41 protein-coding genes, 2 tRNA genes and 1 pseudogene (1 of these 44 only partly in view) are annotated in these 41397 nt (G+C 61.1%); 10 read left to right on the forward strand and 34 right to left on the reverse strand.

Translation table 11 applies throughout. The features are described from left to right. The 9 genes from ppdK to rpsP form a co-directional block, all read right to left on the reverse strand. Positions 1-161, reverse strand: the 5' end (the start) of a protein-coding gene (ppdK, locus tag AAAX75_RS04515) for a pyruvate, phosphate dikinase (RefSeq protein WP_349091239.1). It extends 2590 nt beyond the left edge of the window; the window shows 161 of its 2751 coding nt (coding positions 1-161); its start codon is at positions 159-161; its stop codon lies off the left edge, out of view. Between the two features lie 298 nt (positions 162-459). Then, the gene (locus AAAX75_RS04520; protein WP_349091240.1) at positions 460-1335 is read right to left on the reverse strand and encodes a pyruvate, water dikinase regulatory protein; all 876 of its coding nucleotides are present in this window, start codon (positions 1333-1335) and stop codon (positions 460-462) included. A gap of 34 nt (positions 1336-1369) precedes the next feature. Continuing rightward, positions 1370-3466, reverse strand: a complete 2097-nt coding sequence (gene glyS, locus AAAX75_RS04525) for a glycine--tRNA ligase subunit beta (protein ID WP_349091241.1) — start codon at positions 3464-3466, stop codon at positions 1370-1372. A gap of 3 nt (positions 3467-3469) precedes the next feature. Next, the gene (locus AAAX75_RS04530; RefSeq protein ID WP_006236091.1) at positions 3470-4381 is read right to left on the reverse strand and encodes a glycine--tRNA ligase subunit alpha; all 912 of its coding nucleotides are present in this window, start codon (positions 4379-4381) and stop codon (positions 3470-3472) included. A gap of 59 nt (positions 4382-4440) precedes the next feature. Then, positions 4441-5004 carry a signal peptidase I gene (gene lepB, locus AAAX75_RS04535; RefSeq protein WP_349091242.1) on the reverse strand — a complete coding sequence of 188 codons (564 nt, stop codon included), beginning with the start codon at positions 5002-5004 and terminating at the stop codon, positions 4441-4443. Between the two features lie 2 nt (positions 5005-5006). Continuing rightward, entirely contained in the window at positions 5007-5765 is a 759-nt protein-coding gene (trmD, locus tag AAAX75_RS04540; protein WP_349091243.1) for a tRNA (guanosine(37)-N1)-methyltransferase TrmD, read from the reverse strand. Between the two features lie 10 nt (positions 5766-5775). Continuing rightward, on the reverse strand, positions 5776-6267 hold the full coding sequence (gene rimM, locus AAAX75_RS04545) for a ribosome maturation factor RimM (protein ID WP_271736561.1): 492 nt from the start codon (positions 6265-6267) through the stop codon (positions 5776-5778). A gap of 34 nt (positions 6268-6301) precedes the next feature. Further along, positions 6302-6547, reverse strand: a complete 246-nt coding sequence (locus AAAX75_RS04550) for a KH domain-containing protein (RefSeq protein ID WP_171021534.1) — start codon at positions 6545-6547, stop codon at positions 6302-6304. A 42-nt stretch (positions 6548-6589) separates the two neighbouring features. After that, positions 6590-6931: a 30S ribosomal protein S16 gene (gene rpsP, locus AAAX75_RS04555; RefSeq protein ID WP_022094749.1), complete on the reverse strand. Its 342-nt coding sequence runs from the start codon at positions 6929-6931 to the stop codon at positions 6590-6592. Positions 6932-7171: 240 nt separating this feature from the next. Here rpsP and dinB point away from each other — a divergent pair, with 240 nt between their 5' ends. Further along, complete coding sequence (gene dinB, locus AAAX75_RS04560) at positions 7172-8386, forward strand: DNA polymerase IV (protein ID WP_349091244.1); 1215 nt, start codon at positions 7172-7174, stop codon at positions 8384-8386. 96 nt (positions 8387-8482) lie between these two features. On the opposite strand, the gene rsfS is transcribed toward dinB, so the two are convergent. The 19 genes from rsfS to AAAX75_RS04655 all read right to left on the reverse strand — a co-directional run bounded on the left by rsfS (position 8483) and on the right by AAAX75_RS04655 (position 28358). Further along, entirely contained in the window at positions 8483-8938 is a 456-nt protein-coding gene (rsfS, locus tag AAAX75_RS04565; protein ID WP_035138582.1) for a ribosome silencing factor, read from the reverse strand. 27 nt (positions 8939-8965) lie between these two features. After that, complete coding sequence (gene yqeK, locus AAAX75_RS04570; protein WP_349091262.1) at positions 8966-9499, reverse strand: bis(5'-nucleosyl)-tetraphosphatase (symmetrical) YqeK; 534 nt, start codon at positions 9497-9499, stop codon at positions 8966-8968. Between the two features lie 87 nt (positions 9500-9586). Further along, on the reverse strand, positions 9587-10264 hold the full coding sequence (gene nadD / locus AAAX75_RS04575) for a nicotinate-nucleotide adenylyltransferase (RefSeq protein ID WP_349091245.1): 678 nt from the start codon (positions 10262-10264) through the stop codon (positions 9587-9589). Positions 10265-10267: 3 nt separating this feature from the next. Beyond that, a complete protein-coding gene (gene obgE, locus AAAX75_RS04580) occupies positions 10268-11734 on the reverse strand; it encodes a GTPase ObgE (RefSeq protein ID WP_349091247.1) in 1467 nt (488 codons plus the stop codon). Positions 11735-11819: 85 nt separating this feature from the next. After that, a complete protein-coding gene (rpmA, locus tag AAAX75_RS04585) occupies positions 11820-12077 on the reverse strand; it encodes a 50S ribosomal protein L27 (RefSeq protein WP_006236075.1) in 258 nt (85 codons plus the stop codon). A gap of 33 nt (positions 12078-12110) precedes the next feature. Next, positions 12111-12485: a 50S ribosomal protein L21 gene (gene rplU, locus AAAX75_RS04590; protein ID WP_035138585.1), complete on the reverse strand. Its 375-nt coding sequence runs from the start codon at positions 12483-12485 to the stop codon at positions 12111-12113. 67 nt (positions 12486-12552) lie between these two features. Continuing rightward, entirely contained in the window at positions 12553-13365 is an 813-nt protein-coding gene (locus AAAX75_RS04595) for a TIGR03936 family radical SAM-associated protein (RefSeq protein ID WP_215673491.1), read from the reverse strand. Beyond that, entirely contained in the window at positions 13362-15239 is a 1878-nt protein-coding gene (locus AAAX75_RS04600; RefSeq protein ID WP_349091248.1) for a TIGR03960 family B12-binding radical SAM protein, read from the reverse strand. Before AAAX75_RS04600 ends, AAAX75_RS04595 begins: the two co-directional genes overlap by 4 nt. 10 nt (positions 15240-15249) lie before the next feature. Further along, entirely contained in the window at positions 15250-16179 is a 930-nt protein-coding gene (locus AAAX75_RS04605) for a hypothetical protein (RefSeq protein ID WP_006236071.1), read from the reverse strand. A gap of 18 nt (positions 16180-16197) precedes the next feature. Next, complete coding sequence (locus AAAX75_RS04610; protein WP_022094759.1) at positions 16198-17424, reverse strand: FtsW/RodA/SpoVE family cell cycle protein; 1227 nt, start codon at positions 17422-17424, stop codon at positions 16198-16200. Positions 17425-17433: 9 nt separating this feature from the next. Next, positions 17434-19503 (reverse strand): penicillin-binding protein 2, encoded by a 2070-nt coding sequence (gene mrdA, locus AAAX75_RS04615; protein ID WP_349091249.1) that lies wholly within the window; start codon positions 19501-19503, stop codon positions 17434-17436. Between the two features lie 13 nt (positions 19504-19516). Beyond that, positions 19517-20083, reverse strand: coding sequence for a rod shape-determining protein MreD (locus AAAX75_RS04620; protein WP_022094761.1), 567 nt, complete (start codon positions 20081-20083; stop codon positions 19517-19519). 11 nt (positions 20084-20094) lie between these two features. Then, a complete protein-coding gene (gene mreC / locus AAAX75_RS04625) occupies positions 20095-21036 on the reverse strand; it encodes a rod shape-determining protein MreC (RefSeq protein ID WP_082421788.1) in 942 nt (313 codons plus the stop codon). A gap of 78 nt (positions 21037-21114) precedes the next feature. Then, the gene (locus AAAX75_RS04630) at positions 21115-22146 is read right to left on the reverse strand and encodes a rod shape-determining protein (RefSeq protein ID WP_006236061.1); all 1032 of its coding nucleotides are present in this window, start codon (positions 22144-22146) and stop codon (positions 21115-21117) included. 127 nt (positions 22147-22273) lie between these two features. Further along, positions 22274-23578: a tetratricopeptide repeat protein gene (locus tag AAAX75_RS04635; protein ID WP_055309859.1), complete on the reverse strand. Its 1305-nt coding sequence runs from the start codon at positions 23576-23578 to the stop codon at positions 22274-22276. Between the two features lie 11 nt (positions 23579-23589). Beyond that, positions 23590-24132 carry a peptidylprolyl isomerase gene (locus tag AAAX75_RS04640; protein ID WP_006236059.1) on the reverse strand — a complete coding sequence of 181 codons (543 nt, stop codon included), beginning with the start codon at positions 24130-24132 and terminating at the stop codon, positions 23590-23592. A 107-nt stretch (positions 24133-24239) separates the two neighbouring features. Further along, entirely contained in the window at positions 24240-25382 is a 1143-nt protein-coding gene (locus AAAX75_RS04645; RefSeq protein WP_349091250.1) for a zinc ribbon domain-containing protein, read from the reverse strand. Between the two features lie 102 nt (positions 25383-25484). Continuing rightward, positions 25485-28205, reverse strand: a complete 2721-nt coding sequence (locus AAAX75_RS04650; RefSeq protein ID WP_349091251.1) for an HAD-IC family P-type ATPase — start codon at positions 28203-28205, stop codon at positions 25485-25487. Between the two features lie 76 nt (positions 28206-28281). Next, positions 28282-28358: transfer RNA gene (locus AAAX75_RS04655), tRNA-Arg, on the reverse strand. Between the two features lie 204 nt (positions 28359-28562). Between AAAX75_RS04655 and aroF the strand changes: the two genes are divergently transcribed. The 8 genes from aroF (at position 28563) to aroQ (ending at position 37093) form a co-directional block, all read left to right on the forward strand. Next, entirely contained in the window at positions 28563-29585 is a 1023-nt protein-coding gene (gene aroF, locus AAAX75_RS04660) for a 3-deoxy-7-phosphoheptulonate synthase (RefSeq protein WP_022094767.1), read from the forward strand. 3 nt (positions 29586-29588) lie between these two features. Further along, on the forward strand, positions 29589-30503 hold the full coding sequence (locus AAAX75_RS04665) for a prephenate dehydrogenase/arogenate dehydrogenase family protein (protein ID WP_349091252.1): 915 nt from the start codon (positions 29589-29591) through the stop codon (positions 30501-30503). A gap of 36 nt (positions 30504-30539) precedes the next feature. Then, positions 30540-31646: a 3-dehydroquinate synthase gene (aroB, locus tag AAAX75_RS04670; protein WP_349091253.1), complete on the forward strand. Its 1107-nt coding sequence runs from the start codon at positions 30540-30542 to the stop codon at positions 31644-31646. Then, the gene (gene aroA / locus AAAX75_RS04675) at positions 31640-32959 is read left to right on the forward strand and encodes a 3-phosphoshikimate 1-carboxyvinyltransferase (protein ID WP_349091254.1); all 1320 of its coding nucleotides are present in this window, start codon (positions 31640-31642) and stop codon (positions 32957-32959) included. Before aroB ends, aroA begins: the two co-directional genes overlap by 7 nt. A 1-nt stretch (position 32960) precedes the next feature. Next, positions 32961-34058 carry a chorismate synthase gene (aroC, locus tag AAAX75_RS04680; RefSeq protein WP_349091255.1) on the forward strand — a complete coding sequence of 366 codons (1098 nt, stop codon included), beginning with the start codon at positions 32961-32963 and terminating at the stop codon, positions 34056-34058. Between the two features lie 136 nt (positions 34059-34194). Next, entirely contained in the window at positions 34195-35340 is a 1146-nt protein-coding gene (gene pheA, locus AAAX75_RS04685; protein ID WP_349091256.1) for a prephenate dehydratase, read from the forward strand. Next, entirely contained in the window at positions 35341-36591 is a 1251-nt protein-coding gene (locus tag AAAX75_RS04690) for a shikimate kinase (protein WP_349091257.1), read from the forward strand. It abuts the gene before it with no gap. 64 nt (positions 36592-36655) lie between these two features. Next, a complete protein-coding gene (gene aroQ, locus AAAX75_RS04695) occupies positions 36656-37093 on the forward strand; it encodes a type II 3-dehydroquinate dehydratase (RefSeq protein WP_349091258.1) in 438 nt (145 codons plus the stop codon). A gap of 61 nt (positions 37094-37154) precedes the next feature. Here aroQ and AAAX75_RS04700 read toward each other — a convergent pair whose 3' ends face one another. The 5 genes from AAAX75_RS04700 to AAAX75_RS04720 form a co-directional block, all read right to left on the reverse strand. Continuing rightward, positions 37155-37646, reverse strand: a complete 492-nt coding sequence (locus tag AAAX75_RS04700) for a hypothetical protein (protein ID WP_349091259.1) — start codon at positions 37644-37646, stop codon at positions 37155-37157. Positions 37647-37648: 2 nt separating this feature from the next. Then, positions 37649-38140 carry an acyltransferase family protein gene (locus AAAX75_RS04705; RefSeq protein ID WP_349091260.1) on the reverse strand — a complete coding sequence of 164 codons (492 nt, stop codon included), beginning with the start codon at positions 38138-38140 and terminating at the stop codon, positions 37649-37651. A gap of 74 nt (positions 38141-38214) precedes the next feature. Next, a tRNA-Arg gene (locus AAAX75_RS04710) sits at positions 38215-38291 on the reverse strand. Positions 38292-38345: 54 nt separating this feature from the next. After that, positions 38346-39113 (reverse strand): ABC transporter ATP-binding protein, encoded by a 768-nt coding sequence (locus AAAX75_RS04715; protein WP_006236046.1) that lies wholly within the window; start codon positions 39111-39113, stop codon positions 38346-38348. 11 nt (positions 39114-39124) lie between these two features. Then, the gene (locus tag AAAX75_RS04720; protein WP_022094778.1) at positions 39125-39970 is read right to left on the reverse strand and encodes an ABC transporter permease; all 846 of its coding nucleotides are present in this window, start codon (positions 39968-39970) and stop codon (positions 39125-39127) included. Positions 39971-40130: 160 nt separating this feature from the next. Here AAAX75_RS04720 and AAAX75_RS04725 point away from each other — a divergent pair, with 160 nt between their 5' ends. Continuing rightward, the gene (locus AAAX75_RS04725) at positions 40131-41102 is read left to right on the forward strand and encodes a glycosyltransferase family 2 protein (RefSeq protein WP_052044190.1); all 972 of its coding nucleotides are present in this window, start codon (positions 40131-40133) and stop codon (positions 41100-41102) included. Between the two features lie 102 nt (positions 41103-41204). Here the strand turns inward: AAAX75_RS04725 and AAAX75_RS04730 are convergent. Then, positions 41205-41397: pseudogene (locus tag AAAX75_RS04730) on the reverse strand (dTDP-4-dehydrorhamnose reductase); the annotation flags it as partial.

Consider the following 41397-nt stretch of genomic DNA (forward strand, 5'->3'; position numbering starts at 1 on the left):
GTAATGGTAAAGCCACCGGGAACCGGCAGGCCGATGCGGCTCATCTCGGCAAGGTTTGCGCCCTTGCCGCCAAGCACGAAGTTCATGGACTTGTCGCCCTCGGTGACACAGGTGCCCTGGGCGTCGGTTCCAAAACGGTAAACCCTCTTGCAATCGCTCACGATACTTCCCCTTCCATGCGCTTACGCGCACGACCGTGGTAACGAATCGACCCACCGGATGCGAGCCGTGAGGGTACTATACGGCGGGCATTGAGCAGGCTTGCGTAGAGGGCGCGAGGTTTGGTAAACGTGGTAAATGTGGCGGTAAACGGTAGGTAAAGGTGGTTACCTTATGAAGATACCAATGCAAGGGAATTGCAGGTCAAATGCAAGTTATTTGCTAAATCGCTTTATCATTATCGTGCATTATTTATAGGTAGTCTTTTTAAGACGGTGCATTTTTAGCTACCCCAAAGAGTTAGCTTTGCTGGGCTCGGCGGGCGGCGCGACGGGCACGGGCTTCTTGGATTTCCTCCAAGTGACCGATGATCTCGGAGGCGCTCTCCTCGATCGCCTTGCCGTCGGTGCGCACCACAAAACAACCCAGGCGCTTCATGAGGGCGCGAGCTTCCTCGAGTTCGCTGCGAACGCTCTCGGGCTCGGCATAGGAGCCTGCGACGGCGCGGGCGTAGTCATCGCCCAAGCGGCTATCGCGAATCCCGGAGATCACATCGACAGTCGAAATCAGTCCGAACAACCGCATCGGGTCGACCTCGTAAATTGACTTCGGCGGCTCCATGCCATGGGCCAAAGGAACATTAGCAACCTTGTAACCCTGATAGGCCAAATACATCGACAGCGGCGTCTTGGACGTACGCGACACACCCAGCAGCACGATATCGGCACCCGACAGATCGTCGCAACCGCGCCCGTCGTCGTGCTCAACGAAATACTCCATGGCCTCGATACGATGGAAATAACGGTCATCGGTCTTGTGAATAACGCCCGCAACGCCCTTGGGCGGCACACCGATGAGCGACGACAGCACGGCGAGCGTCGGACCGATCAGGTCGACCGAGCGGATATGCAGCATACCCAGGTAATCGAGCACACGGGCGCGAAGCGCCGGATCGACAATGGTGTGGAACACGGCAATATCGCGATGGTCCGCATCGACGCGCGGGCCCACAAACGACTTGACCTGCTCCAACGAGCTCACCTTGGGCAGGCGCAAGAGACGAAAAGCCCCTTCATCAAATTGCCCGGACGCCGCAAGCACCACCTCACAAGCGGTATCACCGAGCGAGTCGGAGATAACGATAACGGTGGGACAAGCGGTGACCGGGCAATCCATGCGGGGCTCCTTTTGCGCTTATGCGAAGGCTGGCTTACTTTTTGCGAGCAAGCTCACCGATGTTTGCGATGCCGGAGAAAACGGCCTCGAAGCGGTTGAGCAGCTTAAGGCGATTATCGCGGAGCTGCTCGTCCTTGTCCATGACCATAACCTCGTCGAAGAAGCGGTCGATGGGGGCACGCAGGGCGGCAAGGGCCGCAAATGCGGCCGGGTAATCCTCGGCAGCAAGGGCGGCATCGACAGCGGTCTGAGCGGCCTCGGAGGCATCGGCGAGCGCGAGCTCGGCCTCGTCCATCAGGCTGCGGTCGTACTCCGCACCCAGCTTGGGCTTGGAGATGTGCGCGGCGCGGGCATAGGCGGTAGCCAGGTTGTCGAAGGTCTCAGCATCGTTCTTGCGAGCCTCGTCGAGCGCAGCGCAGCGGGCGAAGAAGACGGACGGAGCGATGATGTGCACCGCGGAGACGGCGGCGACGGTATCGGCAGGAATCTTCTCGTCGCGGGCCATGCTCACCAGGCGGCCGTGGAAGAAGTCACGGACCTGCTGGGCGACCTCGGCGGCGTCGAAGTCAATGCCCTGCTCGCTATAGAGCTCAAGGGCAAAGTCGATCAGCGACGTGGGGTCAATCGACAGACGATCGCGCAGGATGTTGATGATGCCGATGGCGGCGCGACGCAGCGCGTACGGATCGGAAGAGCCGGTCGGGGGCTCGCCGATGGCAAAGATGCCCGCAATGGTATCGAGCTTGTCGGCACAGGCCACGATGCAGCCAGCGGTGCCCTCGGGCAGCTCATCGCCGGCGAAGCGGGGACGATAATGATCGCGAATGGCGTGGGCGACCTCGTCGTTCTCCCCCATCGCAGAGGCATAATAACCGCCCATCACGCCCTGTTGGCTCGTGAACTCGACGACGGCGTTGGATACCAGGTCGGCCTTGCACAGGTGCGCGGCGCGAGCGGCGTCGGCAGCCAGGTGGGCGCCCAGATGGGCCTCGCGGGCGATAGCGAGCGCGAGTTGCTCAATGCGCTCGGACTTGGCGAGCACGCTACCGAGCTTCTCCTGGAAGGCGACCTTGGCGAGACGCTCGCGGAACTCGTCGAGGGAGATCTTCAAGTCCTCCTCGTAGAAGAACTTGGCGTCGTCCAGACGGGCGCGCACGACGCGCTCGTTGCCGTCGATCACGCGCTCGGCATTCTCGGGCTTGCTGTTGGAAACGACTACGAACTCACGCGTGAGCTTGCCCTCGCCGTCATAAATCGGGAAGTAGCGCTGGTTGGTGAGCATGGACTCGCAGATGATCTCGTGCGGGACCTTGAGGAACTCCTCGTCAAAGGTACCGACGAGCACCGTCGGCCACTCGCAGAGGTTAATGACCTCCTCAAAGACCTTCTTGGGCGTATCGACATGGCAGCCGGGACGGGCAGCCTCGACCTCGGCGATACCGGCAAGGATGGCCTCACGACGACGCTCGGCAGAAAGCACGCCGGCGTCCTCAAGCACCTGCTCGTAGACGGCGGGGCTGGCGACCACATGGTCACCAGGGCCAAGTACGCGATGACCACGCGTGGTGTTGCCACTCGTCACGTCGGCAAACGACACGGGCACAACATCCTCGCCCAAAAGGCAGCAGATCCAGCGGACCGGACGAACAAAGGTCGCATGCTCGTGACCCCAACGCTGGCTGCGGTAGTTGGGCCACTGCAGGCCGGCGATGGTCTTCTCGCACAGAGCGGTCAGAATCGGCGTAGCCGGTGCGGAGGGAATGTTCTTCTCGGCGAACACATACTCGCGACCGTCAGTGTCCTCGCGACGGACCAGGTCCTCGGCAGCCACACCGCACTTGCGAGCGAAGCCCTGGGCGGCCTTGGTGGCGTTGCCGTCGGCATCAAAGGCAATGTTTGCCGCGGGACCACGCTTGACCTCGTGAACCTCATCGGTCGCGGTGGCGACGTTGGCCACGAGCGCAGCCAGACGACGCGGGCTCGAGATCACGCGGACCTCGCCATGGGCCAGACCGGCCTCGTCGAGGCCCTTGGCGATCATGGTGCCAAGCTGCTTGACGGCATTGTTCAGCGGTGCAGAGGGCATTTCCTCCGTACCGATCTCAAACAGGAAATCCTTAGCGTCTGCCATGGCTTACGCCACCTCGCCTTCCTGGTCGGCATTCTCGTTGACTCCGGCGACCTCGGCCATGTAGGCCTCGCAGCACGCCTTGGCGACGGCGCGGACGCGCAGGATGTAGTTGGCACGCTCGACCGCGGACAGCGCGCCGCGGGCATCGAGCAGGTTGAAAGCGTGGCTGCACTTCATGACGCAGTCGTACGCCGGCAGCGGCAGCTTGCGCTCCAGACAGGAGTGGCACTCGGCCTCGTAGTCGTCAAACTTCTGACGCATCATCTCGACGTTGGCAACCTCAAAGTTGTAGGCGCTGAACTCGCGCTCGTTCTCCAGGAACACGTCGCCATAAGTCATGGGCGTGCCGTCGGGCAGGTAGCTCCACACCAGGTCGTAGACCGAGTTGACGCCCTGGGCGTACATGGCGATACGCTCCAGGCCATAGGTGATCTCGACGGGCACGGGGTCGACCTCGATGCCGCCCACCTGCTGGAAGTACGTAAACTGCGTGACCTCCATGCCGTTGAGCCAGACCTCCCAGCCAAGGCCCCAAGCGCCGAGCGTCGGGCTCTCCCAGTCGTCCTCGACAAAGCGGACGTCATGGTCGTTGGGGTCCAGGCCAATGGCGGCAAGAGACCCCAGGTAAAGCTCTTGGGCGTTGACCGGAGAGGGCTTGATGAGCACCTGGAACTGATAGTAGTGCTGCATGCGGTTGGGGTTCTCGCCGTAGCGCCCGTCGGCCGGACGGCGGCAGGGCTGCGCATAGCAGGTGCGCCACTCGGCGGGACCGAGCGAGCGCAGCGTGGTCGCGGTATGAAAGGTACCGGCACCGACCTCGGAGTCATAGGGCTGCATAATGACGCAGCCCTGCTCGCCCCAGTACTGCTGGAGGCGCAGGATGATGTCTTGGAAGGAAAGCGATGAAGCGTTCATGCCTCTAATATCCCCTCGTCGAAACGATTACACGGTTAGGTACTGTACTATAGCGGTTTTTAGTCGATAGCGCCCAGACGGTTGAGCGGCCAGTAACGCACGAGCGCCACGGCGATCAGGTCCGAACGGTCGACGGGACCAAAGTAGCGTGAGTCGGCAGAGTTTTCGCGGTTGTCGCCCATCACCCACACGCACCCGTCGGGAACGGTGTAGGGATAGCTTACCTGAGCGCCGGGCGCTTGGACCGAAAGTGGCCAGCTCATGCCCGTCGTATAGTCCTCGTCGAGCGCTTGGCCGTCAACGACCACCTTGCCATCCTGCAGGTCGACCGTCTGGCCGGCCGTGGCAATAACACGCTTGACAAGAACATCATGCTCGGAGGTGCCATCGGGGTTGTGAAACACCACGATATCGCCCTGCTTGACGGGCTGACCGAGCTCGAGGCTCACCTTTTGTGCCAGGATCTGGTCGCCAATCTCGATCGTGGACTCCATGGAGCCGGTGGGCACCACAAAGGGCTCGACCACAAACGAGCGAATCAAGAAGGTGGCCGCGAGCGCGATCGCGATGACCACGATCCACTCAAAAGCGCCCCTCAACGCGGAATGCTGCGATGGAACCATTCTCACTCCTCGCTCTGCGAATACGAAGCGTCCAAAATCTCCTGCGCGTACGCACGCTCCTCGGACGTGAGCCGCGCCGTCTCGATCAGGTCGGGACGCCAGCGACAGGTGCGCTCGATGGCATTCTTGCGGCGCCAGGCATCGACCTTGGCGTGATCGCCACTCACGAGCACAGGAGGCACGCCCTCGCCGTTGAACTCGGCGGGACGGGTGTACTGCGCGTACTCGAGCAGGCCACCGTCCTCGGCGGTCGAGAACGACTCGTCCACGTTGCTCATCTCGTCGCCCAGGGCGCCGGGGATGAGGCGTACGACGGCATCGGCAACGACCATGGCGGGTAGCTCGCCACCCGTAAGCACATAGTCGCCGATCGACAGACGCTCATCGGCATACGCATACGCGCGCTCGTCGACGCCCTCGTAGCGACTGCACACAAACAGCAGGCGTTCACTTTTGAGCAGGCGCTCGGCCACATGCTGCGTAAAAGGCTCGCCACAGGGGGTAAAGAACACCACAGTGGGCTTGGGACCCTCTGCGCTAATGGCCTCGATGGCCTCTGCGATAGGCCCGACCTTCATGAGCATGCCCTGCCCGCCGCCGTACGGCTCGTCATCGACGGTACGATGGCGGTCGTGCGTCCAGTCGCGCAGGTTATACGCCTTAAAATCAAAAAGGCCGGCCTTGCGGGCGCGGCCCAAAATCGACGTGGACATGACGGGCTCAAACATCTCGGGAAAGACCGAAAGGGTCTCGATCAGCATGTTGTCCTCCCTACTTGTCCATATCGATCAGGCCGTCCATCACGTGGACGGAAATTGTTCCTGTGTCGGGAAGATCGAGCACAACCTGCTCGATCACGGGAATCAGCACCTCGCCGTACCGATCGCCCTCGACAACCCAAACATCGTTAGCAGGCGTCGACATAATCTCGACGATCGTGCCGAGTAAACCGAAGCGCTCGTCGACCACCTCGCGACCCATCAGATCGGTATAGGCAGCGTCGAGCGAATCGAGCTCAAAGTCGTCACGATTTGCCAGCACGTAGCATCCCGTGATGCCCTCGGCGGCTGTCAAGTCGTCAATGCCCTCAAACGAGACCAGATCGCCATCGCCCGTATCGGTGACGGACACGACCGTGCAAAAGCGGTCGCGCTTGAGCGCCGGCGGCGTCAGAGCGACCCGCATACCCGGCTCTAATACAGAAGGAAGCCCCCGCAGCGGCTGCGCGAGGACCTCCCCCTTCCTTCCGTGCGGCTTGACCACACGGGCGATGTTTTTGTACTGGGACCTCAAGGTCCTAGCCCAGAACCTCTACCTCGACAGCAGTGTCGAGGCGAGCGGCCAGTGCACGGGCGAGCGTGCGAATGGCCTTGATGGTACGGCCACGACGGCCGATGACCTTTGCGACGTCATCCTCGGCGACCGAAACCTCAATTGTAGAGGCGTCGTCACCATCGATGACCTCAAGGCTCACGGAATCCGGGTCGTCGACGATCTGAACAACGAGATATTCGACGAGATCAGCGATGCGATCTGAGAGCATTGCCTCACCCTCGAGCTGTGCAGCGTCAACCTCAGGCACGATTTACTCCTCGGCGCCCTCAGCGGCCTCAGCGGCAGCCTTAGCGGCCTCGGCCTCTTTGGCGAGCTGCTTCTTGGACTTCTTGACGACGGTCTCGGTCTTCTCGCCCTCGTTGGCGGCCTTGACCAGAGCGGCGACGGCGTCGGTGAGCTGAGCGCCCTTGGACTGCCAGTCGGCGATCTTCTCGAGGTCGAGGTTGATGGTCTTGGGGGCGGTCATCGGGTTGTAGCGGCCAACCTCCTCGATGATACGACCGTCACGCGGGGCGCGGGAATCGGCGACGACGACACGGTAGTACGGACGCTTCTTAGCGCCGTGACGAGCAAGGCGAATCTTGACTGCCAAAGGAAACTCCTCCAACCAAGCAGCTTTAGGCTGCAACTACAAACAAACAGTTGAACATAATACGCCATCGACGCGGGCAGGTGAAGTCCGTGAGACCAACTTCTTCGGTGTAGTCGAGGGCAAATCCATATCTTAGACAAGAATTCGGGATTTGCAAGCACATACACGCACCCCACATGAGCTGCGCGGTATACTCATGACATGGAAAGACGCGAACATACATACGGTTATGAGGATGCCATGGGCGTCACGCCGCCTCCCTGGACGGGTCCGGCGGTTGGCCTCATGGACCTTGATGCGTTTTTTGCGAGCGTGGAAATGCTCGATCATCCCGAATGGCGAGGAAAGCCGCTCATCGTGGGCGGAGACGCCGATTCGCGTGGCGTCGTGTCCACGTGTTCGTATGAGGCGCGTCGCTTTGGCGTGCACTCTGCCATGGCCTCGGCCGAGGCACGGCGCTTGTGCCCGCAAGCCATTTGGACACACGGGCACTTTGACCGATACCGCGAGGTGAGCGCGCAGGTCATGGCGATTCTCGCCGACGAGACCCCGCGTGTTGAGCGCGTATCCATCGACGAAGCCTTTATCGATATCACACCGGGTCGCTTTGCGCCCGAAGACCCGCTGCTGGTTGCGCGGCGTATAAGCGACCGCGTGGCAGGGCTGGGAGTGACCTGTTCCATTGGCGTGGGCTGCAACAAGACGGTCGCAAAGATCGCAAGCGAGCGGGATAAGCCGTTTGGGCTGACCATCGTGCGCCCCGGAACCGAGCAGCGCTTTTTGGCCGCGCTGCCGGTATCTGCCATGAGCGGCATCGGGCGCTCGGCCGAGGAGCGACTGCGCCGCATGCGCATCTACACCCTCGGCGAGCTATCACGTGCACCGGAATCCACCTTGGCCTCTATTTTTGGCGTCAACGGCGAACGCATGCGCCAGCGTGCGCTGGGACTCGAAATCTCCGAAGTCACGAGTCTTGATGAAGAGCGCGAGGTCAAGTCGGTCAGCAATGAACGCACCTTTGCTAAAGATTTGACTGAGCGTGAGGATATTGAGGCGGCGATTGCGCTGTTGGGAGAGTCAGTGGGACGCCGTCTGCGCCGTCAGGGGCTGACGGGCGCCACGGTGACGCTCAAGCTCAAGTATTCGTATGGAAGCGGTCGCTCGGCACAGCGCCGGCTGCCTCATCCGACCGACGATGAGAACATCTTCGTGGCGGTTGCACTCGAACTGCTCGACAACATCTGGCAGGATGGCATGCATGTTCGCTTAGCGGGCATCGGCATGAGCGACTTCGACCACCAAGGCGGCATCCAGACTGACCTGTTCTGCGAGATCGATGACCGCGGAGCCCAATCCAGCGACCGCCGCGACCTCTCCGTCGCCATCGACGCCGTCCGAGACAAATTCGGCGACACCGCCCTTTCCTTCGGCCGCCAATCCCGCTTCAACGATTAACCGCCTTTGGGCAAAAAGAAAGCCGGGCAGGTGCGGAAAACCGCACCTGCCCGGCGATATGCGTGAGGGTAGCTAAACCCCGTCTCAAATGAGCTACTAGAGGAGGTTGAGGGGGAGCTGGGGGGCGTCTCCCCAGAGTTTCTCGAGGCGGTAGAAGTCGCGGGCTTCGGGAGTGAAGACGTGGACGACAACCGAACCATAGTCCATGAGCATCCAGGTCTTCTGCTCGCGGCCCTCGATGGAGAACGGATGCTCGCCGCAAGCCTCGGCGACCTTCTCCTCGATCTCGTCGACGATAGAATCGACCTGGCGGTTGTTGGTACCGGTGGCAAGCACAAAATAGTCGCACACATCGGAAAGCTCGGTCAGGTCGAGCACCTGAACGTCCTCGCCCTTCTTGTCGTAGGCGGCCTGCGCGGCGGCGCGGGCGACATCCTCGGCGGCGACACCGCTCGCAGACAGCGAGGCGGCAGTGCGGTCGGACGTGGCGACGAAGCTCTTGTGCTCCACACCTTCAAGAATCTGCTCGTCGGTCATGGTCTCGTCGGCCATGGAATACCTCTTTCTAGACAGCCCGAGCTAGCGCAGCTGGGCGTAATGGTTGTAAATCGAAATAGCCGTGGGATAAAGATAGCGCCCGGACTGAATCACATAGACCAAACCCTGCGCAAAACAGGAGAAGAACAACTCGTCGAGCGTCGACTCCCCCACCATCTTGCGCAGCGCACGTGCATAGTCGCCGTGGCGGTTGGGCTCGATGGCATCGGCCACAAAGACCACCATATCGAGCGGCGTCATATCGCAGGCACCCACGGTGTGACGGTCGACAGCCTGAAAGACCGCCGGCGACAGCTCGGGAAAAAGCTGCGGAAGCTCATAGGCGGCAACAGGGCCATGCAAAAGCGGCGTCGCGGCAGAAGGAGAGCCGGCAATCTTAATGCCGTAATGCAGAGCGCGCGTGACCAGCTCGTCATCGGAAAGCACCTTGTCCCAGTCGTGGATCAAGCCGGCGGCAGCGGCATCAAAGCGGTCGACGCCGTAGACCTCGGCCAGATGAAGTGCGGTCTCGGCAACACCCAGCGAATGCACATAGCGCCTGCGCTTATCCTTCATGCGAACATCGAGCAGCTCTTGAATGCGCTTGAGCAGCGCGCGCTCATCGCCCTCAAACTGATCCTCTACCGACAACGTAGACCCCCATCACTCAAAATCCTCTTGGCCCAAATCGGCATATAGCCTGCGCTTGCGAATGTAGCCGAGCACGGACTCGCTCGTAAGATAGCGCACGCTCATGCCGCGGGCAACCCGCTTGCGAATGTTGGTCGAGCTAATCGCCAGCGCCGGAATCTGAATATAGCGCACGTCGAATGGCAACCCCGATTCCTTAATCCGCGCCCGGGCCGTATCGATGTCAAAACCGGGACGTGTAGCAGCAATAAAGGTTGCCAGTTCGGCAATCTCATCAGCATTGTGCCAGGTCACAATATCGATAATCGCATCGGCACCCGTAATAAAGTAGAGCTTTACCTGCGACGGGTAAAAGTCGCGAAGGGCATGAAGCGTATCGGCCGTGTAGGTTACGCCCGGACGGTCGATCTCGAACCGACTCGCCAAAAAGGCCGGGTTCGCGGCGGTGGCGAGGACCGCCATAGCATAACGGTCCTCGGCAGGCGTCACCGGCTTGTCAAGCTTAAAGGCGGGAGAGCCCGCCGGCATAAAGAGCACAGCGTCCAAGTCGAGCGACTCACGCGCCTGCTCGGCGGTCACCAGGTGCCCGTAATGGATGGGATCAAAGGTGCCACCCATAATGCCGAGCCTAAACTCCTGCCCGTCCTCTAGAGGAAGCTCGGGCAGACCGATTCCACCGCGCAGCGACATGGCTTACTCGCCCTCCGAGGTCTCGGCATCGTCCGCGGCATCCACCGCATCGACAACCTCGACGCCCTCATCCGCAGCATCGGTCACGTCAATGGCCTCAACGGCAACGTCCTCGCCAGCATCCTCGAGCTCCTCGTACTCCGAGAAGTCCTCAGCGCCCTCAAAGTCAAAGGCACGCTGGCAAATGCGGACCTCGTCGCCCGCACGGCAACCGGCCTTCTCGAGCGCGTCGTCAACACCCATACGCGCAAACTTATGTTGCAGGTAAATGACGGCTTCCTCATTTTCCCAGTCGGTCTGAATGACCATGCGCTCGATGGCACGACCGACCACGCGGAAGGCACCGGGCTCTTCCTGGACAATGCGGAAACGCTTCTCACGCTGCAGGCGACGGCGCTCCCACTCATCGTCGCGCAGAACGACCGGCTCATCGGAGACCGACAGCTCGGCGCGCAGCTTAGCCACCTGCTCGCCCACGGCAAGCATCAGCGTGTTGAGGCCGGCGCCCGTAACAGCAGACACGGCAAAGAACATATGTCCATCGTCGAGCGCTGCGCGCTTGAGGTCGGCAATCTTGTCGGCCGTGCCCGGCGCGTCGCACTTGTTGGCAACGACGATCTGCGGACGCTCCGAAAGCTCGGCGCCATACTGCTCGAGCTCGCGGTTGATGATGCGATAGTCCTCAACCGGATCGCGATCCTCAAAACCGCCCGTCATGTCGACGACATGCATGATCAGGGCCGTACGCTCAATGTGGCGCAGGAACTGGTGACCCAGGCCCTTGCCCTCGCTCGCGCCCTCGATAAGACCGGGGACGTCGGCAACGACGTAAGAATATTCGCCGGCACGCACCATGCCGAGGTTCGGCACGAGCGTGGTAAACGGGTAGTCGGCAATCTTAGGACGGGCGGCACTCATGCGCGCGATGAGCGATGACTTACCCACCGAGGGGAAGCCCACGAGCGCGGCATCGGCCATGAGCTTCATCTCGAGCTCGATCCAGTGCTCCTCGGCCGGCTCGCCCAGCTGGGCGAACGCGGGCGCACGGCGCACCGATGTCACAAAGTGGGTATTGCCCAGGCCGCCGGCGCCACCGGGCGCCACGACAACGCGCTCGCCATCGTGCACCAGATCGGCAATCTCGAACATCGGGGTCTGCGTCTCGGGATCGAGCTCGCGCACCACGGTACCCATAGGGACCTTGAGAATCAGGTCCTCGCCGCTCTTACCGTTACGACGGGCACCCTGCCCGTGCGTGCCGCGCTCGGCGCGGAAGTGATGCTTAAAGCGGTAATCGATCAGGGAAGACAGCTGAGCATCGGCCTGGATGACGACATTGCCGCCACGACCGCCGTCGCCGCCATCGGGGCCGCCCTTGGGGACAAATGCCTCGCGTCTAAACGACATGCATCCGGCTCCGCCGTCGCCGCCGCACACGTTAATGCGGCTGATATCGGTGAACTGTGACAACAGAATCGCCTCCTACAAAAAAGAGGGAGACCCTTGAATCCTAAAACTCAAGTGCCTCCCACATATGTGCTCTATGAAGGGTGAATTACGCGTTCGCGAGCGGGCGTACGCTGACCCTGTGCTTGATACCCTTGTGGAACTCAACGGTACCGTCGACCAGCGCGAACAGCGTGTCGTCCTTACCACGGCCAACGTTCTCACCCGGGTGGATGTGCGTGCCGTGCTGACGGACGAGAATCGTGCCCGTGGTTACCGTCTGGCCGGCATAGCGCTTCGTGCCAAGGCGCTGACCGCGGGAGTCACGGCCATTACGGGAGGAACCGAGTCCTTTTTTGTGTGCCATTGTGTATACCTACTCTTTCGTTACGAGTGTAATCTACTCGGCGACGGGAGCCTCGGCAACAGCCTCAGCCTCTGCCTTGACAGCCTTCTTGGCGCGGGAGGTAGCCTGAACCTTCACGATCTTCAGCTTGGTGAGCTGCTGACGGTGACCCTTCAGACGACGATAGCGCTTGCGCTTGTGGAACTTGAAGACCAGCTGCTTCTCGCCCTTGAACTGCTCAACGATCTGAGCGGTAACCTTGGCCTTAGCCAGCTTGTCGGGATCGGTGACGATCTTCTTACCATCGTTGAGGAAGATAACCGGCAGGGTGACCTTGTCGCCCTCATTGCCCTCGATCTTCTCGACGGTGATGACATCGTCGGTGGCGACCTTGTACTGCTTGCCGCCCGTGTTAACGATTGCGTACATGTTTACTTGCCCTTCATGCATCAGTTAGTGCAACAGCCGAATATAGTAGCAGGCGAAAATACCCCCGTCAACGAGTATGTGGAGCAAATCCACAAGTTCGCACAGGTATGGGGCTGACGAGTCGGCCCTCGTCGTCCTCGCATGCTTGATTCTGACGCTCGACATCGTAGGAGCAGATGGTCACGAGGTCTTGCATACCGGTGGAAACAATAGGTGCATCCACGCCCGGGGTCAAGCCCTGCAACAAAACATCAGCAGCAGAAAGCAAAATTTCCGGACGCATGGAGCCCTCGTTGTCGGCATGGGTGTCGAGCATGAGCACCAAATGGTCCGGGCGCTCCCCCGCCGTGAGCTCATAGCCCACGAGTGTGTGATCCAAATCCAAGCGCTTGCTCTTTTTTCCGCGCGCGTAGTCGATGCCATGGCCCGCGCGCAGCGTGTCGATCGCACGATGCACCTCGTCGGCGCTTACGGGCGCCTCGGGGTCCAGATGCAGGTCGATGCGATACGACAGGCGCGTGAGCTGCGCCGTCAACGCCGGCGTGCGCACGTCGATGTACGCCGCCTCGATGGGCGCCAGATCGGCCGGAGACGCCGCAGCCAGGCGCCCAAACGCCTCGTCGAGCGCCACGAACTCGGTCATAAACAGGTCATACCACTCGCAGGTCGACGACGTGCCCACCGGTAGCGCCGAAGAGAAGCCAACGCGCATGTGCGGAGAGAAGCCCTGCGTGACGGCATAGGGAAGTCCCGCACGGCGCACGATGCGCTCAATGGTATGGATTACTTCGAGATGACCCAGGTACTTAAGACGATCGCGCTTGCCATAGCGAACACGAAGCCTAAAGAGCGAGGGGTTGTCGGTCAGGCGCTCACTCATGCGCGATCACCCATCAATACATTCTTGGCGTGGAGCGTGGGGCAGATCCCGCAGCCGGTGCACGACGTGCGGGTGCAGTCGGGAGTCGTGACGCCCTCGAGCGAGCGACGGTACTCGCGCTCGAGGAAGCCACGCGTGCAGCCGGGGCTCACGTGCTCCCACGGCAGGCGCCAGTCCAACTCGTAAGGCAGGTGTACGAGCTCGTTGAGGTCGATGCCGTTTTTGGCAGCAGCCTCCTTCCAGTTCTCGAGCGAGAAATGCTCTACCCAGGCGTCAAAGCGAGAGCCCGAACGCCAAGCATCGATGATGACGGGCGTCATGTCACGACCGGCGCGGGAAAGCGCGGCCTCGATGAGCGAGGTCTCGGCATCGTGGTAATGCACGCGGACGGCACGGTTGCGAACACTCGTGATAAGCAGCTTCTGGCGACGCTTGACGTCGTCGTAGTCGAGCTGCGGGCACCACTGGAACGGCGTGGCGGCCTTGGGGATAAAGACCGAAACCGAGATGGACACCGAAATCGAGCCGCGACGAGCCTTGGGCACCACGGAACGACCGAGCTCCAGCACGTGATCGGCCAGATTGGCGATGGCCACGATGTCCTCATCGCGCTCGCCGGGAAGGCCCATCATAAAGTAGAGCTTCATGCGGTTCCAGCCGGCCTCGAAGGCCGCCTTGGCCGCACGGTCCAGGTCCTCCTCGGTCACGTTCTTGTTAATGATGTCGCGCATGCGCTGGCTGCCGGCCTCGGGCGCGAACGTCAGGCCGCCCTTCTTTTCGCCGGCGACCGACTCGGCCATATCCACGCCAAACGAATCCAGGCGCTGCGACGGAATAGACACGCGAATACCCGTATCCTCCAGGCGACGGTTGAGCCTGCCGAGCACGTCGCGAATGCAGGAGTGGTCGGTCGTGGAGAGCGAGGTCAGCGACACCTCGTCATAGCCGGTCTTTTCCAGACCCTGAATCACCGACGAGACGATCTGGTCGGCCGAGCGCTCGCGCACCGGGCGATACGTCATGCCGGCCTGACAAAAACGACAGCCGCGGGCGCAGCCGCGCAGGATCTCGATAGACAGGCGGTCGTGAACCAGCTGTGCATAGGGCACGCACGACTGCGACAGCGGATTCGTGGCGCCGAAATCCTCGACGACGCGCTTGTAGACCACGGTCGGCGCATCCTTGCCCTCACGCGGCACGGTGTAGCCATGCGGCGAGCAGGGCTCGTCGTGACGAACCTCATAGAGCGACGGCACGTAGTTGCCGGCAATGGATGCAAGCTGCTCGACAATCTGCGCGCGCGGGACCCCTTCGTCACGCAGGCGGCGATGCAGCTGGCAGGTATCGAGCAGCGATTCCTCGCCCTCACCGATGAGGATGGCATCGAAGAAGGCCGCGTACGGCTCGGGGTTGTACACCGAGGGGCCGCCGGCGATGATAATGGGGTCGTCCTCGGTGCGGTCAGCCGCTAACAGCGGAATACCAGCGAGGTCGAGTGCCTCGAGGAAGTTCGTCACCGCCATCTCGTGCGGCACATGCAGGCCGACGATATCAAACGAAGCGACCGGCGCTGCACCCTCGAGCGAGAGCAGCGGAATGCCTGCCTCGCGCATGGCGTCACCCATATCGGGCCACGGCACATAGCCGCGCTCGCAGGAGATGCCCTCGGCCTGGTTAAGGATGTTGTAGAGGATGGCGATGCCCTGGTTGGGCAGACCGACCTCGTACACATCCGGGTAGATCAGGCAGCAACGGTAGTCGGCATCGGCCTTGGAAAGCGTGCCCCACTCGTGATCGATATAGCGGCTCGGTTTCTCGACCTTGGCGAGCAGCGGCTCAATTAAATGAAAACAGTCTTGGTATGCAACGCGCAACGGAAAACCCCTAAGCTGCGAGATCGGATGCGTCCTGGTAGGACGCCATAGGACGGGTAGCGCCCGCGACCGTGGTCACCAGATCGCGAACGCGGGAGAACGTGGCAGTGACCACCTCGTTGGCACGACTGTAGTCGACATCGCGCTCGTAGAGCGAAACGAGCGCACGGCCCATGCCATAGGTGCCCGCGGCGGCAGTGAGCGCCTTGACGGCAAACCCAATATGCGGCGTCTGCTTGACGAGCGCGCGGGTGACCGCGCGGATCACAAGACCGCCGGCAAGCACGCCCGCGACCTCGTAGCCACGCTCTGGCTTAATGCCGCGTCCAAAGACGGCAGCGAGCTCAAAGAGCATGCCCACCTGCGCCAGCGCCATAACGGGATAATCGGCGCCCGGCAAAAACACCAGCGCACCGGTCGCCATATTGGTGAGCGCGCACGAGGTGATGATACGATTGGCTGCCGCAATGCGCATGAAGGCAAAGTTCGCCGCAAAAGCCGTTTCCTTGTCGGTGCGATCGAGAATCCAGCGAGCAAGCGTCTCGAGCAGATACGTCTTATCGGTTGCCGCTACCACGCCGAGCATGGGCGTGGACTCCTCGATAAACGGCACCTCCACAGCAGACTCGGCAAGCACGCACACGGGCGCGCCGGCGATCACGAGCTCCTGCACGGCACTCTCCAAGCGGTCGGAACCACACGAGAGCACCAGCACCACATCGGTATCGGTCTTTGGAGCAATTCGCTCCTCCCCCAGACGCTCGACGCGCACAATACCCGAGGTCGTCTGCGGCACAAAGGCGTCACGCACCGTCTCGGCCAGAAAGCGCGAGGCGGACGAATCCAGATAGACCGAGACGCGCACCGGCGTATCGGAATCCTTCTTAACGGACGCGCCCATCTTAAAAGCGCGGGTCAGCTTATCTACGGGAATTTTCATAGCAAACCCCTCCAGCGGTTACGCGGCGCCCGAACGATGCCGCCATATGGATTGTACGATACCCACCGTCAGCAGCTGAATCATCATCGAAGACGAACCAAAGCTAATAAACGGTAGCGGAATACCGGTAATCGGCATCATGCCGATGCACATGCCGATGTTTTCGAAGGTCTGGAACGCCCACATGCCGACGATACCTACGCATGATAAGCGTAGGAACAGAGACTCGCACTTAAAGGCAACGCGGATCGTCGAGAAGATGAGCAGTACATACAAGCACAGCAGCAAAAAGGAGCCGCAGAAGCCAAAGGTCTCGGACAAAAAGGCGAAGACGAAGTCGGTATGGAACTCGGGTAGGAAGCCGCCGGCCGACTGCGTCGCATGCCCCAGGCCCTTACCAAAGAAACCGCCCGAGCCGACCGCGATCAACGACTGCTGCAGATTGTACGCATCGTCCGAATCGGCATTATCGGGGTCGATAAAGACCGTCAGACGGTTCATCTGATACTGCTTGATGAGCACATCGTGGCCGAGCAACGAATCAAAGACCGAATCGAGCGCCAGGACGAGGGCCACCAAGCCCACGAGCAGGGCCAGGGTCGACAGCACCCATTCGCGGCGTGCACCGCTCATACAAATGACGATGGCGCCCGAAACCAGCACGACCAGGCCCGAGCCCAGGTCGCCCATGGCAACGACGGCCAAAAACGGAATGGACAGCATGCCGCAGAGCTTGACGTAGTCGCGAACGGTATCGATGCGACCGTTATACTGCGAGCCAAGCGTAGCAATAAAGAAGATGGTGATGAGCTTGGCAAGCTCAACCGGCTGGAATGTCAAGCCGATACCGGGAATCTTGATCCAGCCCGTCATGCCCAGACCGCCCGTATAGGACAGACCCGGAATCTTGGGCGAGAAAATCACGATCAGGTCAATGACGAGCAACGCCGTCGAGAAATTGGAAATACCGCGCAGGTCGGTACGCCAGACCAGCACCGCCAGCACCGCTCCGATGCCAATTCCCAGCAGATGGCGTGAGAACGAGGCATCGGCCTTAAACTGCGAAGCCGACCAGATAATGATGGCACCGTAGGCGACAAGCGCCACAGTAGCCACGAGCACACCGATATGCACCTTTTGGCGAAACGTGCCGCGCGAGGCCGAAAGTTGCTTGTTGACACGGTCCAGGCTGCTGCGAGAGCCGGTCTTGGTTGAACGGAACAGATCCGCCGGAGAAAAATCCATCGCAACCTCCTATCGAACCGAAGAATCGCCCGAGGCCGAAGAGGTATCGGGCTCGCCATAAATCACGCCGAGCACGTCGCGCACGACATGCATCGCGGTATCTGAGCCGCCGCCGCCCTGCTCCAGGACAGTAGCGATGACATACTTGGGGTCATCGGCCGGTGCATAGGCGCAGAACCACGCGTATTCGTCCTCGCCGCTTTTCTCGCCCGTGCCCGACTTGCCGTATACCTGCGGCGTCAGGGTGCCAAAGTGAGCCGCTAGGGACGTCGATGCCGTGTAAATCACGTCGTGCATGCCGTTGCGAACAAGAGCCAAATCCGAATCGCTGTTGATCTTGGCCTCCAGGCGCTTCTTCTTGCCCTTTCCGTTGTACTTATAGGCATCGCCGTCACCATCGCGCGATACGGCAGACAAAAACACGTGAGGCACGTACTGTTTGCCGCCGTTGGCAAGACCCATATAGGCGCACGCCATCTGCAGGGGCGTCACCAGGATGTCGCCCTGGCCGATGGCAATGTTGGTCATATCGCCGGCATTCCACTTGCGGTCCTCGACAGAGGCGTCGGTGAAGTACGACTCTTTCCACTCGGCATCGGGAATACGGCCCGAGCCCTCACTCGGCAGATCGATACCGCAGGTCTTGCCTAGACCCCAGCGACGAAAGACCTCCTGCAGGCCCTCGGGATGTTGCTCGTCATAAAAGAACGCCTTGCCCATGTCGTAGAAGACAGGGTCGCACGAGTTGGCGATACCCGACTGCAGCGTCATGGTGCCGTGGCCAGACGTCAGCCAGCAGCGCTTGCCCCAAGCCTTGCCCAGGCCCGTCCAATAGCCCGTGCAGTTGGTTGTCTGCGTTGAAGTGTAGGTTCCAAACTCAAGACCGGCCAGCGCCGAGAGCGGCTTGATGGTCGAGGCCGACATGTACTGTCCGCTAATGGCGCGGTTGAGCAGCGGGTGCGAACCCTTGTCATCATTGAGCTCGGTCCACACGTCGTTTGAGACGCCACCGATAAAGACGGACGGATCGAACTTGGGCTCGCTCGCCATGCCCAAGATCTCGCCATTGTTGGGATCGAGACACACCACAGCGCCGTTGCCGGCATTGCTGTAGCCAGTGGTCTTGGCAAGCTCGATAGCGCTCGCCAGCGCCGTCTCACAGGCCTGCTGGATCTTAAGGTCGAGCGTGAGCTTAATGTCGGAGCCGGCCTTCGCGGGCACGGCGCCGGCCTGACCGGTCACATTGCCCGAAGCATCGACCTTGACGGTCTGCTCGCCACGAATACCCTGCAGCAGGTTTTCGTAGTAGCTCTCAACGCCCGCCTGGCCCACGATATCGCCCGACTGGTACGTAATCTTGCCAGCAGAAGCATCATCATCGCCAGAGGTTTTCTTATTCTGGGCCTCGAGCTGCTCGGAGGTAATGGTGCCGGTATAGCCCAAGATATGACATGCCGTCTCGCCATATGGATACTGGCGCTCGGTACGCTCGGCAATCTTGACGCCCGGGAACTCGCCGGCATGCTCCTGAATATAGGCAACCGTGGAGCGACGGACGTCCGTCGCGATGGTATGCAGGCTCTGGGCGCCCTCTGTATTGTCCTGAATATTGCGAAGGACCGCCACGTAAGGCATTCCAAGCACGTTGGCAAGATGGCGAACCAGAACCTCATCCTCGGCAAGGTCGCGGTAGGCCACGACAGCAAGTGAGGGACGGTTCTGGACAAGCGCCACGCCATTGCGGTCGAGGATGCGACCGCGCACAGCGGGTGTGGTAACGGTGCGAGTCTGATTACTATTGGCCTGCTTCTCGTAATAGTCCGACGAGACCATCTGCATGCCCCACAGCTTGACGGCAAGTGCCGCAAACATTGCGCCCACACCCGTGGTGAGGATGGAAAAGCGGCCCTTAAAGGCGGTCGCCGCGGTATTGCCTTCGCCCTCGGTGGCGCGCGGGGCCGTTCCATGCTGTGTATCGTAGGTAAAACGGGAATCGCCACGACGCATGATGACCAGCGCGACCACGATGGCCACAACCAGCACGATACCGGCGATAATAACCGTCATCTGGGAAGACATCTACGGGCCTCCCCTATTTGAGCTTGCGGGTCTTGGGCTTAAAGCGCATACCCGTCTGGCGTCCGCCACGTGCGGAGAATCCATAGCCGGACTGCGGCACGACGCCGGACATCAAAAACGGAATGGCAACCAGACCCGTCAGGATCGAGGACGGCAGCGCATGGCCGAAGATCGCCACGACAAAGCTCGTCTCCAAACCCATAAACAGCAAGATGATGCTGTAGATCACATTAATGACGAGCGCAAAGGCGCCCACGGTGACGCCGCGCGCACTCGGGGTACCGCCCGTCTGACCGACGGCGCTGTGCACCAGGGCAAAAGAACCCACGGTCAGCAGGAGCGACATAACGCCCACCGGCACGGCAGCGGACAGGTCATAGAACAACCCGCTGCAAAAACCGCACACGACGGCACGGGTCGGGTCGCCCGAGAACACGCTTAGGCACACCAAGATAATCATGAAGTTGACGCGACCGCCCGCAATGGAGATCTGCGGTGCCAGGCCTGCCTGCAGCAGCACGCACACAATGGCGGCGATCACAAACGTGCGGGAGCTCATCCCCTGCTCGTGTAGATCCATGGACATGCCCCCTATTCGCTCGAGCCGGAATCGGTCGTCTCGGACGTGTCGGAACTGTCATCCGAGCTCTCGTCCTTCGTCTTGGTCGCAGCATCGCGCGACGTTCCCTGCGGCGTGCTGTTGGCCGTGCTCACGTCCTCATCCGAGGCCGACTGTTCGTCGGTCAGCGAGGTGATGACCAGCACTTCCTCGTTGTTCTCGGCCGTGGTCTGAGCGCGCACCACAATGGTGTAGTACACGTCGTTTGCCGATTTCTCAACCGACGAGACGGTGCCGAGCGGTAGACCCTTGGGGAACACACCGCCAATGCCCGAGGTCACGATGATGTCGCCAACCTTAACATCGGAGTCGACGCTCACGTACTCAAGACGCAGCGTGCCGTCAGCCTGACCCTGCAGCATACCCTGGGCGCGCGTGTCCTGCACCATGGCGGACACGCCCGAGTTCTCGTCGCCAATCAGGCGCACGGTCGACGTTTTGGCCGATACCTCGATAATCTGGCCGATAACACCGGCCGAACTCGTTACGGGCATGTTGATGGTAAGCCCGTCGGCAGAACCCTTATCGATCGTGACGGTCGAGGTCCAGGCATCGCCCGAGGCACCGACGATACGAGCTGCGGTCGATTTAAGGTTGTAGGTCGACTGCAGGCCGACCAGCCCCTCCAGACGCTCAGCGGTCTTTTGAGCCTCGGAGAGCTCAGCAACCTTAGAGGTCAGTTCCTCGTTTTGCTTCTTAAGCTCATCAAGCGTGTCCTGCGACGCCGTAAGGTTAGAGAACACGTTGCCGATCGCATTGAAGGGAGCCGCCACAGCCGAACCCACAAAGCGCACCGGCGAGGTAATCGTCGTTACGCCCGAACGCACGGCATGAATCGGTCCTGCCTCGCCCTCGCGGATGTAAAACGTGAGCAGCAACACCGAAATCAGGCTGAAAACAATCAACGGGCGCATACCCGTTGATTGTCGCTTGGTATTCAGATTTGTGGAGAAACCCGAAGATCGTGCCAAATGGAATCCACCTTTTGGAAATTAAGCATTGGTCTGGACGAAGCCGCCATCAAACGCATTGGCCTCGAGCACGCGGGCACAGCCGTTAACGACGTTATCGAGCGCCGTGGGGCTGACGTTGACCGAAACGCCGGTCTCATCGCGCAGGCGCACGTCGAGACCGCGCAGCAGCGCGCCGCCACCGGTCAGCAATATGCCATAGTACATAAGGTCCGAGGCAAGATCGGGCGGCGTGGCATCGAGTGCGTCCTTGACGGCCTTAGCCATCTCGTCGAGCGGCTTGTTGAGCGCGCGACGAATCTCCTCGCTCTCGATGCGCACGGTCTTGGGCAGACCGGTAATCACGTCGCGGCCGTTGACCTCGACGTCGAGCTCGTCCTTGAGCGGCACGGCGGAGCCGACCTTGATCTTGATGTCCTCTGCCGTACGCTCGCCGATGGCCAGGTTGTAGGCATCACGAACGTGCGTGAGGATAGCCTGATCGAACTCGTCACCGGCAATACGGATGGACTGCGAGACGACGATACCGCCCATGGCGATAACAGCGACCTCGGTGGTACCGCCGCCGATGTCGATGACCATGGAGCCGGTGGGTTCCTCGACGGGCAGATCGGCGCCGATAGCGGCAGCCATGGGCTCCTCGATCAGGTAGGCCTGGCGAGCGCCGGCCTGGATCGTGGCCTCAAAGACAGCACGCTTCTCGACCGACGTGACGCCGGAGGGAACGCAGACGACAACGCGCGGACGCGGGGTCCACGGATAGCGCTTCTCGGACGCCTTGTCGATAAAGTAGCGAAGCATAGCCTCGGTAACATCGAAGTCGGCGATGACGCCGTCCTTCAGGGGACGAACGGCCACGATGTTGCCGGGCGTACGGCCGAGCATGCGCTTTGCCTCGATACCGACCGCCAGGATGCGCTCGTCGTTCTTGTCGATGGCGACGACAGAGGGCTCGCGAATGACGATGCCCTTGCCGCGCACGGAGACAAGCGTATTTGCGGTGCCGAGGTCGATGGCAAGATCGCCCGCATAGCTACCGAAGAACATATCCATCAAAGAAAACAACGCAACTCCTGATGTGTTGGATGATTGCTGGAAAACTACTAGCTCATGATACTAGCGCAAGCCCGGCACCTCACTTGCGGTGAAGCGCCGGGCAAAGCTAAATCCCATAAGGTCACTACTGGTTGTCAGCAGCCGAGAAATCCATATCGAGCGAGGAAACGGCCCAGCCGATATGGTTGTCGGAGCGCACGAATTTGACGGTGTACTCCTGCTCGCCGCCCTTGGACAGCGATGCCTTCACCTTAGCGGTCGTCTCGGTCATGGACTGATCCATGCCCTCGACGGACACGGTGGCACCCTGCGGAATCGAGGAGATGATCATCGACTTAGCGTCCTCGGACAGGCTCGAGGCCAGGCAAGACTCGGCCTTTGCGGTGTCACCGTCGCCGGCAGCCTGGAACAGATCGGTAACCACAGATTCCTGAGACGGGAAGCCAAAGCCGCGCGTGTAAGCAAAGCCCAGACCGCCCGCGGCGATCAAAATGAGCAGAAGCAGCACAATGAAGACTTTGAGACCCGTGTGGCGATGGCGACGACGGACCTTGGCCTGCTTACGATCCTGACGGTCCTGCTGGACCATCTCGGACTCGGACAGCGTAAAGAAACCGGTGTCCGAGGGATCGGGCATAAACTGACCGGTCGCGCCCGTAGGATCGAGCGGATCGACGGCAGGAGCGTCCATCGCGGGCGCCGGAGCCGTGGCCATAGCCGTCTGGGCGGATAGCGCGGCAAGCGAATCGTGAACGCGGGCAAGCTCATCGGCCTGCTCGGAGGTGAGCTGGTAGATGCCATCGGCAGTAGCGGCGTTAAAGGCGTCGAGTGCGTCGGAGGGGCGGCCGGCGGCAGAAAGTGCCTGACCCATGCCGGCGTTGAGCGCACGCGTGTCGTCGCGGGGACCGGCAAAGTCGATAGCCGTGCGGTAGGTCTCCACGGCATCCGCCGGACGGCCGAGCTTAATGAAGCAACGACCGAGCTCGCCGAGTGCGGCGGCAGGAGCCGGATTGGCGCCGTCGATGGCAGCCTGACGGAAGGCAGTACCCGCGTTGGCATAGTCGCCCGACTGAAACAGCGCGTTACCCAAGCCCAGATAGGCCTTGAACGGCGTGGCATAAGAAGCGTCCTGCGTAGCAGCAGAGAACGCCTGAGCGGCCGTCGTGTAGTCGCCCACGGCGGCGAGTGCCTTGCCGCGGTTGGTGAGCAGCGCGCCGCGCTTGCCATAGGTGCCGTCGTTGAGGGCGGCGGCATAGGCCTCAGCGGCCTCGGCATACATGCCCAGGTGCATCAAGGCGTTGCCACGAAGGTGATCGGCCTCGCCCATAATCTCATCGGGAGTCTTTGCCGCCCCAAGCATCTGGGCTGCAGCGGAAAAATCACCCGCGCGGTAAGCGGCGCGGCCCTGTTGGATCAGCTGGCTATTCAAGGAAGTCCCCTTTACTCGTGAACGATCTCGACATGGACGATCTCGTCGCCGGCACGCAGCTGCGAAATCACATCGAGACCCTCGACCGTGGTACCAAAGACGGTGTAACCGGAATCGAGGTTATGCTGGGCACCCAGGCAGAAGTAGAACTGCGAACCCGCGGAATCGGGATCCATGGAGCGTGCCATGGCAAGGGCACCATCGACATGGCTGTTGCGCGGATTGGTGGCAAACTCGCCCTTGATGCAGTAGCCGGGGCCACCGGTACCGGGCATGCCGTCGGGGCCCTCAAGACCGGCAGCGACGTCGGCGCCGGACATATCGCGGGTATTGGGGTCGCCACCCTGAATGACAAAGCCGGGCACATAGCGATGGAACTTAAGGCCATCATAGAAACCCATCGTGGAAAGCTCGCAGAAGTTCGCGACATGAATGGGAGCGCCCTCGCCGTCAAACTTGACCTTGATGGTACCCTTCGACGTCTCGATAACGGCGCACTCGTCGCCGGCAAGCTGATACTCGGGCGTGTAGAGCTCTTTCTTAAAACCAAACATGTGGTTCCTTCCTCGTGCGTTTAAAGCATATTTGTACGAATTGTAGCAATAAGCATGCGCTTACATCAATTGCGCACGTAGGTTATGCCGACTATGGCGAACTAATTTTAGGAACGCTGCTGCGGCTTCCAGGAGCCCACGTTGGCGTCGTACTGGTTCAGCGCGCTGTTGCCGCCCTGCGCGATGGGCGCCAGGATCTCGCTTTGGTGGGAACTCATCGACTCGCCATCGGGAATGGCCAGCGAGATGTCCCAGCTCTGACAGATCACGTCGACACGCTCGAACATCCACTCGGCAAGCTGCTTTAAGTGGGCGATGTCATCCGCATAGACCGTATCGTCCTGATACTTAAGGTTGTTGAGCTCATCTTGCGTCTTTTTGATCTGGTCGCGCAGGGCGTAGGCACTCTGCGACAGCTCCTGACGGGTGGACAGCGGCGATCGGAGATAGCCGTTGTTAAAGGAATCGATGACCTCGCCGATCTGGTCCTCGTCACCGTAGGACACGATGGTCTGATACAGACCGTCGAGCCTGGTATAGAGCTGATCATCGGTCAGCACGGTTTCTTCCTGGACCACCTCGGCAGAATCGTCCTGCTTGGTATCGTCCTCAGTCGCCTCGCCCTTTTGACGCGTGGGGAAGGTCGTCTGCGCGGCCTGACCAAACTGGTCATAGAAGCCAGGCATGACACCCATGGGATCGGCCGTCACGAACCAATAGGCACCGCCACAAACGACGGCAAGGACCGCGATGATAATGAGCGGCTTGGGGATATGACGCTTGTGCTTGTGATAGGCGTCCTCGTCGGGATGTACCTTGCGCTTGGGTTTTTGAGCATCGTCATGCAGGGAAACCGGCGTGGGAATATCGACCTTGGGAATACCGAAATCCTTATCGAAAGCCGGCAGCACGCAGGTCTCATTGGGGTCAGCGGCGTCCGAAAGCACCGCAGCGGCAGAGGCCGGCGCATGCGGCACCTCGGTATCGATCTGCTCTTGTGTTAGGCGCGGAAAGCCCGCCGTGCGGCCCGCTGCCAGGTCGGATGCGGCCGCGTCCTCGGAGAGGATACCCGGAGCGGGGCGTCCACATTTGGGGCACGTACGATCATGCGGAGAAAGACGGGCACCGCAGCCCTCACAGAACACGAACTCGGTGTGCTCGGGGCCATCGCCCGGACCCACATAGGCGTTGCAGTAGGGGCAGAACGAGGCGCCGTCCTCGATAGTCTTAAGGCAATGCGGGCAGATCACGGCATCCTCTTTTCGAAGCAATTCAAACAATCGAGGTTAGAGCATAACATCGCCACGGCCCCACAGGAACAAGGCACCAATTCAACATCGGCAGGGCGCTAGCTACTTCTTCTTTTTGCTTGGCATCGAGACTTTGATGCCTTGGGCGGACTTGGTCACGCGAGAGCGCCTGGCTCCGGTATTCTTCTTTTTCTTGGGCTGGGCCTGGGCCACGCCCTCGAGTGCACGGGCCTCGGCCTCGCGAGCGGTGCGATCTTCGCGGCGCTGCGCCATGTCGGCGGCGACGCGCTTGGCAAAACGCTCGGCCGTCGAACCCGTCGAGCTCACCTTGCCGCCACCGCGACCCAGGTGGACGCGCACACCACGGCCAAAACCAGTTGCGGCATGACGACGACGCGGCTTGAGCGAATCCATCATCGTGGCGAGCTTAAAGAACACCGAGCAGGTAAAGACCACGATGACAGCCAAGATAACCATCTGGCCCATCGACAGGTTGGCAATAGACAGCAGCTCCGGGAATCCGATAACGCCCACCAAGATGTCGGCGACGACAAACACAAAGAGCACCACACGTAAGGGCGTGAGAGGCTGCGAGATGCGCCAGATCAGGCTGACGCTCGCCGCGCACGACGTAAGCAAGCACATCGTAGACAGCGTGAGCTGGCTAAAGCCAAACACGCGCGCCACAAAGATATCGAGCGCCGCAGCCAAAATGACCGCAATCGACGCCGGCAGTGCACGCTTGAGTACGTTGGTCAAAAACGCACCCTTCACGCGAGCATTGTTGGGCTCCAGGCCCAACACAAAGCCCGGCGCGCCGATGCAGAAGAAGTTAATGAGCGTCATCTGGATGGGCTCGAAGGGGTACGGCGGCAGCGCGATGCACAGCGCCGCCAGGCCCATCGAGAACAGAGTCTTGGTCAGGAACAGCGAGGCCGAACGCTGCAGGTTGTTGATGGAGCGACGGCCCTCGGCCACCACGGCGGGCATCGAGGCAAAGTCGTTGTCGACGAGTACGATTTCGGCTACGTTACGCGCGGCATCGGAGCCGGCCGCCATGGCTACGGAGCAGTCGGCCTCCTTGAGCGCCAGCACGTCGTTGACGCCGTCACCCGTCATGGCCACGGTGTGCTCGCGGCGCTTGAGCGCCTGCACGAGCTCGCGCTTCTGCTGCGGGGTCACACGACCAAAGACATGGTAGCGGTCCACTGCGGCATCGAGCTTGGCCGGCGTATCGAGCGTCGTGGCGTCCACATAAGCGTCCGCCCCCGGCACGCCCACCACGCGCGCGATCGACGACACCGTACGCGGGTCGTCGCCACTGATCACGTTGAGGGTCACACCCTGCTCGTTAAAGTAGCCAATAGTCTCGGCCGCCGAGGTACGAATCTCGTCGCGGATGGTCACAAAGCCCACGGGCTCGGCCTCGCCCACCATATCGCCATCGGGTGTAAAGCCGTCCACGCGCGCCACCACGAGCACGCGGCAGGTATCGGCAAGCTCGGCAACACGGTTCTCGACCTGGGCAAAAACACGATCAGAGAGCACAAACTGCGCCGCACCCATCACATAGGAGCCCTGCGCAAACGAAGCGCCACTCCATTTTTTAGACGACGAGAATGGAATGACCGACAGCGGCTCAGACACCTCGACCGGGCGATCGGCGTAATAGTTGAGCAGCGCCTGGCAGGTCTCGTTGGCATCGGCCGAAGTCGCACGCGCGACGTTAGCCAGCGCAAAATCGAGTACCGTGGTATCGACGGGAACGGCCGCCTCGTCCGAGCCGGCGCCTAGGCTCACGCCCTCAACCGGCAGCGGATACGTGCCCTCGACCTCCATGCGGCCCGACGTGATGGTGCCCGTCTTGTCCAGGCACAGCACGTCAACGCGAGCGAGCGTCTCGATGCAGTAGAGCTGCTGTGCCAGCACCTTGCGGCGAGCCAGACGCACCGTGGCGATGGCGAGCACCGACGAGGTCAGCAGCACCAGGCCTTGCGGGATCATGCCCAGCAGGGCGCCCACCGTGGACAGCAGCGCCGACGAAGGCACATGACCAGCCAACAGCTCGGAGAAGCACCACGAAAGCGCGCTATCGCCCGGGGTTCCCGCGGCATCCCACAGTTCGCTCACACTCGAGGCAAACAACGCCAAACCGAGCGGGATCATGATGATGCTCGCAAAACGCACGATGGCGTTAAGCGCGTTCATGATCTCGGAATTGACCTTTTTGACGTACTTGGCCTCGTTATTAATTTTGGCCACGTAGTTGTCGGCGCCGACATGGATCACGCGGGCGCGCAGCAGGCCCGAGTCGATAAAACTGCCGCTCATGAGCTCGGAGCCGGGCTGCTTCTTAATAAGGTCGCTCTCGCCCGTCAGCAGGCTCTCGTTCACGAGCGCCTCGCCGGAAACCACCACGGCGTCAGCGGGAATCTGGTCGCCGCGCCCCAGGCGGATGATGTCGTCGAGCACGATCTGGTCCAAGTCGAGCTCCACCTCGGCACCGTCGCGCACCGCGATGGCCTTCTTAGAGGTCAGCAGCGTGAGCTTATCGACCATCTTCTTGGACCGCATGGACTGGATGACGCCAATAGCGGTATTGAGGAACACCACAAACAGGAACGTCAGGTTCTTAAACGAACCGGTCAAAATGACCAGGAACGCCAAGATCACGTTGATCAAATTGAACAGCGTGCAGAGGTTCTCGATGATGAGCTCTTTGACCGACTTGGTCTTGAGCTCCATGCGGTTGATCTTACCGGCGGCGATGCGCTCCTCGACCTCGGCGGTCGAGAGTCCGCGCTCGATATCCGTTGCTGCCATACCACGTCCCATCACGTCGCGTCGGTATAAGAAAAACCGCCCGGACCATGCGAGGTTCGGACGGTCTTACGTTCGATGGTGCCCCATGTTGGATTCGAACCAACGGCCTTCTGCTCCGGAGGCAGACGCTCTAATCCCCTGAGCTAATAGGGCCAACGTTTGGCATTATACCCAAGTGCACCACGGGCTATCAAAATAAAAGAAAAAGCTTTGCAATTCCGAGGAAGACGCGGCGCAACGGCCCACTTTAGAAGGCAAAAGCGAGTCAGATAGTATAAACTCTCATGCACCATATATACACGGCTCGCGATGCGGGCCGTTTTTGCAAAAGTTATCCATCGAGGTGAGAGGCACACCATGATTGCAATTTTAAAGCAGAGCGCCAGCGACGAGGCCGTAAGCCATATCGTCAGCTGGATTGAGAAAAAGGGTCTGAAGACCGATGTCTCGCGCGGCGAGAACGAGACGATCATCGGCCTGGTGGGCGATACGACCAAGATCGACCCGTTCCTGCTCGAGTCCATGGATGTCGTCGAGCGCGTGCAGCGCGTCTCCGAGCCGTTCAAGCGCGCCAACCGCAAGTTCCACCCCGAGGACTCCGTCATCGACTGCGGCCACGGCGTCAAGATCGGCGGCGACCAGTTCCAAGTCATCGCCGGCCCCTGCTCCGTCGAGGGCGAGAACCTCATCCGCATCGCACGCCGCGTGAAGGCCGCCGGCGCCACGATGCTGCGCGGTGGCGCCTACAAGCCCCGCACCTCCCCCTACGCCTACCAGGGCATGGGCCCCGCCGGCCTCGACCTGCTGTGCGAGGCGTCTGCCGAGCTCGACATGCCGATCGTCACCGAGATCATGGATCCACGCGACGTGCAGGTCTTCTTGGACAAGAAGATTGACGTCATGCAGATCGGCGCCCGCAACGCCCAGAACTTCCCCCTGCTCAAGGAGGTCGGCAAGACCCAGACCCCGATTCTACTCAAGCGCGGCATGTCCGGCACGATCGACGAGCTGCTTATGGCAGCCGAGTACATCATGAGCGAGGGCAACGACAACGTCATCCTGTGCGAGCGCGGTATCCGCACCTTCGAGACCCGCACCCGCAACACCTTCGACCTTAACGCCGTGCCGGTGCTGCACCACCTGTCGCACCTGCCCGTCGTCGCCGACCCCAGCCACGCCACCGGCTACACCCGCTACGTCGAGCCCATGGCGCTCGCCGCGACCGCCTGCGGTGCCAACGGCCTGGAGATCGAGGTCCACGACGAGCCGAGCCGCGCCTGGTCCGACGGCGCCCAGGCCCTCACCCCCGATCAGTTCGACGACACCATGCGCCGCATCCGAGCCATCCGCGAGGTTGTCTGCCAAGAGACCATGGAGTAGCCCATGGGTACGGTGAGAAACGCGCGCGTTAACCAGGGCGGCCCCAAGTGCGCCGGCATCGTGGGCCTGGGCCTCATCGGCGGTAGTTTTGCCCGCGGCTATGCGCAGGCGGGCGTCCGCGTGCTGGCCTGGGACCCCGATGACGATGTCATGACAGCCGCCAGCATGGGCACTGTCGCCGGAGAGCTCAACGACAAGACACTCGGCGAATGCGACATCATCGTCCTGGCTTGCTACCCCGAGGCCTGCATCGAGTGGCTCGAGGAGCATGCCCAGGCACTCGCCGACGCCACCGATACCGAGGTCATCATGGGCCCCGTGGTGATCGACACGGTGGGCGTCAAGGGCATCGTGTGCGAGCGCGCCTTTGAGCTTGCCCGCGAGCACGGCTTTTACTTTGTGGGCGCGCACCCCATGGCGGGCACCCAGTTCTCGGGCTACGCGCACTCCCGCGCCGACCTGTTCCAGGGCGCCCCGCTCGTGCTCGTGCCACCCGCGGTGGACGATGTGCTCAAGCTGGAGCTTTTGGGCCAGGTGCGCGAGATGGTGCGCCCCTTGGGCTTTGGCAAGTTCAGCGTGACCAGCGCCGCCGAACACGACCGCGTCATCGCCTTCACGAGCCAGCTTGCGCACGTGGTATCCAACGCCTACGTCAAGAGCCCCACCGCCCAGGTCCACCACGGCTTTTCGGCCGGAAGCTACCGCGATCTCACCCGCGTGGCGCACCTCAATCCTCAGATGTGGTCCGAGCTTATGATCGACGACGCCGATGCGCTCGCCTTCGAGATCGACCATCTTATCGAATCGCTCGACGCCTACAGCCGCGCCCTTAAGGACCGCGACCAGCGCTATCTGGAGAATCTCCTTGCCGAGGGCGACCGCATCAAGCGCGCGCTCGACGACGAGGCCTCCCACTAGACCACCTATCACGCCAGGTCGAAAGGACCATAGCTTATGGCGATTACCATCGATATCGACACCGCACGCCCCTACCAGGTGCATGTTGGCACGTTTTTGCTGGAGCAGTCGGGGCCGCTCGTGCGCGCCACTGCCGGCGGCGCCAAGGCCGTCATCGTGACGGACACCAACGTGGGCCCGCTCTACCAGATGCCCGTTAAGCAGAGCCTGGAGGCGTCAGGCTACGAGGTGAGCATCTGCACCTTCGAGGCCGGCGAGGCCCATAAGCGCGCCGAGACCTATGTTGCCATTTTGGAGTTTGTGGCCGAGCACGAGCTTTCGCGCTCCGACGTGATCGTGGCACTCGGCGGCGGCGTCGTAGGCGACGTGGCGGGCTTTGTGGCCGCCACCTACATGCGCGGCTGCAAGTTTGTGCAGATCCCCACGAGTCTGCTCGCCATGGTGGATTCGTCGGTGGGCGGCAAGACGGCCATCGACCTGGCTGCCGGCAAGAACTTGGCCGGCGCCTTTTGGCAGCCGAGCGTGGTTATCGCCGACGTGGGGTGCCTGGCCACCCTCACGCCCGAGCAGTTCGCCGACGGCTGCGGCGAGGTCGTCAAGCACGCCGTGATTGCCGATCCGGAGCTTTTCGTCGAACTGGAGAAGACCCCGCTCACGCTGGAGCTGCTCAACCGCGATGTGGCCCGCGTAGCACTCATCATCGCCCGCAATATCGACATCAAGCGCGCCGTGGTCGTCGCCGACGAGCGCGAAACCAACCAGCGCAAGCTCCTCAACTTTGGACACAGCGCCGGACACGCCGTCGAGGCCTGCGAGCACTTTGAGCTCGGACACGGCAACTGCGTGTCGATCGGCATGGGCATCATCACGCGCGCCGCGGCCCTGCACGGCGTCTGCGATGCCGCACTGCCCGGTCGTATTGAGGAGCTCTGCGCCCGCCATGGCCTCAAGACCCGCTGCGACCTCGATGTCGATGCCGTCTTTGCCGAGGCGCTCCACGACAAGAAGCGCGCGGGCGACACCATCGACCTGGTGATTCCGCACGGCATTGGCCGCTGCAGCATCGACCGCACGCCGCTTTCCACTTTCCACGAACTCATTGCCGAAGGCCTCGGCCAGAAGGGAGACGCATCCGCATGCTAGCCCGCATCACCCCGTCCCCGCTCAAGGGCACCGTTCCCGCCATCGCGTCCAAGTCGATGGCGCATCGCCTGATCATCTGCGCCGCGCTTGCCAACGGCGAGACGCACGTTGCCTGCAACACTACCTGCGCCGACATCGAGGCCACGGTGCGTTGCCTTACGGCCCTGGGCGCCCGCATCGAGACCGTCGAGGACGGATTCCAGGTTCATCCAACCATGAAAAGCGTTGAATTTGGCCTGCTCAAGGCCCTTGCCGGCGGCACGCTCGACTGTGGAGAGAGCGGCTCCACGCTCCGCTTTATGCTGCCCGTCGCCTGCGCGCTGGGAGCAGAGGCCACATTTGTGGGCCAGGGCCGTCTGGGCGCCCGCCCGCTCTCCCCGCTCTCGGACGAGATCATCGCCGCCGGCTGCGACCTGCAGGGTCTGGGCGGCTTTCCGCTCAAGACGAGCGGCCGCATGCGCCCGGGCACCTTTGTGCTGCCGGGCAATGTGAGCTCGCAGTACATCTCGGGCCTGCTGCTGGCGGCCCCGCTGCTGTCCCAGCCCTCCTGCGTGCAGGTGACCGGGCTCATCGAAAGCCGCCCCTACATCAACCTCACGATCCAGGCCATGAAGGCCTTCGGCGTCGAGGTCAACGTCGAGCGTATCCCCGCCAAGAATGGCAAGCCCGAGGTCACGAACTTCCGCGTAAACAGCGGCTCGTACCGCACGCCCGGCAGCGTGGCCGTCGAGGGCGATTGGTCCAATGCGGCCTTTTGGCTGTGCGCCGGCGCCATCGGCTCCGACCCCATCACCGTGGAAGGCGTATCGCTGAGCTCCGCGCAGGGCGACCGCAACGTGCTCGCCGCGCTTTCGCGCTTTGGTGCTCGCATCGTGCGCTCCACTAACGCCGCCACCGTGCAGTCCGACAAGCTCGCCGGCTTCGAGATGAGCGCCCACGACATTCCCGACCTGGTGCCCGTCATCTCTGCCGTAGCATCGCTGGCGCAGGGTCGCACCTTTATCCGCGATTGCGCCCGTCTGCGCATCAAGGAATCCGACCGCCTGGTCACCACCACCCGCGAGCTCACCGCGCTGGGCGCGCAGGTGCGTATTGCCGGCGACGACCTCATCATCAAGGGTGTCGATGCCTTCACCGGCGGCGAGGTCGATTCGCACAACGACCACCGCATCGCCATGATGGCCGCCATCGCTGCGAGCCGTGCCACCGGCGAGGTCGTGATCCACGGCGCCGAGGCCGTCAACAAGTCCTATCCCGATTTCTTCGACCACTACCGCCTGCTGGGCGGTAAGGTCACGCTCGAGGAGGAATAGCATGTCCTCGACCTTTGGCAACGTCTTGCACTTAAGCATCTTCGGACAGTCGCACTCCCCCGCCATCGGCTGCTCGCTCGATGGCATCCCGGCGGGCATCGCCGTGGACCAGGAGCAGCTGCAGGCCTTCCTCGACCGTCGCGCCCCCGGTCGCAACGAGACCGCGACCAAACGCCGCGAGGCCGACGCCGCGCATATCATCGCCGGTGTGGTCGATGGACATACCACCGGCGCGCCCATCGCCGCGATTATCGAGAACACCAACACGCGCTCCAAGGATTACTCCGAGCTGCGCCGCAAGCCCCGTCCCGGACATGCGGACTTCCCTGCGCGCGTGAAGTACCACAACATGCACGATGTCGCTGGTGGCGGGCATTTTTCCGGCCGCCTAACGGCCCCCTTATGCATCGCCGGCGGCATTGCGCTGCAGGCACTCGAGGCCCGCGGCATTCAGGTCATGGCGCACGTCGCGCAGATCGGCGGCATCTCCGACCTGCCCATGGACGATATGGTCTATCGCGAGGCCGACCGCAAGGCGATCCTTACGAACGATCTGCCGTGCATTGACGCCGCCGCAGCCGGCCGCATGCGCGAGGAGATTCTTGCCGCGCGCGACGAGCTCGACAGCATCGGCGGCATCGTGGAGTGCGGCATTTACGGGCTTCCCACGGGCATCGGCGACCCCATGTTCGACGGCATCGAGAACCGCATCGCGCAAATCGCGTTTGGCATTCCCGCCGTAAAGGGCGTGGAGTTTGGCATGGGCTTTGCCGTGGCCGCCATGCGCGGCAGCGAGAACAACGATCCGTACCGCGTTGATGCCGAGACCGGCGAAATCGAGGTCGAGTCCAATAACGCCGGCGGCATTCTGGGCGGCATCTCCACCGGCGCGCCCGTCATGTGGCGCATGGCCGTAAAGCCGACGCCCTCGATTGGCCGCGAGCAGCAGACCGTGGACATGGACGCCATGGAAAATGCCGAGCTCTCGGTCCACGGCCGTCACGATCCCTGCATCGTCCCGCGTGCCGTCCCCGTAGCTGAAGCAGCAGCTGCCCTCGCGATTTGGGACGTCCTCCTAGAGGACGCCGCCCAGCGCTAAAAATCTCTGGGGGCCAACTCCGGCCCCCACGCCCACCCAGTGATTTTTCTGGGACGGGGATTAAAAAATCATTAGGTACACAATGATTTTTTAATCCCCGTCCCAGAAAAATCACCGACACGTGAAAGGGGTCCCTATGGACCTTGCTGACATTCGCCAGGCCATCGATGACATCGACACCACCCTGCTCAATAGCTTTGTCGAGCGCATGGACATTGCCACCGAGGTCGCCAAGTCAAAAATCGAGATGGGCAAGGCCGTCTTCGACCCCGCCCGCGAGCGTTCCAAGCTAAACAACCTCGCCAGCCGTGCGCCCGAGCGCTACGAGGCGCAGACCATCGCCCTGTTCCGTCTCCTCATGAGCATGAGCAAGGCCGAGCAGCAGCGCTACATCAACGAGCTCAAGGGCATCACGGTGTCGCAAAAGGCCCACGCCACGGCCGCAGCCTATGACACGCCCTTCCCTCAAACGGCCACCGTTGCCTGCCAGGGCGTGGAAGGTGCCTATAGCCAGATCGCCGCGTGCAAACTCTTCGACGTGCCCGATATCGCGTTTTTCGAGACCTTCGAGGGCGTCATGCGCGCTGTGCGCGACGGCTTCTGCGAGTTTGGCGTGCTGCCCATCGAGAACTCCACCGCCGGCTCGGTCAACGCCGTCTACGACCTGCTCGCCCAGTTCGATTTCCACATCGTGCGCTCGCTGCGCCTCAAGATCGATCACAACCTGCTCGTCAAACCCGGCACCAAGCTCGCTGACGTGCGCGAGGTCTACAGCCACGGCCAAGCCATTGCCCAGTGCGCCGGCTTTATCGAGGCCCACGGCCTGCACGCCACCAAGTACCCCAATACCGCCATGTCGGCGGAGATGGTCGCCAACTCCGAGCGCACCGATGTCGCTGCTATCGCCTCGCGCAGCTGTGCCGCGCTGTATGGTCTGGAGGTGCTGGAATCCAACATCCAGGACTCGGACAACAACTACACGCGCTTTGTCGTCATCAGCCGCGAGCCGCGCGTCTACCCCGGCGCCAACCGCACCTCGCTCATGATCACCACGGCCAACGAGCCGGGCGCGCTCTATCGCGTACTCGAGCGCTTCTACGCGCTCAATATCAACCTCATCAAGCTCGAGAGCCGCCCCATCCCCGGCCGCGACTTTGAGTTTATGTTCTACTTTGACCTGGACTGCCCCTTTGGCAGCAAGGCCCTCGACGACCTGCTCGACTCGATCGACGACGTGTGCGAGAGTTTCACCTACTTTGGCAGCTACACGGAGGTGCTCTAGATGACCGATACCGCCGCAACCCGCCCCTACGGCGTACTGGGCCGCGTGCTGGGCCACAGCTACACCCCGACCATCTACAAGGAGCTCGCGGGGCTTGAGTACGTGCGTTTTGAGCGCGAGCCCGAGGACCTCCAGGCCTTTATGACCAGCGACGAATGGGAGGGCACCAACGTGACTATCCCTTACAAGCGCGCCGTCATGGAGTACCTGGACGAGCTGAGTCCGCTGGCCGAGCGCATGGGCAACGTCAACACCATCACACGCCTACCTGACGGTCGCCTGCGCGGCGACAACACCGACTACTTCGGTTTTCAGTGCTTGGTCGAGGAGCTGGGGGTTGAGGTTGCCGGCAAGAAGGCTCTCGTACTCGGCGCCACTGGCGGCGCCGGTACCACGGCAAGTATGGTGCTGGAAGACCTGGGCGCCATCGTTGTGCCCGTGGGTCGCACGAGCGAGGTTAACTACGACAACATCGCGCAGCAGTCCGACGATGCCCTGCTCGTCAACTGCACGCCTGCCGGCATGTTCCCCCACTGCCCCGACGCGCCTTGCACGCTCGAAGGGCTCGATGCGCTCGAAGGCGTTATCGACATTGTCTACAACCCCGCTCGCACGGGACTCATGCTCGAGGCCGAGCGCCGCGGGATCCCCTGCATCGGTGGCCTGCTTATGCTTGTGGCACAGGCGGCACAGGCTGTTGAGCGCTACACCGGCCAAGACACCCCGCGCGAGCGCATCCTGGATGTGACGGAGCGTCTGTCCCGCCGCGAGCAAAACATCGCCCTGATTGGCATGCCGGGCTCGGGCAAAACCCGAGTGGGCGAGCAGATCGCCCAGCTCACGGGACGCGAGCACATCGATCTCGATCGCGCCCTCGAGGAGCGCCTGGGCATGCCCTGCGCCGACTTTATCGTCGAGCGCGGCGAGGCGGCCTTCCGCGAGCAGGAGACGGTGGCTCTGTCCGACATCTCCAAGCGCAGCGGCTTGGTGCTCTCCACCGGCGGCGGCGTGGTCACACGCGACGAGAACTACCCGCTGCTGCACCAAAACAGCCAGATCGTGATGCTCAATCGCAAGCTCGACGAACTCGCCCACAAGGGCCGCCCCATCACCGCCCGCGATGGCATCGACAAGCTCGCCGAGCAGCGCATGCCGCGCTACTGCGCCTGGGCCGACCACATCATCGACTCGCGTGACTGTGCCGCCAACACCGCCCAAGCCCTCCTCGATACCCTCCCACCCGCTCTCTAACCAAAACCACCACAAAGGGGACAGGCACCTTTGTGGTGGTTTTGCAATCGCAAAGGAAGCAACCATGAAAGCACTCGTTATCAACGGCCCCAACCTCAACATGCTCGGCATTCGCGAGCCGGGCATCTATGGCAGCGACAACTACGACCGCTTAGTGCAGATCTGCCAGGAGGCAGGCGCCGCACAGGACTTCGACGAGGTCGAGGTCTTCCAGTCTAACCACGAGGGCAGCATCGTCGACAAGATCCAGGAGGCCTACGGCAAGGTCGACGGCATCGTCATCAACCCGGCCGCTTATACGCATACGAGCGTGGCGATCCTCGATGCCCTCAAGGCTGTCGCCATCCCGGCTGTGGAGGTCCACATCAGTGCCGTCGAGACGCGCGAGGACTTCCGCCAGGTGAGCTACGCCCGCCTGGCCTGCTTCGCCACCATCACCGGCGAGGGCCTGCAGGGCTACGCACATGCGCTAGAGCTGTTGAAAGAGTATCTCGAAAAGTAAGACCGCAACACTACTGAATAAACAACAGCGGGGAGGGCCAAGTTGGTCCTCCCCGCTGTTATTACGCCTTCTTGATCACGTACGCCAATCCAATATCGCATCCGCAGCGTACGAATGACGCGAAGAACCACGATGCTGGCAGCGTCATAAGCAGAGGCATGGTCTGCCAAGGAATAAACCAATCGACTGCATGGATCGCAAAGATCGCCAGACTGGCCTGTCCGCAAAACACGAGTCCTCGCTCAAAAGCCCCCAAAACCGGCACGTCTTTCAGCTTCTCCAGCGCCATGGAAACCCAGCACACGCAGTAGCTGCCGGCAAGAGCGGCAACTGTCGCAACCACAAACCCATCCACGCGGCGGCTCGAAAGCTCAAGCCCGCTCAGCGCGGCAAGGAAAAGCCAAGCAACACCGGCTCCAATTAACAGCAGAGGCTTGCTAGCGCTCGGCTCCAGTCCCCTTTGGCGCGACGTATAACCAATCCACATCAGCAAGACGATGTAGCAGCTCAAATCCAAATCGAGCGGCAGGTAAACACCAAAATAGCGAGACACGCTCAAACCGCAAAAGGCAATCGCGGCACAGACAACCCCTGCCAAACGACCCCAATCCCGCGGCGATCAAACAGCCGCGTGAGCGCATTAAACAGCAGGCGCGACATAAACAGCGCCGCCAGAAACCATGCCATGCCAACGGCGGTAACGCCAAGCCCAGGCACATCAACGCCCGAGGCAAACACAAGCGTGTTAAGCCCCGCAACCAGCGTACCGCTCGTCAACGGAGCGCCGCTCATCAAGAACGTCGACACCTGCCACGCCAGTGCAAGAACCACATACGGCACCAGCAGGCGCGACACCGAACCACTCAGCAGCTCGCGCCACGGCTTCGGCCTAAACGTATACCCGGCAAGAATAAAGAACACCGGCATGTGAAACGAGAAGATCGCGTGCCTCAAGGGAGAGGGATTTGGGACGGTGTGCCCCACAATGACCAGAATAATTGCAATCCCTTTTGCAATATCGATCCAGTCGAGCCTTTTGCTTCCCATGGCGAACCCGTCAAAACCGCAGCACACAAAATGAAAAAGCCCAGACCACCTAGCGGTCCGGGCTTAATAAACGATGGTGCTCCATGGCGGATTCGAACCGTCGACCTTGGGATTAGAAGTCCCCTGCTCTATCCAACTGAGCTAATGGAGCAAATAACCGCACGCCCAAGCAAGCACAAGCCTGTCAGGCGCAAGTAATTATAACCTAGTTGAACTGCTCGCGGTACGCCTTGCAGACCTCATCGACCGGGCCGTCCATGCGAAGGTCACCCTTCTCAATCCAAACGGCACGCTGGCAGATGCGCTCAACCTGCTCCATAGAGTGCGAAACGAACAGAACCGTCACGTCGCCGCTCTGGATAAAGTGCTGGATGCGGGCCTCACACTTTTGCTGGAAGAACACATCACCGACGGACAGCGTCTCGTCAACGATCAGAATATCGGGCTCGGTAATCGTCGCGATTGCAAAGGCGATACGCGCCACCATGCCCGAAGAGAAGTTCTTAAGCGGCATATCGACAAAGTTCTGCAGCTCAGCGAACTCGATAATGCCGTCAAAGTTGGCGTCGATGAACTCCTTGGTATAGCCGAGCAGGGCGCCGTTCAGATAGATGTTCTCGCGGGCGGTCAGCTCGGGGTCAAAGCCGGCGCCAAGCTCAATCAGCGGCGCGATGTTACCGTGCACCTTAACGCTGCCCTCGCTAGGCTCAAGAACGCCAGCGATAATCTTGAGCATCGTAGACTTGCCGGAGCCATTGGTGCCGACCAGACCCACAACCTCGCCGCGATGAATATCAAACGAGATGTGCTTAAGCGCCCTAAACTCCTCAAAGAACAGCTCGTGCTTGGCAAGCTTAATGAAGTACTCCTTGAGGTTGGTCAGCGACTCGGACGCCATGTTAAAGATCATGGTGACGTCGTCGACCTCGACAGCCAGAGGCTGCTCGCTGTAATCAACAACAGATTCAGTCATCACAGCACTCCTTAGATGTAGAGGATAAATTTGCGCTCGGACTTATGGAACACGGTATAGCCAATAATAAGCGCAAGAACCGCCCAAGCGACGCACATACCAAACGTCATAAGCGAGGGCGTAGTCTGGAACAGGAAGATATCGCGCATAAACTGCAGGTAGTTGAACATGGGGTTCGCATACATCAAGATACGCACGAGATGCGGCATTTGCGCAATATAGTCAGTCGTCCAGAAGATGGGCGTAATGTAAGTCCACGCCGTAATGACGACGCTCCACAGATGCATAACGTCGCGGAAGAAGACCGTAAGGGCAGAGAGCATCATGCCCAGGCCCATGCAGAAGCACATAAGCAGCAGCAGGCAAACCGGCAACAGAATCAGGTGCCAAGAAGGCATAACGCGGAACCACAGCATGACGATGGCGACGGCGACCAGCGAGAAGGCAAAGTTGACCAGCGAGAAGAGCACCTTCTGCACCGGGAAAACCCAGCGGTGCACCTTAACCTTCTTGAGCAGAGGGGCAGCGCCCACGATCGACGTCAGGGCCTGGTTAGTAGACTCAGACATGACGGCAAAGGTGATGTTACCCACGATCAAGTACAGCGGGTACATCTCGGGCGTCATTGAGCCATTGCGGCCCTGGCCAAAAATCGTCGAGAACACGATGGCCATGACGATCATCATCAGCAGCGGGTTGAGCACCGACCATGCGACGCCCAGAACGCTACGGCGATACTTGATCTTAAAATCCTTGGTAACCAGCTGACGAAGGATAAACGCGTCCTTCTCAAATTCGTTCTTAGCAAACGTCGCAGGCAGACTGCGAGTTTCTTGTTGCTTTGTCTGATCCGACACGGATGCAACTCCTTTACTCGTAATCGTTGACAAACGAACAGTATAGACCCGACGGCCATGCAAACGATTCGCGCAACAAAACTGGAGAACTAACCCACATCTTAGGATGCCAGGCCCAAACGGCTATACTTTCTAGGATTGAATGTATAAGGAGCATTAAGTGAATTCTGAATCCATCGCCGTCATCATCCCTTGCTACAACGAAGCGCTCACGATCGGCAAAGTCATCGACGACTTTCACCGCGAGCTTCCGCAGGCGACGGTCTATGTCTATGACAACAACTCGTCGGACGATACCTCACGCATTGCCACCGAGCACGGCGCCACAGTCCGCTTTGAGCCCCGTCAGGGAAAGGGCAACGTGTGCCGCCAGATGTTTCGCGATATCGACGCCGATTGCTACCTGATGGTCGACGGAGACGACACCTACCCCGCCGAGGCGGCCAAGGCCCTCTGCGAGCCCATCCTTAACGGCACGGCCGACATGACCGTAGGCGATCGCCTTTCCAACGGCACCTACGCCGAGGAGAACAAGCGTGCCTTCCACGGCTTTGGCAATAATCTGGTCCGCGCCATGATCAAGTGGATCTATGGCTACAGCTTCGATGACGTCATGACAGGCTACCGCGCCATGAGCCGCCCGTTCGTTAAAACCTTCCCAGTGCTTTCCGAGGGCTTTCAGATCGAAACCGAGCTCTCGATCCACGCCGTCGACCACCGCTGGCGCATCAAAGATGTGCCCATCGAGTACCGCGACCGTCCCGAGGGTTCCGAGTCCAAACTCAACACCGTGAGCGACGGCATTAAAGTCGTTGCGATGATCGGCACGCTGTTCAAGGACTACCGCCCGCTGAAGTTCTTCAGCCTCGTTGCGCTTCTGTTCGCGGTATTCGGCCTCGCCCTGGGCATGCCCATCGTTGTCGAATATTTCCAGACCGGCCTCGTCCCGCGCTTCCCCACCGCTATGCTCGCCGCCTCGTTTATGTTCCTGTGCGGCCTGAGCCTTGCGACCGGCTTCATCCTAGATTCTGTAGCAAAGGTCGAAAAAAAGCAGTGGGAGGTCAACGTGTACAGCAAATACGCCTACGACGACCAGCCCGGCCACCCTACTTCCATGCCAAGCGAGAGGTAGATCTTCCGCAAAATACTATTGGCACCACTGCGCAGATAGCCACCAACAAGAAAAGCCGCCGTTAAAGAACGGCGGCTTTTACTCTCGAAAAGTTAATAGCGGCTAGAGCGTCTTGATGTACTCCCCCAGCTCTTCCTCCCAGTCGGGCATGTGGAAGCCGGCAGCCTCGAGCTTGGACAGGTCGAGCGCGGAGTGGACCGGGCGCGGGGCGACGGGGCCCTCGGCGCTCGCGTAGTAGTCGGCGGTCGATACCGGCACGACCCTGTCCCCGTTGCCGTTGGCGGCCTCGAAGACG

It is taken from the genome of Collinsella sp. CLA-ER-H7, from assembly GCF_040092345.1.
GTDB lineage: Bacteria > Actinomycetota > Coriobacteriia > Coriobacteriales > Coriobacteriaceae > Collinsella.

Bases quoted from the DNA above. Each gene is read 5' to 3' on its own strand.
- AAAX75_RS04520 (WP_349091240.1), bottom strand. From the start codon at position 1,335: ATGGATTGCCCGGTCACCGCTTGTCCCACCGTTATCGTTATCTCCGAC.
- glyS (WP_349091241.1), bottom strand. From the start codon at position 3,466: ATGGCAGACGCTAAGGATTTCCTGTTTGAGATCGGTACGGAGGAAATG.
- AAAX75_RS04530 (WP_006236091.1), bottom strand. From the start codon at position 4,381: ATGAACGCTTCATCGCTTTCCTTCCAAGACATCATCCTGCGCCTCCAG.
- lepB (WP_349091242.1), bottom strand. From the start codon at position 5,004: ATGGTTCCATCGCAGCATTCCGCGTTGAGGGGCGCTTTTGAGTGGATC.
- trmD (WP_349091243.1), bottom strand. From the start codon at position 5,765: ATGCTGATCGAGACCCTTTCGGTCTTTCCCGAGATGTTTGAGCCCGTC.
- AAAX75_RS04550 (WP_171021534.1), bottom strand. From the start codon at position 6,547: ATGCTCTCAGATCGCATCGCTGATCTCGTCGAATATCTCGTTGTTCAG.
- dinB (WP_349091244.1), top strand. From the start codon at position 7,172: ATGGGCGTCACGCCGCCTCCCTGGACGGGTCCGGCGGTTGGCCTCATG.
- rsfS (WP_035138582.1), bottom strand. From the start codon at position 8,938: ATGGCCGACGAGACCATGACCGACGAGCAGATTCTTGAAGGTGTGGAG.
- yqeK (WP_349091262.1), bottom strand. From the start codon at position 9,499: ATGAAGGATAAGCGCAGGCGCTATGTGCATTCGCTGGGTGTTGCCGAG.
- nadD (WP_349091245.1), bottom strand. From the start codon at position 10,264: ATGTCGCTGCGCGGTGGAATCGGTCTGCCCGAGCTTCCTCTAGAGGAC.
- rpmA (WP_006236075.1), bottom strand. From the start codon at position 12,077: ATGGCACACAAAAAAGGACTCGGTTCCTCCCGTAATGGCCGTGACTCC.
- rplU (WP_035138585.1), bottom strand. From the start codon at position 12,485: ATGTACGCAATCGTTAACACGGGCGGCAAGCAGTACAAGGTCGCCACC.
- AAAX75_RS04595 (WP_215673491.1), bottom strand. From the start codon at position 13,365: ATGAGTGAGCGCCTGACCGACAACCCCTCGCTCTTTAGGCTTCGTGTT.
- AAAX75_RS04605 (WP_006236071.1), bottom strand. From the start codon at position 16,179: ATGAAAATTCCCGTAGATAAGCTGACCCGCGCTTTTAAGATGGGCGCG.
- AAAX75_RS04610 (WP_022094759.1), bottom strand. From the start codon at position 17,424: ATGGATTTTTCTCCGGCGGATCTGTTCCGTTCAACCAAGACCGGCTCT.
- mrdA (WP_349091249.1), bottom strand. From the start codon at position 19,503: ATGTCTTCCCAGATGACGGTTATTATCGCCGGTATCGTGCTGGTTGTG.
- AAAX75_RS04620 (WP_022094761.1), bottom strand. From the start codon at position 20,083: ATGGATCTACACGAGCAGGGGATGAGCTCCCGCACGTTTGTGATCGCC.
- mreC (WP_082421788.1), bottom strand. From the start codon at position 21,036: ATGCGCCCGTTGATTGTTTTCAGCCTGATTTCGGTGTTGCTGCTCACG.
- AAAX75_RS04630 (WP_006236061.1), bottom strand. From the start codon at position 22,146: ATGGATATGTTCTTCGGTAGCTATGCGGGCGATCTTGCCATCGACCTC.
- AAAX75_RS04640 (WP_006236059.1), bottom strand. From the start codon at position 24,132: ATGTTTGGTTTTAAGAAAGAGCTCTACACGCCCGAGTATCAGCTTGCC.
- AAAX75_RS04650 (WP_349091251.1), bottom strand. From the start codon at position 28,205: ATGGCAGCAACGGATATCGAGCGCGGACTCTCGACCGCCGAGGTCGAG.
- aroF (WP_022094767.1), top strand. From the start codon at position 28,563: ATGATTGCAATTTTAAAGCAGAGCGCCAGCGACGAGGCCGTAAGCCAT.
- AAAX75_RS04665 (WP_349091252.1), top strand. From the start codon at position 29,589: ATGGGTACGGTGAGAAACGCGCGCGTTAACCAGGGCGGCCCCAAGTGC.
- aroB (WP_349091253.1), top strand. From the start codon at position 30,540: ATGGCGATTACCATCGATATCGACACCGCACGCCCCTACCAGGTGCAT.
- aroA (WP_349091254.1), top strand. From the start codon at position 31,640: ATGCTAGCCCGCATCACCCCGTCCCCGCTCAAGGGCACCGTTCCCGCC.
- aroC (WP_349091255.1), top strand. From the start codon at position 32,961: ATGTCCTCGACCTTTGGCAACGTCTTGCACTTAAGCATCTTCGGACAG.
- pheA (WP_349091256.1), top strand. From the start codon at position 34,195: ATGGACCTTGCTGACATTCGCCAGGCCATCGATGACATCGACACCACC.
- AAAX75_RS04690 (WP_349091257.1), top strand. From the start codon at position 35,341: ATGACCGATACCGCCGCAACCCGCCCCTACGGCGTACTGGGCCGCGTG.
- aroQ (WP_349091258.1), top strand. From the start codon at position 36,656: ATGAAAGCACTCGTTATCAACGGCCCCAACCTCAACATGCTCGGCATT.
- AAAX75_RS04705 (WP_349091260.1), bottom strand. From the start codon at position 38,140: ATGGGAAGCAAAAGGCTCGACTGGATCGATATTGCAAAAGGGATTGCA.
- AAAX75_RS04715 (WP_006236046.1), bottom strand. From the start codon at position 39,113: ATGACTGAATCTGTTGTTGATTACAGCGAGCAGCCTCTGGCTGTCGAG.